The organism is Stenotrophomonas sp. YJH_SMC_46 (assembly GCF_059370315.1).
This window is the reverse complement of sequence record NZ_JCAFTO010000007.1, coordinates 57,251-114,664: the sequence shown is the minus strand read 5'-3', so window position 1 is coordinate 114,664 and position 57,414 is coordinate 57,251. Positions and strand designations below refer to the sequence as shown.

General features: G+C 66.7%; 45 protein-coding genes and 1 riboswitch (2 of these 46 only partly in view). Of the genes, 22 read left to right on the top strand and 23 right to left on the bottom strand.

Annotated elements, in window-relative coordinates:
• A protein-coding gene (locus tag AC5P8C_RS19450) for a serine hydrolase domain-containing protein (RefSeq protein WP_019660081.1) crosses the window boundary here: on the bottom strand, positions 1-602 show its 5' portion. Its footprint begins 802 nt before the window's first position; the window shows 602 of its 1,404 coding nt (coding positions 1-602); the start codon lies at positions 600-602; its stop codon lies beyond the left edge, outside the window.
• Positions 603-886: 284 nt separating this feature from the next.
• Here AC5P8C_RS19450 and AC5P8C_RS19445 point away from each other — a divergent pair, with 284 nt between their 5' ends.
• Together AC5P8C_RS19445 and AC5P8C_RS19440 are read left to right on the top strand one after the other, a co-directional pair.
• Positions 887-2,215 (top strand): NTP/NDP exchange transporter, encoded by a 1,329-nt coding sequence (locus tag AC5P8C_RS19445; protein WP_495219261.1) that lies wholly within the window; start codon positions 887-889, stop codon positions 2,213-2,215.
• Positions 2,216-2,245: 30 nt separating this feature from the next.
• Positions 2,246-2,596 (top strand): DUF1304 domain-containing protein, encoded by a 351-nt coding sequence (locus tag AC5P8C_RS19440; protein WP_019660079.1) that lies wholly within the window; start codon positions 2,246-2,248, stop codon positions 2,594-2,596.
• Positions 2,597-3,104: 508 nt separating this feature from the next.
• Here AC5P8C_RS19440 and AC5P8C_RS19435 read toward each other — a convergent pair.
• From AC5P8C_RS19435 to AC5P8C_RS19425, 3 genes are all read right to left on the bottom strand, one after another.
• Positions 3,105-3,572 carry a hotdog fold domain-containing protein gene (locus AC5P8C_RS19435; protein ID WP_495219260.1) on the bottom strand — a complete coding sequence of 156 codons (468 nt, stop codon included), beginning with the start codon at positions 3,570-3,572 and terminating at the stop codon, positions 3,105-3,107.
• Between the two features lie 75 nt (positions 3,573-3,647).
• Positions 3,648-6,125, bottom strand: a complete 2,478-nt coding sequence (locus AC5P8C_RS19430) for an acyl-CoA dehydrogenase (protein ID WP_197575684.1) — start codon at positions 6,123-6,125, stop codon at positions 3,648-3,650.
• Positions 6,122-7,039, bottom strand: coding sequence for an alpha/beta fold hydrolase (locus AC5P8C_RS19425; protein ID WP_021204705.1), 918 nt, complete (start codon positions 7,037-7,039; stop codon positions 6,122-6,124). Before AC5P8C_RS19425 ends, AC5P8C_RS19430 begins: the two co-directional genes overlap by 4 nt.
• 142 nt (positions 7,040-7,181) lie before the next feature.
• Here AC5P8C_RS19425 and AC5P8C_RS19420 point away from each other — a divergent pair, with 142 nt between their 5' ends.
• Entirely contained in the window at positions 7,182-7,784 is a 603-nt protein-coding gene (locus tag AC5P8C_RS19420) for a TetR/AcrR family transcriptional regulator (RefSeq protein ID WP_005418411.1), read from the top strand.
• A 138-nt stretch (positions 7,785-7,922) separates the two neighbouring features.
• On the opposite strand, the gene AC5P8C_RS19415 is transcribed toward AC5P8C_RS19420, so the two are convergent.
• The 3 genes from AC5P8C_RS19415 to hslO all read right to left on the bottom strand — a co-directional run bounded on the left by AC5P8C_RS19415 (position 7,923) and on the right by hslO (position 12,923).
• Positions 7,923-10,679 (bottom strand): TonB-dependent receptor, encoded by a 2,757-nt coding sequence (locus AC5P8C_RS19415; protein ID WP_021204704.1) that lies wholly within the window; start codon positions 10,677-10,679, stop codon positions 7,923-7,925.
• A gap of 385 nt (positions 10,680-11,064) precedes the next feature.
• The gene (locus AC5P8C_RS19410) at positions 11,065-11,913 is read right to left on the bottom strand and encodes an XOO1806 family protein (protein WP_019660074.1); all 849 of its coding nucleotides are present in this window, start codon (positions 11,911-11,913) and stop codon (positions 11,065-11,067) included.
• Positions 11,914-12,029: 116 nt separating this feature from the next.
• A complete protein-coding gene (gene hslO, locus AC5P8C_RS19405; RefSeq protein WP_495219258.1) occupies positions 12,030-12,923 on the bottom strand; it encodes an Hsp33 family molecular chaperone HslO in 894 nt (297 codons plus the stop codon).
• 77 nt (positions 12,924-13,000) lie between these two features.
• Between hslO and mtgA the strand changes: the two genes are divergently transcribed.
• The 3 genes from mtgA to AC5P8C_RS19390 are packed head-to-tail and all read left to right on the top strand — an operon-like array spanning position 13,001 to position 15,207.
• Complete coding sequence (gene mtgA, locus AC5P8C_RS19400) at positions 13,001-13,750, top strand: monofunctional biosynthetic peptidoglycan transglycosylase (protein WP_233653856.1); 750 nt, start codon at positions 13,001-13,003, stop codon at positions 13,748-13,750.
• Positions 13,751-13,796: 46 nt separating this feature from the next.
• Positions 13,797-14,816 carry a glycosyltransferase family 2 protein gene (locus AC5P8C_RS19395; RefSeq protein WP_019660071.1) on the top strand — a complete coding sequence of 340 codons (1,020 nt, stop codon included), beginning with the start codon at positions 13,797-13,799 and terminating at the stop codon, positions 14,814-14,816.
• Positions 14,776-15,207 (top strand): CBS domain-containing protein, encoded by a 432-nt coding sequence (locus AC5P8C_RS19390; protein ID WP_019660070.1) that lies wholly within the window; start codon positions 14,776-14,778, stop codon positions 15,205-15,207. Before AC5P8C_RS19395 ends, AC5P8C_RS19390 begins: the two co-directional genes overlap by 41 nt.
• A gap of 491 nt (positions 15,208-15,698) precedes the next feature.
• On the opposite strand, the gene AC5P8C_RS19385 is transcribed toward AC5P8C_RS19390, so the two are convergent.
• From AC5P8C_RS19385 to AC5P8C_RS19370, 4 genes are all read right to left on the bottom strand, one after another.
• Entirely contained in the window at positions 15,699-17,672 is a 1,974-nt protein-coding gene (locus AC5P8C_RS19385) for an AsmA family protein (RefSeq protein ID WP_495219257.1), read from the bottom strand.
• An 83-nt stretch (positions 17,673-17,755) separates the two neighbouring features.
• On the bottom strand, positions 17,756-18,394 hold the full coding sequence (trhA, locus tag AC5P8C_RS19380; protein ID WP_021202025.1) for a PAQR family membrane homeostasis protein TrhA: 639 nt from the start codon (positions 18,392-18,394) through the stop codon (positions 17,756-17,758).
• A gap of 153 nt (positions 18,395-18,547) precedes the next feature.
• A complete protein-coding gene (locus AC5P8C_RS19375) occupies positions 18,548-20,152 on the bottom strand; it encodes a peptide chain release factor 3 (RefSeq protein WP_019660067.1) in 1,605 nt (534 codons plus the stop codon).
• A 66-nt stretch (positions 20,153-20,218) separates the two neighbouring features.
• Positions 20,219-21,103, bottom strand: a complete 885-nt coding sequence (locus tag AC5P8C_RS19370) for a M23 family metallopeptidase (protein ID WP_346474952.1) — start codon at positions 21,101-21,103, stop codon at positions 20,219-20,221.
• Between the two features lie 146 nt (positions 21,104-21,249).
• A riboswitch (SAM riboswitch) is annotated at positions 21,250-21,368 on the top strand.
• 77 nt (positions 21,369-21,445) lie between these two features.
• On the opposite strand from AC5P8C_RS19370, the gene metX reads away from it, so the two are divergent.
• From metX to AC5P8C_RS19355, 3 genes are read left to right on the top strand one after another with little or no spacing between them, the layout of a single operon-like run.
• Positions 21,446-22,477 carry a homoserine O-succinyltransferase MetX gene (metX, locus tag AC5P8C_RS19365; protein ID WP_019660065.1) on the top strand — a complete coding sequence of 344 codons (1,032 nt, stop codon included), beginning with the start codon at positions 21,446-21,448 and terminating at the stop codon, positions 22,475-22,477.
• Entirely contained in the window at positions 22,474-23,709 is a 1,236-nt protein-coding gene (locus AC5P8C_RS19360; RefSeq protein WP_019660064.1) for an O-succinylhomoserine (thiol)-lyase, read from the top strand. The genes metX and AC5P8C_RS19360 overlap by 4 nt, the downstream gene beginning before the upstream one ends.
• The gene (locus tag AC5P8C_RS19355) at positions 23,706-24,773 is read left to right on the top strand and encodes a homoserine dehydrogenase family protein (RefSeq protein WP_021202028.1); all 1,068 of its coding nucleotides are present in this window, start codon (positions 23,706-23,708) and stop codon (positions 24,771-24,773) included. The genes AC5P8C_RS19360 and AC5P8C_RS19355 overlap by 4 nt, the downstream gene beginning before the upstream one ends.
• A 107-nt stretch (positions 24,774-24,880) precedes the next feature.
• On the opposite strand, the gene AC5P8C_RS19350 is transcribed toward AC5P8C_RS19355, so the two are convergent.
• Together AC5P8C_RS19350 and AC5P8C_RS19345 are read right to left on the bottom strand one after the other, a co-directional pair.
• Positions 24,881-25,876 carry an alpha/beta fold hydrolase gene (locus AC5P8C_RS19350; RefSeq protein WP_019660062.1) on the bottom strand — a complete coding sequence of 332 codons (996 nt, stop codon included), beginning with the start codon at positions 25,874-25,876 and terminating at the stop codon, positions 24,881-24,883.
• 203 nt (positions 25,877-26,079) lie between these two features.
• The gene (locus tag AC5P8C_RS19345; protein WP_021202030.1) at positions 26,080-27,462 is read right to left on the bottom strand and encodes an L-serine ammonia-lyase; all 1,383 of its coding nucleotides are present in this window, start codon (positions 27,460-27,462) and stop codon (positions 26,080-26,082) included.
• A gap of 100 nt (positions 27,463-27,562) precedes the next feature.
• Here AC5P8C_RS19345 and AC5P8C_RS19340 point away from each other — a divergent pair, with 100 nt between their 5' ends.
• Positions 27,563-27,793 (top strand): glutaredoxin family protein, encoded by a 231-nt coding sequence (locus tag AC5P8C_RS19340; protein ID WP_058981142.1) that lies wholly within the window; start codon positions 27,563-27,565, stop codon positions 27,791-27,793.
• Between the two features lie 71 nt (positions 27,794-27,864).
• Here AC5P8C_RS19340 and AC5P8C_RS19335 read toward each other — a convergent pair whose 3' ends face one another.
• The 3 genes from AC5P8C_RS19335 to AC5P8C_RS19325 are packed head-to-tail and all read right to left on the bottom strand — an operon-like array spanning position 27,865 to position 29,656.
• Positions 27,865-28,437 (bottom strand): YceI family protein, encoded by a 573-nt coding sequence (locus tag AC5P8C_RS19335; protein ID WP_021202032.1) that lies wholly within the window; start codon positions 28,435-28,437, stop codon positions 27,865-27,867.
• 3 nt (positions 28,438-28,440) lie between these two features.
• Entirely contained in the window at positions 28,441-29,013 is a 573-nt protein-coding gene (locus AC5P8C_RS19330) for a cytochrome b (protein WP_495219255.1), read from the bottom strand.
• 10 nt (positions 29,014-29,023) lie between these two features.
• Positions 29,024-29,656 (bottom strand): YceI family protein, encoded by a 633-nt coding sequence (locus tag AC5P8C_RS19325; protein WP_021202033.1) that lies wholly within the window; start codon positions 29,654-29,656, stop codon positions 29,024-29,026.
• Positions 29,657-29,820: 164 nt separating this feature from the next.
• Between AC5P8C_RS19325 and AC5P8C_RS19320 the strand changes: the two genes are divergently transcribed.
• Complete coding sequence (locus AC5P8C_RS19320) at positions 29,821-33,366, top strand: sensor histidine kinase (protein ID WP_495219254.1); 3,546 nt, start codon at positions 29,821-29,823, stop codon at positions 33,364-33,366.
• Positions 33,367-33,462: 96 nt separating this feature from the next.
• Positions 33,463-36,990, top strand: a complete 3,528-nt coding sequence (locus AC5P8C_RS19315; RefSeq protein ID WP_019660056.1) for a hybrid sensor histidine kinase/response regulator — start codon at positions 33,463-33,465, stop codon at positions 36,988-36,990.
• Positions 36,991-37,670: 680 nt separating this feature from the next.
• On the opposite strand, the gene mdtD is transcribed toward AC5P8C_RS19315, so the two are convergent.
• The 5 genes from mdtD to AC5P8C_RS19290 all read right to left on the bottom strand — a co-directional run bounded on the left by mdtD (position 37,671) and on the right by AC5P8C_RS19290 (position 42,357).
• Positions 37,671-39,080, bottom strand: coding sequence for a multidrug transporter subunit MdtD (gene mdtD, locus AC5P8C_RS19310; RefSeq protein WP_026347030.1), 1,410 nt, complete (start codon positions 39,078-39,080; stop codon positions 37,671-37,673).
• A gap of 92 nt (positions 39,081-39,172) precedes the next feature.
• Positions 39,173-40,255, bottom strand: coding sequence for a uroporphyrinogen decarboxylase (gene hemE, locus AC5P8C_RS19305; protein WP_019660054.1), 1,083 nt, complete (start codon positions 40,253-40,255; stop codon positions 39,173-39,175).
• A gap of 26 nt (positions 40,256-40,281) precedes the next feature.
• Complete coding sequence (locus AC5P8C_RS19300; RefSeq protein WP_019660053.1) at positions 40,282-40,521, bottom strand: WGR domain-containing protein; 240 nt, start codon at positions 40,519-40,521, stop codon at positions 40,282-40,284.
• A 184-nt stretch (positions 40,522-40,705) separates the two neighbouring features.
• Positions 40,706-41,818, bottom strand: a complete 1,113-nt coding sequence (gene aroB, locus AC5P8C_RS19295) for a 3-dehydroquinate synthase (RefSeq protein WP_019660052.1) — start codon at positions 41,816-41,818, stop codon at positions 40,706-40,708.
• A complete protein-coding gene (locus tag AC5P8C_RS19290) occupies positions 41,815-42,357 on the bottom strand; it encodes a shikimate kinase (protein WP_019660051.1) in 543 nt (180 codons plus the stop codon). Before AC5P8C_RS19290 ends, aroB begins: the two co-directional genes overlap by 4 nt.
• Positions 42,358-42,455: 98 nt before the next feature.
• Between AC5P8C_RS19290 and AC5P8C_RS19285 the strand changes: the two genes are divergently transcribed.
• A complete protein-coding gene (locus tag AC5P8C_RS19285) occupies positions 42,456-42,659 on the top strand; it encodes a dodecin family protein (protein ID WP_005410663.1) in 204 nt (67 codons plus the stop codon).
• Positions 42,660-42,665: 6 nt separating this feature from the next.
• Here AC5P8C_RS19285 and AC5P8C_RS19280 read toward each other — a convergent pair whose 3' ends face one another.
• The gene (locus AC5P8C_RS19280; RefSeq protein ID WP_019660050.1) at positions 42,666-43,493 is read right to left on the bottom strand and encodes a D-glycerate 3-kinase; all 828 of its coding nucleotides are present in this window, start codon (positions 43,491-43,493) and stop codon (positions 42,666-42,668) included.
• Positions 43,494-43,533: 40 nt separating this feature from the next.
• Here AC5P8C_RS19280 and pdxH point away from each other — a divergent pair, with 40 nt between their 5' ends.
• From pdxH to AC5P8C_RS19265, 3 genes are all read left to right on the top strand, one after another.
• Positions 43,534-44,133 (top strand): pyridoxamine 5'-phosphate oxidase, encoded by a 600-nt coding sequence (pdxH, locus tag AC5P8C_RS19275; RefSeq protein ID WP_233653860.1) that lies wholly within the window; start codon positions 43,534-43,536, stop codon positions 44,131-44,133.
• 9 nt (positions 44,134-44,142) lie between these two features.
• The gene (locus AC5P8C_RS19270) at positions 44,143-44,502 is read left to right on the top strand and encodes a YqfO family protein (RefSeq protein WP_197597550.1); all 360 of its coding nucleotides are present in this window, start codon (positions 44,143-44,145) and stop codon (positions 44,500-44,502) included.
• 161 nt (positions 44,503-44,663) lie between these two features.
• On the top strand, positions 44,664-45,116 hold the full coding sequence (locus AC5P8C_RS19265; RefSeq protein ID WP_495219252.1) for a DoxX family protein: 453 nt from the start codon (positions 44,664-44,666) through the stop codon (positions 45,114-45,116).
• 74 nt (positions 45,117-45,190) lie between these two features.
• Here the strand turns inward: AC5P8C_RS19265 and prpR are convergent, their stop codons facing one another.
• Complete coding sequence (gene prpR / locus AC5P8C_RS19260; protein ID WP_019660046.1) at positions 45,191-46,774, bottom strand: propionate catabolism operon regulatory protein PrpR; 1,584 nt, start codon at positions 46,772-46,774, stop codon at positions 45,191-45,193.
• A 154-nt stretch (positions 46,775-46,928) separates the two neighbouring features.
• On the opposite strand from prpR, the gene prpB reads away from it, so the two are divergent.
• From prpB to AC5P8C_RS19230, 6 genes are all read left to right on the top strand, one after another.
• Positions 46,929-47,822 carry a methylisocitrate lyase gene (gene prpB, locus AC5P8C_RS19255; protein WP_032955252.1) on the top strand — a complete coding sequence of 298 codons (894 nt, stop codon included), beginning with the start codon at positions 46,929-46,931 and terminating at the stop codon, positions 47,820-47,822.
• A gap of 35 nt (positions 47,823-47,857) precedes the next feature.
• Positions 47,858-49,015 (top strand): bifunctional 2-methylcitrate synthase/citrate synthase, encoded by a 1,158-nt coding sequence (gene prpC, locus AC5P8C_RS19250; protein ID WP_005418357.1) that lies wholly within the window; start codon positions 47,858-47,860, stop codon positions 49,013-49,015.
• Between the two features lie 97 nt (positions 49,016-49,112).
• Positions 49,113-51,731, top strand: a complete 2,619-nt coding sequence (gene acnD / locus AC5P8C_RS19245) for a Fe/S-dependent 2-methylisocitrate dehydratase AcnD (RefSeq protein ID WP_019660044.1) — start codon at positions 49,113-49,115, stop codon at positions 51,729-51,731.
• A 51-nt stretch (positions 51,732-51,782) separates the two neighbouring features.
• On the top strand, positions 51,783-52,961 hold the full coding sequence (prpF, locus tag AC5P8C_RS19240) for a 2-methylaconitate cis-trans isomerase PrpF (protein ID WP_019660043.1): 1,179 nt from the start codon (positions 51,783-51,785) through the stop codon (positions 52,959-52,961).
• A gap of 124 nt (positions 52,962-53,085) precedes the next feature.
• Positions 53,086-54,546 (top strand): bifunctional 2-methylcitrate dehydratase/aconitate hydratase, encoded by a 1,461-nt coding sequence (locus AC5P8C_RS19235; RefSeq protein WP_019660042.1) that lies wholly within the window; start codon positions 53,086-53,088, stop codon positions 54,544-54,546.
• A 163-nt stretch (positions 54,547-54,709) separates the two neighbouring features.
• Positions 54,710-57,414 carry the 5' portion of an alpha-2-macroglobulin family protein gene (locus AC5P8C_RS19230; protein ID WP_495219251.1) on the top strand. It continues 2,203 nt past the right edge of the window, so the window shows 2,705 of its 4,908 coding nt (coding positions 1-2,705); its start codon is at positions 54,710-54,712; its stop codon lies beyond the right edge, outside the window.

The following is a 57,414-nucleotide window of genomic DNA, read 5'->3' as shown; positions in this document are numbered from 1 at the left end:
TCGGCGTTGCCTTCGATGTCGCGGTCGTAGGCGTTGTACGGCAGGCCGACGCGATGGCTGAGCACGTCGGCCACGGTCAGGCGATCAGTGGCTTCCGGCGAGTTCAGGCGGAAACCCGGCACGTAGTCGGTGACCTTGCTGTCCCAGCGCAGCGTGCCGTCGTTGACCAGCAGGCCGGCCATGGTGCCAGCGAAGGCCTTGGACAGCGAGGCCAGGCGGAACACGGTGTGCGCATCAACTGGCAGCGGATTGTTGACGTCGGTGACGCCATAGCCGCGCGCGCTGAGGATACGGCCGCCCTGCACGATCGCCACCGCCATGCCCGGAACGCGTTCGCCATAGGTGAGCTGCTGCGCCATCGATTCGATGTTGGCGACGTTGAAGCCGGGCGCCGGGGCCTGCACGCGGGGCACCAGGCCGGTGCGGTAGGCCGCCGGCTGGGTGTGGGCGACGGTGGGACCCGCAGCAGTTTCGATGTTGGTCGGCATCGGCGGCAACGCCGGCGGGGTCTGCGCGGTGGTGGACAAGGCAACGGGCATCAACATGCCCAGCAAACCGGTGGCCGCCGATCGGATCGGACGACGCAGGCTGTTCTTTTTCATCGGTTGGACCCGTGCGCGACTGCTGATGGCGATTCTAGCGCCGCTTTTCCCCTGTGCACAAACAAAGCGAAGATGAATGCGCATCTCGTTGAAAAAGTTGGCATTTTGACGCTCTGGAAGTGTGTCCGAACGTGTCGTTCCTGCCTCTCATGCCACTACGTTTCGGCCATCGGTGCGCGCGTCACGCTGGCGATGTTGCAGTGCATTGGCTAACGTACGCGCTTCACCGCCCCGGAGCCTGCCATGCCGCTGTCCAACCGCCGTCTTCTGGCGAGGGACGCCGCGTGAGCGCGGTGAAGGGCAAGGGGCCGCTGCGTGGGCTGACGGCGGCACTACGTGAGTCGCCGGCGCTGTGGTGGTCGTTCCTGTACTTCTTCTGCCTGCTCAGCGGCTACTACGTGCTGCGCCCGGTGCGTGAGGCGATGGCTGCCTCGGCGGACCTGGAAACGGTGTTCCCGCCAGTGCTGATCGCCTGGTTCGCCAGCCACGGCATTGCGTTGAAGGACTTTGTCCTGCAGTTCCTGTTTTCCTGCGTGTTCATGATCATGCTGGTGCTGCAGCCGGTGTACGGCTGGCTGGTCAGCCGGTTCCCGCGGCGGGTGTTCCTGCCGGCGGTGTATGGGTTCTTCATCGTCACCCTGCTGGGCTTCTACGTACTGTTCGATAGCGGTGTGCCGGGCCGCGGCATGGCGTTCTTTTTCTGGATCACTGTCTTCAACCTGTTCGCGGTGGCGGTGTTCTGGAGCTTCATGGCCGATGTGTTTTCCAACGCGCAGGCACGTGCTTTCTACGGTTACATCGGCGCGGCTGGCACCGTCGGTGCCTTCCTCGGTCCGATCATCACCAGTGCGCTGGTGCAGCGCGTGGGTATCGCCAACCTGATGCTGGTCTCTGCGGGATTCCTGGCCGTCTGCCTGTTGTGCATCTGGCGGCTGCGGCACTGGGCGGTGCTGCGCGAACGCGAGCAGCAACTGGTGTCCGGCGAGAAGCCAATGGGCGGCAGCGTGCTGGATGGCTTGAAACTGATCGTGCGTGAACCTCTGCTGCGCTGGCTGGCGATCATGGTGGTGTTCGGTGTGGGCGTGGGCACCCTGCTGTACAACCAGCAGGCCAGCATCGTGCGTGAGGCATTCAACGATGCTGGCGCTGCTACGGCCTTCTTCTCGCGTATCGACCTGGCGGTGAACGCACTGGCGCTGCTGATGCAGCTCGCCCTGACCCGCTGGCTGCTGTCCCGGCATGGCATTGCGCCGGCGCTGCTGCTTCCTGGTTTCGCGATCCTGATCGGCTTCTCGGTGCTGGCGGCCTCGCCGATGCCGCTGATGGTCGCGGTGGTGCAGGTGATGACCCGCGCCAGTGAATTCGCGCTGGCCAAGCCGGCGCGCGAAACCATCTACACCCGCGTGGACCGCCAGTGGCGCTATAAGGCCGGCGCAGCCATCGACACGGTGGTCTACCGGGGCGCGGACCTGAGCTTTGCGTGGCTGCACAAGGGGCTGTCCCTGTTCGGCTCGCACGTGGTGTTCATGGGTGGCGTGGTGGTGGCCGGCTTCATGACCCTGGCCGCGTTCGGCGTGCTGCGCGAAGAAAAGAAACTGCCGCGCGATCGCTGACGCGGCCCAATCTTCCCGAGGAGAGAAACGATGTCGCTGATCGCGCTGCTGCTGACCGTGCTGGTCGCGGTGCTGCACCTGTACTTCCTGGTGCTGGAGATGTTCCTCTGGACCCGCCCGCTGGGCCTGAAGACCTTCCGCAACACGCCGGAGAAGGCAGAGATCACGCGCGTGCTGGCGGCCAACCAGGGCCTGTACAACGGCTTCCTGGCGGCGGGCATCGTAGTGGGGCTGGTGATCGATCAGCCAGTGCTGGTGACGTTCTCGCTGGCCTGCGTGGTGGTGGCCGGGTGCTATGGCGCCTACAGCGTGAGCCGCCGCATTTTCATGATCCAGGCGGTGCCTGCGATCCTGGCGTTGGTTCTTCGCGCGTTGGCGTAGTTTCCAGCCAACGGCGCAGCCCCTCGTGGGTTGGTCGCGTAGAGCTTCTCATGGGGTTGGGCGGGCGGGTTGGGTTCGCGGGGGACGCCGCAAGTACGTCCCTGTAGGCTTGGCCGCGGCATCCATGCCGCGGACACCCCCGCGAACCCAACCCGCCCGGACCCTGACAGTTTCAGGGCCCGGCCAGCCCACGGAGAAGAAAAAGAAGATCAAGAGCAACAGCGGGTCGCTGCGCTCGTGGGTTCTGCGCGCATGAAAACAGCGGCCATCGGGCCGCTTTTGCTTCTGCTTCTGCTTCTGCTCTTCTTTTTATCTTGCGTGGGCGGACGCCGCAGAGATCCGTCCGAGGCCGGAGGGGTGGGGCCGGGCGGGGTATCCGCGCCATGGATGGCGCGGCTAAGCCTACACGGACGTACTTGCGGCGTCCCCGCCTGGCCCCACCCCTCCGGCCCAACCGATAAACCGCATCCCGCGTCCACCCACGAGGGGCTGCGCCGTTCGCGGGAACCTACTTCGCCGGCGACATCCACATGTCGATGACCGCGCTGAACACTTCCGTCCCCGCCCGGTCGCGCACGCTGACCGTCACCGGCAGCGCATAGCCTTCGGCCGCGACGACAATCGGCTGTGCCAGCAGCGCCACCGCCTGCAGCGTGCCTCGTGCCTTGGCCAGGTACTGCACCTGCATCCCCTTCGGGATCCAGCGCATGCCCTTCGGCAGCGATGCATCGACCATCAACCCGGCGGTCAGTTCGGCCAGGTTGCACATCGCGATCGCATGCACCGTGCCGATGTGGTTGCGTACCCTGCGGCGGTCGGCCAGCGTCCCTTCGCAGCGGCCGTGTTCCAGGCGGGTGATGCACGGCGCGATGCTGGCGAAGTAGGGCGCCTTGAAACACACCGCGCGAGAGAAAAGCCAGTTGCCAGCAGGCCAGCGCTGCAGGCGGTTGTAGAGCGAGAGCAGGGGCGTGGACATGGTGGAATCCCGTTCGGCGGATAAAGCGACGGCGGGCCCAGGCCCGCCGTCGAAGGCAACGCGTGTCGCGGGCGATCAGGCCGCCTGCGAATGCGGATCCTTGTGCTGGCGGTCGTAGTAGCTGGCCGCGCGCAGTTCGTGGGTGTCGAAGTCGTCCACGGTGATCGTGTCCAGGGTCAGCGTACGCAGCTCTTCCAGCAGGCTGCGCTCGTCCTGGGTGATCACGCCCTCGGCCACGGCCTCGTCCAGCTGGCTCTTGAAATCCAGCGCTTCGATGCCCTTGCTCTTCAGCGCCTTGAGGAACTTGCGCTCCACCGGCTCGGCCATGATCGCCTTGCTCAGGTAGCTGTTGATGCGGCCACCCGGGTTGTTCTCGCACGGGGTCAGGAACACGCCATTGGCGAGACGGTCGCGGGCTTCGTTCGGCGCCATCAGCAGGGCGGCGACACGGCGGCTCAGGCGATCGCCCGGCGCCTCGGCACGACGGCCCAGCGGGAAGATCAGTGCCCACATCAGCCAGCCGATCGGACGGATCGGGAAGTTGCGCAGTGCGGCCGACAGCGATTCTTCGATCTTGTGCACGCTGTCATGGAAGGCCCAGGCCAGCAGCGGCTGGTCGGCCTGCGGTGCGCCTTCGTCGTGGTAGCGCTTGAGCATGGCGCTGGTCATGTAGACGTGGCTCAGCACGTCGCCCAGGCGGCCGGACAGCGATTCCTTGAACTTCAGCTTGCCGCCGAGGGTCATCATCGAGATGTCGGCCATCAGGGCCAGGTTGGCCGAGTAACGGTCCAGCTTGCGGAAGTAGCGGCGGGTGTAGGCGTCACCCGGAGCGGCGCCGAAGCGCGCGCCGGTCAGGCCGAACCAGAACGAACGCACGGCGTTGGAGATGCCGTAGCGGATGTGGCCGAACAGGCTGCGGTCGAACTCCTGCAGGCCGGCACGGGTGTCCGGATCCTGCGCCGCCTTCATCTCCTTCAGCACCCATGGGTGGCAGAGGATCGCACCCTGGCCGAAGATCAGCAGGCTGCGGGTCATGATGTTGGCGCCTTCCACGGTGATCGCGATCGGCGCGGCCTGCCAGCTGCGGCCGGCGAAGTTGCGCGGCCCCAGGATGATGCCCTTGCCGCCGATCACGTCCATCATGTCCGAGATCACTTCGCGGCTCATAGTGGTGCAGTGATACTTGGCGATGGCCGACGGCACCGACGGCACGTCACCGCGGTCGACCGCCGCGGCGGTGGCCTGCGACAGTGCGCTGATCTTGTAGGCCTTGCCACCGATGCGGGCCAGCGCCTCCTCGACGCCCTCGAAGCGGCCGACCGACAGGCCGAACTGCTTGCGGATGCGTGCATAGGCGCCGGTGACGGCCGCGCCGGCCTTGGCACCACCGCTGGCGGTGGACGGCAGGGTGATCGAGCGGCCTACGGCCAGGCACTCGTTGAGCATGTTCCAGCCCTTGCCGGCCATGGCCGCGCCACCGATCAGCTGGGTCAGCGGGATGAACACATCCTTGCCCCGGATCGGACCGTTCTGGAAGGTCGAGTTCAGCGGGAAGTGGCGACGACCGATCTCCACGCCGGCTGTGTCGCGCGGCAGCAGGCCCAGGGTGATGCCGATATCGCGGGTATCGCCGATCAGGCCATCGGGATCGTACATGCGGAAGGCCAGGCCGATCAGCGAGGCGACCGGTGCCAGGGTGATGTAGCGCTTGTCGAAGGTCAGCTTGACGCCGAGCACCTGCTCGCCGTTCCACTCGCCCTTGCAGACGATGCCGTAATCGGGAATCGAGGTGGCGTCGGAACCGGCGAACGGACCGGTCAGGCCGAAGCAGGGCACTTCACGGCCATCGGCCAAGCGCGGCAGGTACTGGTCCTTCTGTTCCTGGGTGCCGTAATGCACCAGCAGTTCACCCGGGCCCAGCGAGTTGGGTACGCCGACGGTGGAGCTGACCACCGAGGACACCGAGGCCAGCTTCTGGATCACCTTGTGGTGGGCCAGCGCGGAGAAGCCCAGACCGCCATATTCCTTCGGGATGATCATGCCGAAGAACTTGTTCTTCTTGATGAAGGCCCACAGCTCCGGCGGCAGGTCGGCATGGACGTGGGTGATTTCCCAGTCGTTGACCATCGCGCACAACTCTTCGACGGGGCCATCAAGGAAGGCCTGTTCTTCGGCAGTCAGCTGCGGCTTGGGGTAGTTGAGCAGGATGTTCCAGTCCGGATCACCGGTGAAAAGTTCGCCCTCGAATCCGACCGAACCGGTTTCCAGCGCGATGCGCTCGGTCTGCGACAGCGGCGGCAGCACCTTGCGGAACACCTTCATCATCGGGCCGGTCAGCAGCGGCTTGCGGATGAACGGCAGCAGCAGCGGCACGGCGATGACGGCCAACACGGCGGCCGCCACGATCGTGGCGGTCTGGTTGACGTAGGGGATGAACCAGCAGGCGACCAGCAGGGCCACGCTGATCAGCGTCCAGGTAACCAGCCGCATGCGGTGGTAGGCGACGAACGCGCCTGCCAGCAGCAGGGCGAGGAAGGGAAGAACGATGCTCATGAGCGTGCTCCGGTGACGTGCTCGTTTGTGGCGGACGAAGCCGCAGCATCCGCTGCGGGCAACACGTCCAGATAGTCCAACACAGTAGCGGTAAAGGCGTCGTTGTCATCGCCTGCGACCATATGCGTGGCCTGCGGCAGCTGTACATGGCGCGCGTGCGGCGCCAACGCCAGGAATTCGGCCACGGTCTGCGGCGTGACCAGATCGCTGCGGCCGCCGCTGACCAGCAGCAGCGGGCACTTCACCTGGCGCGCGGCCTCGGCCAGTGCGTCCTGGTGCTGCTCGCTGTCGCGGGCCAGTTCGGCCACCAGGCGCGGGTCCCAATGCCAGCGCCAGCGGCCGTGTCCGTCTTCGCGTAGCAAGGCACGCAGCGACTGCTCGGATTTGCGCGGGCGGTGAGGCATGTAGGCCGAGATCACATCGGCGGCCTGGGCCAGCGAGGCAAAGCCGTCGGGATGGGCGGTCATGAAGGCGAGGATGCGTTCTACGCCGGCGATATCCCAGCGCGGCGTGATGTCGACCAGTACCATCGCCGAGAACAGGCCGGGCCAGCGCGACTCAGCCAGCAGGCCGAACAGCCCGCCCATCGACGCTGCAACGAGCACCGGCGCACGCGGCTGTTCACCGGCCAGCACGATCAGGTCATCAGCGAACTGTTCGCCGTGATAGGGCAGGTCGGTGGCATTCCAGTCCGAATCGCCATGGCCGCGCGCGTCGTAAGCGAGCGTCTGCAGGCCGGCCGCAGACAGGGCGCGTGCGGTGGCGTTCCAGGCGTGGCGGGTCTGGCCGAAGCCGTGCGCGAACAGCACGCGACCACGACGACCGTGCTCGCTGGCCGTGGCCGCGAGGCGGGCGCCATGGGCGGCCTCCAGGCGCAGGTCATGGAACGCAGCGGGAGTAGGGGACATAACCATACTTGCTAGTATGGATCGCTTGCGGGGGAAGTCAATACTGCATCGTATGGTGCGTTGCAGGTTAGGGTCCAGGGGGGGGCTTTGACGGTTTCGCCTGCAACGGCGTACTGCAACGAACCCCGGCGTATGGTTAAATCAGTCCATGAATCAACCTGACGCTTCCGCCGGCGAACCGCGCGCCGGCCGCAACAGCCGCCTGAGTGCCGAAGACTGGGCCCAGGCGGCCCTCGACCTGATTGCTGAACAAGGCGTAGGCGCCGTTGCGGTGGAACCGCTGGCGCGGCGACTCGGCGTGACCAAGGGCAGTTTCTACTGGCATTTCCCTTCGCGCGATGCATTGCTGCAGGCGGCGCTGGAGCGCTGGGAACTGTTCGAACAGGAACAGGTGTTCGGCAGCCTGGAAGACGTACCGGATCCGCGTGTGCGCCTGCGCCAGCTGTTCCAGATGGTGGCGCATGAAGTGCAGCCGCACATCATCTACAGCGAGCTGCTGAAGGCGCTGGACCATCCGATGGTGCGGCCGGTGATCGACCGGGTTTCGCAGCGTCGCCTCGACTATCTGGTTGCCTCGTTCCGCCAGGCAGGGCTCAGCTCGACCGATGCACGCCATCGCGCACGCCTGGCCTACGCCGCCTATGTCGGCTTCCTGCAGTTGTCGTTGCAGCTGCAGCAGCCGAAGCAGGCGCGCGAGGATTTCGAAGCCTATGTGGAGCACCTGATCGAGACGCTGATTCCGAACGGTTGAGCGTTGTTGCCTTGTTGAGTGCAGAAGGCCGCGGCAATTGCCGCGGCCTTTTTCGTTGGGTGCTGCCGCAGCCTGGAATGCACAAAAAACAACGGCCCCTTGCGGGGCCGTTGCTGCATCAGCCGATCAGTGGATCGATCAGAACTTCTGCTTGTACTGCATGTACATGTAGCGGCCCGGCAGGTCGTACTGCGGGTCGAACATGTTGTACGAGGTCGAGTACGAGACCGGCGGATCCTTGTCCCACACGTTGTTCAGGCCGACCATGATGGTGCCCTTCCACGGCGTGTTGTAACGGAACTGGATGTCGTGGTAGGTGGTCGCGCCCATGTGGTTCTTGCCGTTCTGGCCATCGGAGCAGTAGCCCACCAGGTCGGCGTCACCCACCGGATCGAACGGGCAGTCTTCGGTCATGCCCGACTTGTAGCGCAAGCCGTAGTTGACGCCGAAATCGCCGTACGACCAGTCGACGTACAGGTTGGAGCGGATACGCCAGTACGGATCCTGGTCGAGGTAACGGCCGGCGCGGCCATCCAGCGGTGCATCTTCGGTCGACTTCGTATCCCACTTGGACAGGTAGGTGCCGTCCAGGCTGATGGTGAACTGACCGATCGAGGTTTCCGGCAGCTTGTACAGGATGCCCAGATCCCAGCCTTCCACCTTGTACGACGACAGGTTCTGCAGCGGCATGTCGACGTTTGTGATGGTGTAGCGCTGGGTGGCAGTGCCGTAGTTCGGATCACGGGTGATCAGGCCACAGTAGGCTGCCTGTTCCTGCGGGGAACCACCGTAGCAGCGATCCATGATGTCCTGGATGGCCGGGCGGGTGATGGCGTCCTCGATCTTGATCTGCCACCAGTCCAGGGTCACGTTCAGGCCCTGCACGAAGCTCGGGCTCCACACCAGGCCCAGCGTCTTGCTGGTCGAGGTTTCCGGCTTCAGATCCGGATTCGACTTCCAGGTGAATGCTTCCGGCGTCTGCTTGTTCGCACCGCTGCCGGCACCGGGCTGCTGGAAGTTCGCCGGGACGCCTTCGGCGGCGCATTGGGCGGCAACCGCACCAGTGCGACGACCGCTGGATGCGGAGCAGGGATCGGCGTAGGTTTCGAACGAATCGGTGTTGCCGCGATACAGATTGTTGATGCTCGGAGCGCGGAAGCCTTCGGAGTAGTTGCCGCGGACCATCAGGTCGTCGATCGGCTTCCAGCGGAAACCGAACTTGTTGTTGGTGGTGTTGCCGAAGTTGCTGTAGTCAGAGAAACGCGAGGCGACACTGAGGTCGAGCAGCTTGGCGCCCGGCAGATCGGCCAGCACAGGAATCGAGAGTTCCAGGAAGAACTCGTCCAGGTCGTAAGCGCCCTTGGTGGGAGCTGCACCGTTGCCGGTGCTGAGGCCTGCAGCGATGAAGGCATCTGGATCGAACTGGCCGCTTTCCTTACGACCCTCATAACCGGCTGCAAAGCCAAGCGCACCCGCCGGGAGCTGCACGATTTCACCGGAGATGTTGGCGTAATAGCTCTTGGACACCAGGCTGGCAGAGTCATGCGCCGTGAACGAAGCGTAGTCCAGCGCAGCCTGCGAGATGGAACCCAGGCCGCCAAGCGGGTTGATCGGTACGCAGCCGGTGATGACCGCACCGGCAGAGGTCAGGCAGACCGGCTGACCGTCGCGGATCGCTGACGGACCGTAGGCTTCCGCCAGGCGCTGGCGGTTGAACAGACCATAGGTCAGGTCGTTCTGGTCGGTCTTGTCGTAACGGTAGCCGACATCCCAGTCGAAGTTCCTGTCAGCGATCTCGAAGAAGCCTTCGAAGCCGCCGTAGAAGTGCCAGTTCTTGACGTTCTGATTGAACGAGCGGCCGCCGGTTTCATTGAAACGACGCGACACGCTGGTCAGATCCACACCGTAGGGGTTGTAGATGCTCGATGCGCTCAGGCGCTGGCCAGTCACGGGCATGGCCGCCAACAGCTGCTCGGACTTGCGCTCGTTGTACATCGCCTCGGTGCGGAAGGTGATGTTGTCGGTAACGTTGTACGAACCGACCGCGAACAGCGAGGTGCGCTCGTTGGGGGTCAGCAGGTAGTTGTCCGGAGAAGTGTTGTAGCCGTGGACATTGGCGTTGAAGGGGGTCTCAACACCATTGATGATGACGTAGCGCTGGTCATTGCGGATGTACGAGCCCGGCAGGCCGGTGCTGCTCTGGCCGCCAAAGAACGGCGGACCACCGGCGGAGATCTTGCGATCACCAGCCATCACTTCCTTTTCATTCACGTAGGACGCACCGAGCACGAGTGACGCGCGATCGGTGGTGGTACCGATGGTGAAATCGGCGGCTTCGCGTTCGCCATCGCCCTGGCTGTACTGTCCCTTGTAGAAGTTCGCTTCCGCGCCGTCGAAGTTCTGCTTGGTGATGATGTTCACCACGCCGGCGATGGCGTCCGAACCATAGATGGTCGATGCGCCGTCCTTGAGGACGTCGATACGCTCGATCATCGCGGTCGGGATGGTGTTCAGGTCGACGCTGCCATCCAGGCCGGTGGTCCAGCGACGGCCGTTGACCAATACCAGGGTGCGCTCGGAACCGAGGTTACGCAGGCTGATGCCGGCCGAGCCATCACCGCCGTTGTTGAACGTACGGTTCAGGGCGGCGCCGTTGGCGGCGACGCGCTGCAGGATGTCGGCGACCGAGGTCACGCCCTGCTTTTCGATGTCGGCGCGGGTCAGGCTCAGGACCGGCTGCGAGGTTTCGATGTCGGTGCTCTTGATGCGCGAACCGGTGACCGAGATGCGGTCAAGGTTGGTCGCTTCCTGAGCCTGGGCGGTGGCTGTGGACGCCACACCGGCAACGAGCGCGACCAGAACGGCGTCGCGCAGCTTGTTGGACTGGAAATTCATTGGCTCTCTCTCTCCAAGAAATCTTGGCTGGGTTAATGCCCGGCGGGGGAGCGAAAAGCGCTCCCAAATCGCGAGGGCTGAACCGATAGTAGCGGGCGTTGGCCAAGAATTAAAGCTGCGTTAATCAAGCCTGTGATTTTGGTAAAAATGAAATTTCACACTGGAAATCAAAGGGTTGAAGTGCACGTGCGCTGACGATGTCTCGTTTGTTAGCGCAAAGTGACGAAAAAAGTTCTCGTTGATGTGTATCACAGTGTGTCGGCATGCGTTGCGCGGTATCGAGTGCGCCGAAAAGCGCGCTGCGTGTATCACGAGCGCGCACATGCAACGGGCGCCTTTCGGCGCCCGGAAGAAGTCATTGCAGTGAAGACCCACGTGGGCCGGGTCAGAGATCCTGTTCGTAACGCACGTACGGCACGGTGCCATCGTCATTGCTTTCATTGCGCGGGGAGAACGGATTCTTGCCCCGGCTGATCACGTTCTCGGCGCCAACGGTCAGCTGGCCGGACCACGGGGTGCGCCAGGTCAGGCCGATGCCCAGGCCTTCCCACTTGCCAGGCTTGCCCGGCACGTCGATCACGCGGCCGATGATGCTGCCGGTGAAATTGCCGTACCCGGCGCCAATGCTCAGGCTTTTGCTGTCCCAGCGGTCGGCGATGGACGGCGCTGCGTCGGCCAACGGTACCAGCCGCGCCTTGGCGTAGGTACCGGCAATCGAGACAAAACCCTCGCGGCCGATGTTCTTCTGCGCGAACACGGTCAGATCGTTCTGCTCGGCGCGCAGCGAGGGTGTCTTGTTCGGGCCGGACAGCCACGCCGGCAAGGTTTCACGGCCCGTGCCTGCGGTGATGCCGAGGCGGCCGCTGCCGCGGTTCAGCGCGGCAGTCCCGGTGAAGCGGCGGCTGTTGAGGTCGTCATCGTCACCCAGGCTGGCCAGCATGCAGTGACTGGCCAGGCCGCTCATGCTGGTCCCGCTGCTGCTGTTGCAGAGCAGGCCCAGCGAATCGCCGGAGGACAGGCCGAAGGCCGCATCCAGCGAGTTGCGGCCGAAGTGCCAGCGGGCGCCGGCAGCCTGTTCACCGGTGGGCTCCAGGTACAGCAATGCCTCGACCTTGCCGCTGCCCTTGTTCCATACCGGCAGCACGGTCCGGGTGTCCTTGCTCTGCGCGTGCGCGCCCGTGATCGCGCCAAGGGCGATCAGCAGGGCCAGCGGTAGACGCAGGAAGGTACGCATCGGACCAGTTCAGACAAGGACGGACAACGGAAGTTCCCGTAGAGACGGGAACTTGATCGTAGGGTGTTTATGAATTCTTAACAAGCCTTGATCCCCCCAGATGCAAGACAAGCTGCTCACTGAAGCCGTTCGGGCGCCGGTACAGTCCCCTCGGCACCGTGGAACAGTATGCCGAACTCCGTCAAAGGAAAGTGATACTCCCGCCCACAGAATTCGCAACGGACCTCGACGGCGCCGGTGTCCGCGGCCGCGGCACGTGCCTCGTCCTCGCCCAGCGACTGCAGCATCGATGCGACCCGCTCGCGGGAACAGGAGCAGGCGAAGGACAGCGGCTTGTCGACCATCAGTTCCGGCTTCTCCTCGTGGAACAGGCGGTGCAGCAGCTGCTCGGCCGGGGTGGCCAGCAGTTCGGCCTTGCCCAGGGTCTCGAACAGGGCACTGGCACGCGCCCAGCCGTCCTCGTCACCCTCATCGCCTGGCAGCTTCTGCAGCAGCAGGCCGGCGGCGCCATTGCGGTCGGCGGCCAGCAGCAGGCGCGTCGGCAGCTGCTCGGACTGGCGGAAGTAGTCCTCGAAGGCCTCGTCCAGCTCCGGTGCGGTCAGTGCGACCAGGCTCTGGTAGCGCTGCGGCTCGCGCGGGTCCAGGCCCGGGTTTTCGATGGTGATCGCGAGAAGGGCGTCATCACCCAGGCTGGACAGGTCGCGCGGCGCATCGGCCCCCTCGCTGAGCTGGGCGATGCCGCGCAGGGTACCGGCGGCGGTGCATTCGGCGAACAGGGTGCGCAGGGCGGTGCTGCTACGCAGCTGGATCGACAGGCGCCCATCGATCTTGGTATGGCCAGTGAACAGCGCCGAGGCAACACAAGCCTCGCCGAGCAGTTCGGCAGCGGTGTCCGGGTACGCGGCGTGGGACAGGATTTCCTGCCAGGTGGCCTGCAGGCGCACGTGGACGCCACGGACGCCAGCGTCGGGCAGCAGGAAGCGGATCAGGGAATCGGGGTTGGCGGTCATCGGCTCACATCGCGCGTAAACGGGGGCAGTTGCCGGATAATGCGCCGACAACCAGATAGAAGAAGGATGCACCAGTAATGGGGGCAGGGGGAGAGCAGCACAAGGTGGAGGCGGCCGCGGACCTCCCGCGCCGCAGGCGCTGGCGCTGGAAACGGCTGCTGTGGCTGCCGGTGTTGCTGGCGGCCTTCAGCTGCCTGCAGGTGCTGGTGCTGCGGTTCATCGACCCGCCGGTATCCACGGTCATGCTGTGGCGCTATGGCGAGGCGCTCGGCGAGGCCGATTGGTCCTATCGCCTGCATTACCAGTGGCGCGACCTGGACCAGATGGCACCGAGCCTGCCGATCTCGCTGGTGGCGGCCGAAGACCAGCGCTTCCCCGTCCACAATGGCTTCGACCTGCAGGCCATCGAGAAGGCCCGCGACCACAACGCCAAGGGCGGGCGCCTGCGGGGGGCCAGCACGATCAGCCAGCAGGTAGCCAAGAACCTGTTCCTCTGGCAGGGCCGCAGCTGGATCCGCAAGGGGCTGGAGGTCTGGTACACCGTGCTGATCGAAGCGCTGTGGCCAAAGGAGCGCATCCTGGAGATGTACGCCAACATCGCCGAGTTCGGTGATGGCGTGTACGGAGCTCAGGCGGCGGCGCAGAAGTTCTGGGGCAAGGACGCGGCCAGGTTGAGCCCGGCCGATAGCGCGCGGCTGGCGGCGGTGTTGCCGGCGCCGCGGCGCTACAACGCGGCAAAGCCAGGGCCGTACGTGCAACGGCGTGCGGCCTGGATCCAGCGCCAGGCACGGCAGCTGGGTGGGGCCGCGTACCTTTCGGAAGAGTGAGCGCGCGCTGCCTGATCTGCGGGCGGCGGCAACGTACAATCCGGGCATGACCCGCGAACGGCTTACTTTCGTCATCGCCGCCTACAACGAGGCCCTGGCATTGCCGTTGCTGCATCCGCGGTTGTGCGCGGTGCTCGACGGCATGCCCGAACTCGACGGCCACATCCTCTATGTGGACGACGGCAGCCACGACGACACCTGGGAGGTGATCGCCGGGCTGGCCCAGTCCGATGCGCGGGTTTCCGCACTGAAGCTGTCGCGCAATTTCGGCAAGGAAGCGGCGCTGACCGCCGGGCTGGACCTGGTGCGCGAAGGCGCGGCGATGATCCTCGACGCCGACGGCCAGGATCCGCCGGAACTGGTGCCGCAGTTCGTCGCGCGCTGGCGTGAGGGCCATGACAACGTGTATGGCACGCGCATGGCCCGCGACGGCGAGGCCTGGATCAAGCGCGCCACGGCGGCGATGTTCTACCGGGTGATCGGTCGTCTGTCACGCACGCCGATCCCGGCCGATACCGGTGATTTCCGCCTGCTGTCGCCGCGTGCGCTGAGCGCGCTGCGCGAGATGCGTGAGCGCCACCGCTTCATGAAGGGGCTCTTCAGTTGGGTGGGTTTCAAGCGGATCGCGGTCCCCTATCACCGCCATGCGCGCGTGGCCGGCACCAGCAAGTTCAGCCTGTGGCGGCTGTGGAACTTCGCGCTGGAGGGCATTACCGGCTTCTCCACCGTGCCGTTGCGGGCGGCGACCTACCTGGGGCTGGCAACGGCGGCGGTGGCCTTCGTATTCGGTGTGTGGGTGATCATCAAGGCGGCGCTGTATGGCGACCGGGTGGCGGGCTGGCCGACGATGATGGCGGTGATCCTTTTCCTGGGCGGGGTGCAGCTGATCGCGCTGGGCCTGATCGGTGAGTACCTGGGGCGGCTGTACGAAGAGTCCAAGCAGCGGCCGTTGTACCTGGTTGACACGTGGCTAGCATCCGCCGTGGCAGACTCTGCCCTGCAACCCACCCTTGGAGGGCAGGCAGATGACCACGGTACGGCAACTGTTGGACGGCAAGTCTCCTGAAGTGCATGCGGTCGCGCCGGAGGCGGCGGTGATCGATGCGATCCGGCTGATGGCGGAAAAGGGTATTGGTGCGGTGCTGGTGATGGAGGGGCCGCGGCTGGTCGGCATTCTTTCCGAGCGCGATTACGCGCGCAAGATCGTGCTGCGTGATCGTTCCTCACGAGATACGGCGGTGGCCGAGATCATGACCGCACAGGTGGTGACGGTCTCGCCGGGCGAGCAGGTGGAGCATTGCCTGCAGCTGGTGACCGACTACCGCATCCGCCACCTGCCGGTGGTGGAAGGCGCGCAGGTGCTGGGGGTGATCTCGATCGGCGACCTGGTGAAGTCGGTGATCGATGCGCAGCGGCGCGAGCTGGACCAGCTGCAGCAGTACATCGTCGCCGGGTGAGGTGTTCGCTGGCGGGCCTGCGGCCCGCCGGCCCGCTTTTCGAAGCTCAAAGCCAAAGCCAAAGCCAAAGCAGCGCCTTCCTGATACGTTGGGAGGCGGAGGGTGCGGCTGGGCAGGACACGCCGTAAACCCATCCATGGGGGCTCGGTGGCGCCATCCATGGCGCCAACGGTCCTGCCCAGCCGCACCCTCCGCCTCTGGATACATTTCTGCGAGCGCGGTGTTTACATGCGCGGTGCCTCGCCTTTGGTAGCTGCCAACCTTGGTTGGCAGCAGCTTTTGACTTTGCTTTTTCATTGACTTTGAATTTCCGCTCTCGTTCCGCGCGCGCAGGAAACTGTCGGGAGCCGGAGCAAGGCGGCAGGCAGGACCGTGAGGCGCATGGATGCGCCGACCGAGCCTACAGGGACGTATTTACGGCGTGTCCTGCCTGTCGCCTTGCTCTGGCTCTACGCGCGGGAAAAAGAGGCGCCGCGAACAACGCTGTAAACCTACTTCGCATACTGCCCACCGCAGTCGGCATCCTTCCCCGGCCCCAGTTCGATCGTCGCCAGCAACGCCGCCGGCGGCGCGATGCTGCCCAGCGCCAGGGCCACGGCGCCACGAATACCCAACGCCTTGAAGTCGGGCCGGAATGACGGGTCCTTGAAGGTGCCACTGATGTGCAGCGGAGAACGCAGTACCAGAATGCTCCTGTCCTTCGGGCGTGGCTTCAGCAGCAGGTCCAGGGTCTCGTCGCGCAGGCTCACCGTGCCTTCGCCGATGAGGATCGTGTCGGTGGTGTCCACCGCCATCGCCTGGCTGGTCATCAGGCCGTCGCGCACGCCGAAGTCGGCGAAGGCGCAGCGCAGGGGGATCTGCTTGTCGCCGGTCACCAGGAATTTCAGCGATTCGGTGATGTCCAGCCCCGCCAGTTCCATTACCAGGTTGCCGACATGGCCGCGGCCCATCGCCAGGCCGACCTTGCCACTGCTGCTGCCGAGCATTGCGGCGACCGAGTTGCCGTGGCCGCTCAGGTCCACCTCGCCGCCGATGCCACCCTTGGCCTGTTCAGCCAGCTTGGCGCCAGGGAACAACTGGCCCAGCTGCACGCCGCGCACGCTGGCCTTCAGCGCGGTGCTGATCTGCGGACGGCGCGCGTCCATGCGGATCGTGCTGCGGATGTCGCCGCCGGCGACGCCGAAGTTCAGCGGGTCCAACCGCAGCACGCCGTCATCCAGCAACAGGTGCGCATCCATGTCGTCCAGCGGCAACGAAGGGGCGTTGATGCGGTGGGCCTTCCAGCGCACGTCGGCATCCATGGCGCGCAGCTTGCCCAGGTTGTAGGGCGTGTCGGGCAGCACCCGTGCACGGGCGGCAATCCGTGCGGCCTCGGCCTTCTGCTCTGCGTTGGCCGTTTCGCCGCCGCCGGTTTTTGGCGGGGCGCCGACGAAGCCGGCAAGGTCATCAAAGTCCAGGCGCCTGGATTGCAGCGTGGCGGTCAGCCGTGGACGATCGCGTCCCACCTCGAACTGCAGGTTGCCCCCCAGGTCGCTGTCGCCGACCTTGCCAGTGAAGCTGTCGTAACGCCAGACGTCGTGGTTGCGTTTGAGGCGTCCGTTCAACGCATAGGGCGGTGAGGGCGGGATGGCGATGCCGAGCAGAGGATAGAGATCGGCCAGGTCCTGGCCGCTGAGCGCGAACTGCAGGTCGAACACGCGCAGCTGGAAGGGGTTGGTCAGCGTGCCACTGGCGACTGCGTGAGTGGCGCCGGCCCGGCCATCGAGATGGATGCGGAACGGGTGGTCGCTGTCGGTCAGTTCCAGGGGGGATTCAGTGCCGCCGCGCAGCGTGAACGGATTGCCCTGCCAGCGGCCTTTACCCTGCACCAGCAGCGGTGGCGCAGTGTCGGCCTGCTTCGGTTGGCCGCTGCGCACGTCCACGAGGATGTCGGTGCGGCCCAGCGTGTCGAGGAACTGCAGGCGACCGTCGTCGATGCGCAGCCGCTTGAGTTGGGGGCTTGCCCCGCCGGTGCTGCCGCCGAGGAAATCCCAGTTGCCCGGGTCTCCCTTGCGCGGTGCGGTTTCCAGCAGCACATCCGGCCGGGTCAGGCGTACTTCGGGCAGCTGCACGCTGCCGCGCAGCAGGGGCCACACCCGCACATCGATCTCGACGCGGTCCGCCGTGGCCATGGCGGGCTGTTTTGCCCAGCTGGCATTGGCGAAGGTGATCGCATCGGCGCGGATCGTGCTGGTGCGGCCGAGGTCGACATCCAGGTTCCCGATGTGCAGTGCGCGGCCGGTGCGTGCCTGCACCGCACGCTCCACGGGCCCCTTGAACCAGTTCCAGTCCCACAACGCGAACAGCACCAGTATTGCCGCCAGCATGAAGACCAGGATCGTCAGCCAGCGCCGGCCACGTGGGCCGGGACGGCGGAGGCGCCAGCGGTGCGTGCGCTTTGCAGCAGGGGAGGCGGCAGCATTCACGCTGCCATGGTTGCCCCCTCTTCGTGGACAGGGCGCGAAGCGTCCATGTGCATGGCGTGCACGCGCTGCGTTCGAGCGGTCGTTTACAACACCTGCATGGTGACCGCGACAAAGTGGCAGACACTGCCGCCGATCACGAACAGGTGCCAGATCGCATGCGAGTACGGGATCGATTCACGGTGGTAGAAATAGGTGCCCAGCGTGTACGACAGGCCGCCGGCAAACAGCCAGGCGAGGGTGCCACCGTCGATCGAGGCCCACATCGGCTTGATCGCCACGATCACCAGCCAGCCCATGGCGATGTAGATCACCGTGGAGAGCACCTTGAAGCGGCCGGTGTAGAACAGCTTGAACACCACACCCGCCAGCGCCAGCGCCCAGATCGCAGTGAACAGGCCCCAGCCCCACGGACCGCGCAGGCCGATCAGGGTGAACGGGGTATAGGTGCCCGCGATCAGCACGTAGATCGCGCAGTGGTCGAACACCTTCAGCCGGCCCTTGGCGACCGGATGCTGGATGGCGTGATACAGGGTGGAGGCGGTGTACAGAAGCAGCAGCGCGATACCGAATACGATCGCGCTGGCCAGCTGCCAGCCGTCGCCGTAGATCGCAGCCAGGGTGATCAACACCGCACTGGCGGCCAGGGCGAATACCGCGCCCAGGCCATGGGTCAGGGCGCTGGCGACTTCTTCACGGATTGAAGCAATGGACGTCGTGGACATGGGCATGGGCGTTGTTCGCGGGGAGGGGGACCCGCGTCCCCCTATCATCGCCGCGATGGCCGCCATGTGCACGCCCGTCACCGTATGGGGGATGAATCCGCGCCTATCCACGCATGGCGTGGATCTACCAGGCGCGGATCCGCCTCCGTGGCATCAGCCCACCGAAACGGTATGCGCCGCTTCGCGGGTGGCCGAGAAGCGCACGTCCGGCGAGCGTTCCTGCGCCAGCTGCAGGTTGACCCGGGTCGGCGCCAGGTAGACCAGGTGCCCGGCCGCATCCAGGGCCAGGTTCAGCGCGTTCTTCTCGCGGAATTCTTCCAGCTTCTTCTCGTTGCTGCAGTGGACCCAGCGCGCGGTGGTCACACTGACCGGCTCGAAGGTGGCTTCCACGCCGTACTCGTCCTTCAGGCGGTAGGCGGCCACGTCGAACTGCAGCACACCCACCGCACCCAGGATCAGGTCGTTGCTGGTGAGGGGGCGGAAGAACTGGGTTGCGCCTTCCTCGGACAGCTGGGCCAGGCCCTTCTGCAGCTGCTTGAGCTTGAGCGGATCGCGCAGGCGTGCGCGACGGAACAGTTCCGGGGCGAAGTTGGGAATGCCGGTGAAGGTGACCGCTTCGCCTTCGGTGAAGGTATCGCCGATGGAGATGGTGCCGTGGTTGTGGATGCCGATCACATCGCCCGGCCACGCCTCGGCCGCGATCTCGCGATCGCTGGCCATGAAGGTCAACGCGTTGGCCAGCTTCATTTCCTTGCCGGTGCGCACGTGGAAGGTCTTCATGCCGGCGCTGAAACGGCCCGAGCAGACCCGCATGAAGGCCACGCGGTCACGGTGCTGCGGGTCCATGTTGGCCTGGATCTTGAACACAAAGCCGGTCAGCTTGTTCTCTTCCGGTGCGATCTGGCGGCCGGTGGTGGAGCGCGCCTGCGGCGATGGCGCGTGCTCGACGAAGAAGTCCAGCAGTGGCTGCACGCCGAAGTTGTTCACGCCCGAGCCGAAGAACACCGGGGTCTGCTTGCCGGCGCGGTAGGCGTCCAGGTCGAACGGGTGGCTGGCGCCCTGCACCAGTTCCAGCTCGTCGCGCAGGTCGGCCAGCATCTGTGCACCGATCTTCTCGGCCAGGCCGGGGGCATCGATGGACGGGAAGATGGTGGAATCCTGGCGGGTGAAGTTGCGGCCCGGCTCATACAGGTGCACTTCGCCGGTCAGCAGGTGCACCACGCCCTTCAGGCGCTGGCCCATGCCGATGGGCCAGGTGACCGGGGCGCACTGGATGCCCAGCACGGTTTCCACTTCATCCAGCAGCTCGATCGGGTCCTTGCCCTCGCGGTCGAGCTTGTTGATGAAGGTCATGATCGGGGTGTCGCGCAGTCGGCAGACTTCCATCAGCTTGATGGTGCGCTCTTCCACGCCCTTGGCCACGTCGATCACCATCAGCGCCGAGTCCACCGCAGTCAGCACGCGGTAGGTGTCCTCGCCGAAGTCGGCGTGGCCGGGGGTGTCGAGCAGGTTGACGATCTTGCCTTCGTACGGGAACTGCATCACCGAGGATGTGACCGAGATGCCGCGCTCCTTTTCCAGTGCCATCCAGTCGGAGGTGGCGTGGCGGGCGGCCTTGCGGCCCTTGACCGAACCGGCCATCTGGATCGCGCCTCCGAACAGCAGCAGCTTTTCGGTCAGCGTGGTCTTGCCGGCGTCAGGGTGGGAAATGATGGCGAAGGTGCGGCGACGCGACGCTTCGTTGGCGACTTCGGACATGGCAGTGGCGCCCGCCCGGGGCGCTATTCAAAGAGATAAGCGCCCGATTATACCGGCCGGGGCCGGTCAGCGCCCGGTACCGCCGTCTGCTTCGCCCTGGCGGGCGAACTGCAGCTGTCCCTGCCCGGCGAAGATGCGCACCGGCACCGAGCGCAGGCCCATGCCGCGGTTGACCTGCACCACGAAGTGCAGGTGCGGCGCAGTGCTGTAGCCGCTGTTGCCGGACAGGCCGATCGGTTGCCCGGCTCCCACCGCCTGGCCGCGGCGCACGCGCATGCCGCCGTCCTGGAGGTGGCCGTACAGGGCCATGCTGCCGTCGCTGTGCAGCACGCGGATGAAATTGGCACGGGCACCATCGCGCACGCGGTCCTGGCCATTGCCACGGAAGCCATCCTGGATCTGCATCACCGTGCCCTCGCGCGCGGCCAGCACCAGGGTGCCCTCCGGCAGTGCGAAGTCGACCGCGTCGCGGTTCTCCTCGTCGTCATGGCTGAATCGCCCCTGCGGAGCCTGGTCCACACGCAGGCGGGCCGCATCGAACGGCAGGCGATAGGCGACATCTTCGGCCTGTGCGGCCGGGTTGCCCGGCACCGACTGCAGTCGCAGATCCAGCATGCGGCCATCGATCGGGGCGGGCAGGTGGCCGACCACCAGGCTGCTGTCGCCCTGGATCAGCGACTCGACCGGGAGGCCTTCGACCGGGTGTCCGGGGGCGGCGCGCAGCTGGATCTGCAGCGGCCCTGCCAGCCCGTTGTCGATCCGCGCCTGCCATTGCGTACCGACCGGCTGCAGGCGCAACTGGGCCATGGGGGCGGCGCCCTCGGCACTGCCTGCGCGGGTGGTACGGGCGGAAGGGGGAGCCAGTCCCCAGCCCTGGCGCCAGTCGCCGGCGTGTACGGTCGCGCTCGCCAGCAGAGGCAACAGCAGGCAGGACAGGGGCAGGCGCGGCATCGGGGTTTCCAGCGAGAGGACCGCCGGGACTGTACCCGATCCTGAACGAGGCGACCGGGACGGCTCTCGCAGAGTGACCCTGGAATATCTATCGCTTTATCCGCATGAAGGGATTGACAGTGCCGGAAAGGGCTGGCATCGTGACTCCACCATCGAGACCGGCAGAGGGACAGGCCCTTTGAAGCCGGGGCAGCCCGCAGGCGCGCAAGCGTCTGCGTAGGTGCCAAATCCTGCGGGGACCGTGGCGTCCACCGAAAGATGGTTCGAACCATGCACCGCACGTGCATCTCGAACGCGGGCCCCGCGAAGGCTCGATGGCCGATTCCCCAACCGGATCCCGCCATGAGCTTCGCCGCCAGCACCGCCATTCGCCCCGAACCCTTTGTCCCCGTCAGCGTGCCGGTCGCAGACCGCGTGCATGCCGAGCGCGGCGAGTTCGCCGCAGTGTTGTCGATGCGTCACGCAGGTCCCAGTCCGGTGCGCCTGCGCTATGAATGGGTCGGCCCGGCCAATGCGCCGGTGGTGGTACTGGCCGGTGGCATTTCCGCCCATCGCCACGTGGCGTCCAATGCACAGTTCAGCGAGAAGGGCTGGGCCGAAGGCCTGGTCGGCAGCGGGCGCGCGCTGGATCCGCAGCTGCTGCGCGTGCTGGCCGTCGATTTCGTCGGTGCCGACGGTGCGCTGGACGTGCCGATCGATACCGCCGATCAGGCCGACGCATTGGCGCTGGTGCTGGATCATCTCGGCATTCGCGCGCTGAAAGCCTTCGTCGGCTATTCGTATGGCGCGCTGGTCGGCCAGCAGTTCGCGATCCGGCATCGTGCCCGCGTGCGCCAGTTGGTGCTGGCCAGCGGTGCGCATCGTCCGCACCCTTATGCCGCCGCCTGGCGCGCATTGCAGCGTCGCGCGGTCGCGCTGGGCCAGCTGCAGTGCGGCGAAGACCACGGCCTGGCCCTGGCGCGGCAGTTTGCCATGCTCAGCTACCGTACCCCGGAAGAATTCGGCGAGCGCTTCGATGCCGCACCGGAAGTGATCAATGGCCGCGTGCGCGTGGCTGCCGAAGACTATCTCGACGCGGCCGGCGCGCAGTACGTCGCGCGCACGCCGGTGACCGCTTACCTGCGCCTGTCCGAATCGATCGATCTGCACCGCGTCGACCCGGCCGCGATCCTGCCGCCGACCGTGGTGGTGGCCGTGGAGGGCGACCGCCTGGTGCCGCTGGCCGACCTGGTCGGCCTGGTCGAAGGGCTGGGCCCGCGCGGCAGCCTGCGCGTTCTGCGCTCGCCCTATGGCCACGACGCCTTCCTCAAAGAAACCGATCGCATTGACGCGATCCTCGCCACCGCCTTCCGTACTTCTGGAGAGTCCGCATGAGCCTGCACGCCAACGAGCCGTCCTGTAGCCGCACCACTGCCGCTGTCCGTGCCGGCATCGATCGGGACACTGCGCATGGCGCGGTCACGCCGCCGATCGTGCTGTCGTCGAACTTCAGCTTTGAAGGTTTCGGCAACAAGCGCCAGTACGACTACACGCGCAGTGGCAACCCGACCCGCGACCTGTTGGGCGAGGCGCTGGCGGAACTGGAGGGCGGCGCCGGTGGCGTCATCACGGCGACCGGCATGGGCGCGATCAACCTGGTGCTGAACGCACTGCTGCAGCCGGGCGATACCCTGGTGGTGCCGCACGATGCGTACGGCGGCAGCTGGCGCCTGTTCAATGCGCTGGCCAGGAAGGGCCTCTTTGAACTGGTCACCGCCGACCTGACCGATCCGCGTGCACTGGCGCAGGCGTTGGCCACCCAGCCGAAGCTGGTGCTGGTCGAAACGCCGTCCAACCCGCTGCTGCGCATCACCGACCTGCGCTTCGTCATCGATGCCGCGCACAAGGCCGGCGCACTCGTGGTGGTCGACAACACGTTCCTGTCGCCAGCGCTGCAGCAACCGCTGTCGTTCGGTGCGGACCTGGTGCTGCACTCCACCACCAAGTACATCAACGGCCACAGCGATGTGGTGGGCGGGGCAGTGGTCGCGCGTGATCCGGCACTGCACGAGCAGCTGGTGTGGTGGGGCAACGCGCTGGGCCTGACGGGTTCACCGTTCGATGCCTTCCTGACCCTGCGCGGCCTGCGCACGCTGGATGCGCGCCTGCGCGTGCACCAGGAGAACACCGCGTCGATCGTTGCCCTGCTGGACCAGCATCCGGCGGTCGGCCGCGTCTATTACCCGGGGCTGGCCGATCACCCAGGCCACAGCATCGCCACGCGCCAGCAGAGTGGTTTCGGTGCGATGCTCTCGTTCGAACTGGCCGACTGCGAAGGCGACGATCCGCATGCCGCAGTGCGTGCATTCGTCGATGGCCTGCGCTGTTTCACGCTGGCCGAATCACTGGGCGGCGTCGAAAGCCTGATCGCGCATCCGGCCACCATGACCCACGCCGCGATGAGCGCCGAAGCGCGAGCCGCTGCCGGCATCAGCGAAGGCCTGCTGCGCCTGTCGGTCGGCATCGAGGCCGAGCGTGACCTGTTGGCCGATCTCGGCGCCGCTCTGCAGCGTGCCGAAGCGGTGATTGATGCGGCTGCGCGCCGCAAACAGGCGGTGGATGCATGAGCGCGCTCGCCGCAGAGATTCCTGCTCTGGGCGTGGGACGACTGGCGCTGCTTGGCACCGGCACGGTCGGCTCGGCCTTCGTACAGCGCTACCAGGCGTTGCAGGCACGTGGGCTGGAACTGCCCAGCGTGCAGTGGCTGGCCAATTCACGCACTGCGTTGGAGATCGATCGTGACCTGGCGGTGCCGCTGGAACTGGCACGGCGTGCACCGCGCGATGGCCAGAGTTCGCCACCGTGGGCGAGTGCCGAAGGACTGGAGCGTGGCGACGTGGTGGTCGACGCCACCGCCAGCGAAGACGTAGCCGCGCGCCACGTACAGTGGCTGGCGCGCGGCGTGCACGTGGTCACTGCCAACAAGCTGGGGCGTGGTGCGCAGCTGGCACGCGCGCAGGCCATTGCCGAGCGTTGCGCAGACACGGGTGCGCGCTACGGCGACAGCGCTACCGTCGGCGCCGGCCTGCCACTGTTGAGCAGCCTGCGTGCGCTGCTGGCCGGTGGTGATCACATCCATGCCATCGAGGGCGTGCTGTCCGGTTCGCTGGCGTGGCTGTTCCATCGCTATGACGGCAAGTCGCCGTTCTCGGCGGCGGTGCGCGAGGCGCTGGCGGCCGGCTACACCGAGCCGGATCCGCGACTTGACCTGTCCGGCGAGGACGTGCGGCGCAAGCTGCTGATCCTGGCCCGCAGCAGCGGGCTGGCGCTGGATGCGTCGCAGGTAGAGGTGGATTCACTGGTGCCTGAAGCGCTGGCAGCGCTGCCGCTGGAGGATGCGGTGGCGGCGCTCGAGCAGCTGGATGCGCCGTTGCAGGCGCGCTGGCAGCAGGCGCGCGACAATGGTCGTGTGCTGCGTTTCGTTGGCCGCGTTGATGCCGAGGGTGCACAGGTGGGCCTGCGTGAGCTTCCGGCCGACCATCCCTTGGCGCAGGGCGCGGGCACCGACAACCGCGTCGCCATCCATAGTGATCGCTATCGCCTGCAGCCGCTGTTGATCCAGGGGCCGGGCGCGGGTGCGGAAGTGACTGCGGCCGCGCTGCTGGATGATGTGTTGCGGATCGTCGGCTGATCGCACCGCTCCTGTAGCCGAGCCCACGCCCCGCTGCTCCTGGCAGAATCCCCATCTTGCCGCATGAGCCGAGCGTGGGCTCGGCTCTACAGGGGCACGCTTGCCGGTCAGCGCGACTTCAACGCCTTCAACAGCGCGCTGTTGAACTGCTTCGGGTCCTGCACCTGTGGCGAATGGCCCAGTTCGGCGAACTCGATCAGCGTCGCGCCCGGAATTGCCGCGGCTGCCGCTCTGCCGAGTGCCGGATAGTTGCCCAGCGTCGCCTTCACCGTCGGCGGCGCCAGGTCACGGCCGATCGCGGTACGGTCCTTCTGGCCGATGAACAACGTGGTGGGTACCTGCAGGTTCTTCAGTTCGTACACCACCGGCTGGTTGAACACCATGTCCGAGGCCAGGGCCTGGCTCCATGCAACGGCCTGCTTGCCCGGCCCTTCATACATGCCTGACTGCATCCGCGCCCACGGCTCGTAGGCCGGCTTCCATTTGCCGTCGTAGTACACGTCCAGCTGGTAGCGGCGGATGCTGTCATAGCTGATATTCATTTCGCCGGCGTACCACGCGTCCACGCTGCGCCATGGCACGCCCAGCGCCTTCCAGTCCTCCAGCCCGATCGGGTTGACCAGTGCCAGGCTGCGCAGGTCCTGTGGGAACATCAGCGCGTAGCGCACTGCCAGCATGCCACCCATCGAATGACCGACCAGGTGCACCGGCACATCACCCAGCTGCAGTTGCTGCAGCAACGCATGGGTGTTGGCGGCCAGCTGCGCGAAGCTGTACTGGTAGCGCTCGGGCTTGCTGGATTTGCAGAAACCCACCTGGTCCGGGGCGATCACCCGGTAGCCGGCGGCAACCAGGGGCTTGATCGATTCCTTCCAGGTGGCCGCGCAGAAATTCTTGCCATGCAGCAGCACCACCACGCCGATGGGCGCCTTCTTCGGCGCGATGTCCAGGTAGGCCATCTCCAGCGGCTGTCGCTGCGATTCCAGCGCGAAGGTCTTCACTGGATAGCCGTAGTCGAAGCCCTCCAGGCGCGGCCCATAGCTGGGCGCGGCGAGGGCGGACAGCGGAAGGCAGGCAAGCAGGGCGGTAGCGATCACGCGCATGGGGCAGTCCTGGGCAGGGGAGCCCCGAGCCTAACCGCAACGCAGTGATGGTGTCGTCCGACCGGCCAGGGACAACGGGGTAGAGTCGACTGTCAGTCGACTACTCTTTGATCAGACCGCGAACATCCCGCGCTGCGCGCGATAGTCGACTGACAGTCGACTCTACCTGCGGCCCGGCGCCATCGCGCCGGGCCCGGTCGACCTCAACACTCGATGACGTTCACCGCCAGGCCACCGCGGCTGGTTTCCTTGTACTTGTCCTGCATGTCGCGGCCGGTATCGCGCATGGTCTTGATCACCTTGTCCAGCGACACCTTGTGCTTGCCGTCGCCGCGCATCGCCATGCGCGAGGCATTGATCGCCTTCACCGCACCCATCGCGTTGCGTTCGATGCAGGGGATCTGCACCAGGCCGCCAATCGGGTCGCAGGTCAGGCCGAGGTTGTGCTCCATGCCGATTTCCGCGGCATTCTCGATCTGGCTGGGATTGCCACCCAGTGCCGCGACCAGGCCACCGGCGGCCATCGAGCAGGCCACGCCCACTTCGCCCTGGCAACCCACTTCGGCGCCCGAGATCGAGGCGTTTTCCTTGTACAGGATGCCGATCGCTGCCGAGGTCAGCAGGAAGTCGAATACGCGCTGCTCATTGGCGCCGGGGCAGAAACGGTCGAAGTAATGCAGCACCGCCGGCAGCACGCCGGCGGCACCGTTGGTCGGCGCGGTTACCACACGGCCACCGGCGGCATTTTCTTCGTTCACCGCCAGTGCGTACAGATTGACCCAGTCCAGCGTGGTCAGCGGATCGCGCATTGCCGCTTCCGGCTTCGACGACAGCTCGCGGTACAGCGCCGGCGCACGACGGCCCACCTTCAGGCCACCCGGCAGCACGCCTTCCTCGCGGATACCGCGCGCCACGCAAGACTGCATTGCGCTCCAGATCTCGCGCAGCTGGGCGCGAATCTCGTCTTCGCTGCGCCAGCACTTCTCGTTCTCGAACATCAGCTGGGCAATGCTCAGGCCGCTGCGTGCGGTCTGCGCCAGCAGCTCGTCGCCGCTCTTGAACGGGTAGGGCAACGGGGTCTCATCGGGCACGATCCGGTCGTCGGCCGCGTCGTCCTGGTTGACCACGAAGCCGCCGCCGACGGAGTAGTAATCGCGGGTAGCGATTACTTCGTCCTCGGCGTTGTAGGCGGTGAAGCGCATGCCGTTGGTGTGGTACGGCAGCTTCTGGCGCTTGTTCATGCCCAGGTCGCGCTTCTCGTCGAAAGCGATCTCGTGCTGGCCCATCAGCTGGATGCGCTTGCTGCTGCGGATGCGCTCGAGCGTAGCCGGAATGATGTCCGGGTCGATCAGGTTCGGGCGCTGGCCTTCCAGGCCGAGCAGGATCGCCTTGTCGGTGCCGTGGCCGCGGCCGGTCAGCGCCAGCGAGCCATAGACATCGGCGCGGATGCGCGCGACCTCGGGCAGGCGGCCCGGATCGAGCAGCCAGCGATGGATGAATCGCTCGGCGGCCTTCATCGGCCCGACGGTGTGCGAGGAACTCGGGCCAATGCCGATCTTGAAAACGTCGAACGTGCTGACAGCCATGGATGCCGTACTGCGGGTACCGGAAGAGACCGCTATTCTAGCGGCTCACGCCGCACTTCCATGGCTGCGGCGCAGCATTTCGGCAGAGGGAGCAAAACCGGTGTTGACTCTGTTCCAGCGTGACGATTGCCACCTGTGCGACATGGCCCTGGCCGAACTGGCCAAGGCGCGGGCGCCGGAGTTCGAATCGGTGTTCCTGGATGACCAGCCGGCGCTGGAATCGCGCTACGGCGCGCGCGTGCCGGTGCTCCGCGACGAGCGCGATGACCGCGAGCTGGACTGGCCGTTCGACGCGGCCACGGTGCAGGCCTGGCTGGCCGTCGATCGGTAGTGCCGGCCGCTGGCCGGCAACCCCTCTGTTCCCGGTGATGCCGGCCAGCGGCCGGCACTACCGGAGGCGTGTTATTTCGCGTCGAACTTCACGATCGTGCTGATCGCGGTCTCATCCGGGATGGTCTTGGTATCGGCCCAGTCGCCACCGCCGACGCCGAAGTCCAGGCGCTTGACCGTGGCCTTGCCGGTCAGCACCGGCTGGGTGCCCGGCTTCCAGGTGAAGGTGAGGGTGACCGGCTTGCTGACGCCACGCAGCTCGAGGGTGCCATCGGCGGCGAACTGGTCGTTGCCGACCGCGCGGAAGCCTTTGGCGGTGTAGCGCGCAGTGGCGAACTTGCCGACGTTGAAGAAGTCGGCACCCTGCAGGGTCGAGTCGCGGTCGCTGTTGCCACTCTTGGCACCGGCCAGCGGGATCACCACGTCCAGCGAGCCGGCGGCCGGATTGGCCGGGTCGAAGCTGAGCTTGGTGGCGAAGCCCGGGAAGCTGCCGGTGAACACCTCGCCGTCGTACTTGGTCGCGAACACCAGGATCGAGCCGGCGCCGGGGGCCTGCGCATAGTCGGCAGCGAGCGCCGGGGCGGTAGCCAGCATGCCGGCCAGGGCGGCGGCCACGGCGGCCGGAGTGGTCAGTTTCAGGTTCATCGGTCAGTCCTTCTGAGGGGAGGCAAGCCAGCCGCGCGGCAACATGCGGGACAGGGTCGCATCGCGCTGGAACAGGTGGTGGTAGAAGGCGGCACCGGCATGGGCCAGTACCACCGCGATCAAGAGCCAGAAGCCGTATTCGTGGATGGCATGTGACACCGCGACAACCTGCGGGTCGGGTCCGCTCAGCTTGGGCACATCCACCAGGCTGAACCAGCGGAACGGGCGCAGGCCGCTGGCCGAGTCGTACAGCCAGCCCGACAGGGGGATGGCGAACATCAGCACATACAGCAGCACGTGGGTGGCGCTGGCGATGCGTTCCTGCCAGCTGGGCACGCCCGGCACCGGCTTCGGCGCACCGGCATACAGGCGCCAGCCCAGGCGCAACAGCACCAGCGCCAGCACCGTGATGCCGATCGACTTGTGCGCGGTATAGACCCAGAAATACTTGGGGGTCTTGGGCAGCTCGCCCATGGTCAGGCCGACCACGCCCAGGGCGAGGATCAGCAGTGCGATCAACCAATGCAGGATCTGGCTGACACTCCCCCAGGCGGCGGGGGTGTTCTTGGCGGTCATGAAAGGTCCTCTAGCGGGCCATCTTGGGGTCGGAGTGCGGAACGGGAGCGGGAGTTCCCGGGGCGTCGCTGCGGTCGAGGGTGGCTTCAGCCTCGATCCTCAACTGCACTGCATCACCGATGACGCCCGGCCAGGCGGTGATGCCGAACGCGCGTCGGCTCAGCGTGGTGCTGGCCGAGAAACCGGCGGTGCGTCGGAATGGGGGCAGGGGGTAGCGCTTGATGGCGTTGAGGGTCACGTCCAGCGTGATCTCCTGGCTGACCCCGCGCAGGGTCAGGGTGCCGATCACGTGGGCGCGCCTTGCATCGATCGGTTCGACCCGGCTGGAGACAAAGTGTGCCTTCGGGAAGCGCTCACCATCCAGCAGGCTGCGCGCCAGCGTGGCCTGGTTCCATTTGGCATCACCAAGGTCCAATCGCGACACGGGAACCTCGACGTCCAGTGTGGCTTCGCGCCAGTTGTCGGGATCGAACTGCAGGCGTCCTTCACTGCCGGAGACCGTGCCCATCGCCTGCGAGTAACCGGCGTGGTCGATGGTGAACAGCACACGGGTATGCACCGGATCGAGGCGATAGGTATCCGCATCGGCCCAGGCGGGAGCGGTGGCGAGCAGCATCGGCAGCAGGGCCAGGCAGGGACGCATCGATGGCGGGCTCCGGAAGGGGACGTTGCGATCATACGCACAGCCCCCCGCCAACGTTGCGTGCATGGCTGCAACAGTTCGTGGTGGGTCCACCGGTGGAAACAGCCTGTTGCAGCCATGAACCCGGCGCTGTGTGACAATCGGGGCAGGACAGGGGGTTCAGGATGACGAGCGGTTGGCGCCTGTGGCGCCGGGGCATCGCGGGAATGGGGCTGCTGCTGATGGCATTTGCCGCGGCGGCTGCGGCCCCGGACATGGCCGAGACACCGCGGCTGCGCCGTTTCGGTGCCGCCGAAGGCATGCCCTCGCGCATGGTGCTGGCGCTGGCCGAGGATCGCCAGGGCCATGTCTGGGCCGCCACCGATGGTGGCCTGGTGCGCTATGACGGTGGCAACCTGCGGGTGTGGGAACATGATCCGGAGCAGCCGGGCTCGCTGCCCGGCAACGAAATCGAGACCCTGCTGGTCGATCCCCTGGACCGCGTCTGGGTCGGCATCAATGGCAAGGGCGTGGCCCGGCTGGATGCCGACCGCGAACGCTTCAAGACCTTTGATACCGTCAACGGCCCCTGCATGAGCCAGTTCTGGACGCTGGCCTACGCCGAGGATGCACTGTGGATCGGCACCAGCGGCCATGGCGTCTGCCGTTTCGGTGAAGATGGCAGCCTGCGCTTCTTCGAGCATGATCCGGCCCGTCCCGAGGGATTGCCCAGCAATACCATCTACAGCAGCCTGGTCGATGCGCAGGGACGCCTTTGGATCGGCACCGAGGCGGGCATTGCGCGCTGGAACGGGACTGGGTTCGAGGCTGTCGCACCGCGCGAACTGGGGGCGCTGAGCGTGTTGCGCCTGAGCCGCGACCCCGACGGCTCGATCTGGGCCGGCAGCCAGAATGACGGCCTCTACCGTATCGACCCGCAGGACCGGGTCAGTCGTCCACGCTGGGCCGACAGTGCGCGCCTGCGTTCGGCGCTGGTGCTGGCTGATCGCCAGGGCGGTTACTGGGCAGGCACCTCCGATGGCCTGTTGCGTGGAGATGCCAGCATGCTGCGGCGGCTCGATGGCGACCGCGGCAGTGGTTTCCTCACTGCCCAGAGTGGTGTGCTCGATCTGCTGCAGGACCACGAGGGCGGATTGTGGGTGGCGCTGCTGACCCAGGGCCTGGCCTACCTGCCCCCGGACTGGCGCCGGTTTTCGATCTGGAACCAGCTTGACGGCAAGCCGCTGGACAGCCAGTACCTGTTGAGTGCAGCCAGCGATGGCCAGAACTACTACGTTGGCTCGGCACATGGCGTGTACCAGCTGGATGCGCAGGGGACCCTGCGGTTGCTGGCCAGCGATCGCGAGATTGGCAGCGGGGCGGTGTGGTCGGTGCTGCCGCGGCCGGACGGGCGCCTGTGGCTGGGGCGTGCCGGCCGCATCAGCGTGTACGACCCGGCCACCGGCGCGTTGCACGATTGGCGTATCGACGGGGGCGCGGACCTGCGCCAGCGCGTCGATCTGATGCGGCAGGCCCCCGATGGCACGGTCTGGCTGTCGGTGATGAACCTCGGCCTGCAGCAACGCAGTGCCGACGGCCGCATACTGCGCAGCTACCCGCTGGAGGATTTCCGCAAGACGGCCGATTCACCGATTGAGCAGATCCGCTTCGATGCCCAGGGCAAGGCCTGGGTGATGGGCGACATGGGGATCTGGCGTGAACAGGCCGGGCGCTTCGAAGCGGTGCCGGGCGTTTCGCGCGGGCTGATCTATGACCTGGTGTGGGTCGATCCGCAGCAGCTGTGGCTGGCCCGGCAAGGTGCGCTCGAGCGCTATCAGTGGGATGGCATGAGCCTGCGCCTGATCCAGCGCATTGATGGCAGTGCGGGCGTGCCGCCGGTGAGCATGGGGGGGCTGGCGTTGGCCGAAGACGGCCGCCTGTGGGCGACCACGCCACGTGGCCTGCTGCGATGGGATCCGAAAGCGCGCCGCCTGCAGCAGTTCAACGAACGCGATGGCCTGCCGGACGCCGAGTTCACCAGCCGGCCGCCGGCGGTGAATGCCGACGGTCGCGTGCTGGCGGTGGCCCAGACCGGCCTGGTCGAGTTCGATGTGAATGCCGCCGATACCACGCTGCCGCCTTCGTCACTGGTGATCGCCGAGGTCCGCGTGCGGCGCGATGATGCCCGTGGCTGGCAACCGCTGCCGACCAGCGGCACGTTGTTGCTGGGGCCGGATGACCGTGACCTGCAGATTGATGCGCGGCTGCTTTCCTATGCCAACCCGCAGGGCAACCGCTACCGCTTCCGGGTGCAGGGCTACGACCAGAACTGGGTGGAGCAGGGCGGTGACGGCCAACGCACGCTGTCGCGGCTGCCGACCGGCAGCTACGTCATTGAAGTCCAGGCGGCGACGGCCAGTGGCGCCTGGACACCTTCGCAGCGGCTGCAGGTAAAGGTTTTGCCACCCTGGTGGCGCAGCGGCATGGCGATCTTCGGCTACCTGCTGATCGGCTCGTTGCTGCTGCTCATCGTGGTGTGGTCGATCCGTGCGCGGCTGCGCCGCCGCCAGCAATGGCAGTTGACCGTGCACAAGCAGCAGCTGGCGGAGCAGGCATCACAGGCCAAGAGCCGGTTCCTGGCCACGCTGGGCCATGAGGTGCGCACGCCGATGACCGGCGTGCTCGGCATGAGCGAACTGCTGCTGGCCACCCCGCTGGATCCAGTGCAGCGCAGCTATGCAGGCTCGATCCAGCAGGCGGGCAGCCACCTGCTGCGGCTGGTCAATGACGCGCTGGATCTGGCCCGCATCGAGGCCGGCCGGCTGGAGCTGGACCTGCGCCCGTTCGATCTGGCCAGCCTGCTCGACCAGGTGCAGGCGTTGATGCAGCCGATGGCAACGCAGCGCAATCTGGAGTTCCGCCGTGGGGACATTCCACCTGGGCCGATCAGCGTCAGTGGCGACGAGATGCGCGTGCGGCAGATCCTGCTCAATCTGCTGGGCAATGCAATCAAGTTCACCGAGCGCGGGCACGTCGGCCTGGCCGTGCGGCTGGAAGACAACGGTGGCGGCCTCTGCTTCGAAGTGCATGACACCGGCCCGGGCATCAACGCCGAGCAGCAGGACCGCCTGTTCCATCGCTTCGAACAGGCCGATGGCCCGCGCACCGCGTCGCGCTATGGCGGCAGCGGGCTGGGCCTGGCGATCTGCCAGGAGCTGGCCGTGGCCATGAACGGGCGCATTGAAGTGGACAGCCAGCCGGGCAAGGGCGCCCGCTTCCGGGTATGGCTGCCGCTGCCCTGGAACCGGCAGGCCGCCAATGCGCCGGGCGAATTGCCGGTACTGCCGATGCTGCCGCCACTGCGCATCCTGCTGGTGGAGGATGACGCGACCGTGGCCGAGGTCATCGCCGGCCTGCTGCGTGGCCGTGGCCACGACGTGGTGCACGTGCTGCATGGTTTGGGCGCGCTATCGGAGATCGCCACCGATGGCTTTGACGTGGGCCTGCTTGATCTGGATCTGCCGGCGCTGGACGGCACCGCCATCGCCCGGCAGCTGCGCACCATGGGCTATGAACTTCCCTTGGTGGCGGTCACTGCACGGTCCGACGCCTACGCCGAGACCCAGGTCCTGGCGGCTGGGTTCGATGGCTTCCTGCGCAAGCCGGTGACCGGTGACATGCTGGTGACTGCCATTGCCCAGGCGCGCGCAAAACGACAAACCGCCCTTTGAATGCGCCAGCGCCGGGCGTGAACGTCGCGACTTTCGGTTTACCATGCCGACGCCCGTAGTGCGGGAATCATCAGAAGCAGCGTGAGGAGGCAATCGGTGGTGTATCTGCGGGCGGCGATGCTGCTGCTGGTCCTCCTGTGCGGCCTGTCACCCGCTGCGGCGCAGCCGGTGCCACCGAACCCGCGCCAGGTGACGGTGTTCGACGGCTTGCCGTCCAACACCGTGAACCGCATGGCCGAGGATCGTTACGGTTACCTCTGGATCGCTACCAATGACGGCCTGGCCCGCTACGACGGGCGCAACTACCGGATCTGGCGCTCGGAAGACGGCCTGCGCGACAACCGCATCTGGACGGTGCTGGTCGATGCCCGCAACCAGCTCTGGATCGGCACCGAGAACGCCGGCCTTGTACGGATGTCGGCCGATCGCCGCCAGCTGCACTTCTACGACCGCAGCAGCCAGCCGTTGATGGGCACCAACACGGTCTGGAGCCTGGCCACCACGCCGGATGGTTCGGTCTGGTTCGGCACCCACGAAGGTGGTCTGTACCGCCTGGACAACCAGGACCGGTTGCAGCGCTTCCTGCCTGAAGCGAACAACCCGCGCAGCCTGCCGGCGGCATCGGTGCCGTACCTGGCCACCCTGGCTGACGGCAGCCTGTGGATCGGCACCAAGCATGGCGTCGCGCGCTGGACCGGCACGGACTTTGAGCGGGTCGGGGCCGGCATCATTCCCAGCCTGCTGATCAATGGCTTGACGGCCGAATCCGATGGCAGCCTTTGGATCAGCACGATGGCCGGTGCCATGGTGCGCCGTCCCGATGGTCGTTTCGAGGCACCGTCCTGGAAGCTGCCCGAAGGCGAGCAGGTGCTGGGCATGATGCTGCGCGACGAGCAGGGCGGGCACTGGCTGGACACCCGCACCGGCCTCGGCCGGGCGGTCGATGGCCAGTACCAGGCCGTGCCCCTGTACAGCGCGGTGGCACGTGGCCCGGTGCGCCCGAACTGGACAGGTGCCTACGAGGATCGCGAGGGCGGCATCTGGTTGGCCAGCACGAATGCCGGCCTGTGGCACCTGTTGCCGCGCTGGTGGCAGTTCTCGGTGCTGTCGCGGCTGGAGGACGACCCGCGCTCGCTGCGCAATGCCTTCGTGCTGGGCACCAGCCCCTCCAGCAATGGCGGCATCTGGACGGTCGGCAGCCACGGCGCGCTGGACCGCTTCGATCCGAAGACCGGCAGCATCGAACAGCACCGTACCTGGGTCAACGGCATGCACTGGCTGACCTCGGTGCGCGAGGATCGCCGCGGCCAGGTCTGGATCGGTTCCAACGACGCACTGCTGCGCTATGACCCGAAGCGGCGTGATCTGCGCCGCTGGGGCCGGGATGCCGGCGCCGACGCGACCATGGAAGGAGTCATCGAATCCATGATGACCTGTGATGGTGACAGTCTCTGGCTGATGCTGCCGTCGGGGCTTCAGCAACGCGATCTGGATGGGCGCCTGCGGCGCCAACTGGATAATGGCCAGCGTGGATTGCAGCAGGGCCAGCTCAATCTGGACGTGGAATGCGGGCCACAGGACCATATCTGGCTGGCAAGCAGCCGTGGCCTGCTGCAGTGGCTGCCGGAAAGCGAGCGTTTCCAGCCGGTGCCGGGTGCGCCGGCGACCGCGATCCATGCACTGCACGTGGGCACCGATGGCCAAGTCTGGCTGTCCGAAGATGGCCGCCTGTCGCGCTACCGCTGGAGCCAGGGCCGGCTGGAGCGGCAGGCCGTGATCGGTGCAGAGCAGGGCTACCCGGCGATCTCCGCCTCGGGGCTGGTGGTCGATGCGCAGGGGGTTGCGTGGGCAACCAGTGCGCGTGGCCTGGTGCGCATCGGGGCCGACGGCCAGAGTGTGCGCCTGTATGGCGTGCACGATGGCCTGCCGAGCCAGGAATTCCGCGAACACACGCTGGTGATGTCGGCAGACGGTCATCTGGTGGCAGGTACACCGGCCGGTGTGGTGGTGTTCGACCCGAAGCAGGTACGTCCGTCGATGCGGCGTGCGCCGCTGGTGATCGAGCGGGTGGAGGTGCGCCGCAACGAGCAGGTGCTGGACCTCACCCACGACGCGCCGTTGCAGATCGCCGACGGCGACCGCGATCTGCGCATCGTCGCGCGCCTGTTGTCGTTCGCCGATTCGGCGTCCAACACCTATCGTTACCGCTTGGCCGGCTATGACCCGGACTGGGTGGAAGTGGGGCCGGCCGGTGAGCGCTTGTTCTCGCGGCTGGCACCGGGCAGCTATCGGCTGGAAGTGCAGGCGCGGTCGGCTGACCATGTCTGGTCACGTGTGCAGAGCCTGGAATTCCGCGTGCAGCCACCGTGGTGGCGCAGCTTGTCCGGCCTGTTGATGCTTGCCTCGTTCGCGCTGCTGCTGACCAGCTGGTTCGCCTGGCTTTACCGTCGGCGCCTGCAACGTCGCCACGCCTACCAGCTTGCGCTGCACAAGCAGGAACTGGCCGAACAGGCGTCGGCGGCCAAGACCCGCTTCCTGGCCAATCTTGGCCACGAGATACGTACACCGATGACCGGTGTGCTGGGTATGAGCGAGCTGCTGCTGGCCTCGCCGCTGGATCCGCAGCAGCGTGGCTATACACAATCGATCCGCCATGCCGGCGAGCACCTGCTGCATCTGGTCAACGATGCGCTGGACCTGGCGCGGATCGAATCGGGCCGCCTGGAGCTGCAGCACAAGCCGTTCGCACTGGGCAGCCTGCTGCAGGACCTGGCCGCGCTGATGGGGCCGTTGGCGGCGCAGAAGGGCCTGCGTTTCACGCTCGACAACCAGCTGCCCGCCGGCCTGCAGGCCAACGGCGATGCAATGCGGGTACGGCAGATCCTGTTGAACCTGCTCTCGAATGCGGTCAAGTTCACCAGCCGCGGCACCATCACCCTGCACGCCCGCAGCGACGCCGAACTGCGATCGCTGCATTTCGAAGTGCGCGACACCGGCCCGGGCATCAGCCAGGAACAGCAGCAGCGCCTTTTCCGCCGCTTCGAGCAGGCCGATGGCGCACGCACCGCTGCACAGTACGGTGGCAGTGGCCTGGGCCTGGCAATCTGCCGCGAACTGGCGCATGCCATGCAAGGGCGGATCCAGGTGGAGAGCCAGCTCGGTCGTGGCACCTGCTTCGGCGTGACGTTGCCGTTGCCGATGGTGGTCGATGCCCATGCCGAGGCAGAGGGTGATACGCACCGCCAGGAAGCGGCCAACATGCCGCCATTGCGGGTACTGCTGGTGGAAGACGACGCGACCGTGGCCGATGTGATACGCGGGCTGCTGAGTGCGCGTGGGCATGAGGTGGTGCATGCAGGCCATGCGCTGGCGGCGCTGCGCGAGATCAGTGCCGGCGATTTCGACGTCGGCCTGCTGGACCTGGACCTGCCGGGCCTGAGCGGTTTCGAACTGGCCCAGCACCTGCGCAACCAGGGCTACATGCTGCCGCTGCTTGCCGTGACCGCGCGGACCGATCCGGACCTGCAGCAGCAGGTGGAAGCGGCCGGCATCGGCGGTTTCCTGCGCAAGCCGGTGACCGGTGAACTGCTGCTGGAAGCGATCGCCAGGGTCATGGGGCGGTAGGGTGCGGCGGCAGGGCCTGCGGCCCTGCACCTGCTGCAAGCCGGAGCAACAGCAACAGCCGAAGCAAAAGCTGGCTTCCTGTGGGATGGCGGGGTGGGTCCGGTTACGGGGGACGCTGCAAGTCCCCCTCCGGGGCCCGGCCCAGCCGCTGGCGGCTGTGCGTTCGGGCGCTTGCGAAGCAGTGCTTCGCAAGCAAAGCGCCCTCACCCATGTAAGCTCGGTCGCCGCTTGCTCGTGTGCGCTTTCCTGCGCACACGGCAAGACCGGGGTTGGGCGTCCTGCCCAACCCGTCGGGCGCATGCGCCCGACCCATGCGGCTCACGCCCCCGCAACCGGACCCACCCCGCCTTTGACAGATTCTCGCGAGCTGCCGGCGCCCTGTGTGGAGCCGAGCCATGCTCGGCTCAAATCTCACAGATATCGAAATGTTCGATTTCAATGGACGTTCATCCACGCATGGCGTGGATCTACCCAATCGCGAAATCTGTCAGAGGTGGGGCGGTGTCGCAGTGCGGGGTGTCAGCCGCATGGATGCGGCTGACAAGCCCCCATGGACGGGTTCACGGCGTCCCCGCGCTGCGACACCGCCCCGCCATACCACGGAATGCCTGCTTTTGCCGTTGCTGTTGCCTTGGCTTGAAGCCTCTGCAGGTGCAGGGCGCAGCCCTGCCGAACCACCCTCACTCCGCGACGTGCTCGACCTGCCGTGGCTCCGGCTTGGTATCCGGCAGCTGCCAGAAGATCATCGTCGAGGTCAGGGTGATCGCGCCCACACAAAGGAACGTGGCATGCAGCGCGGCGGTCGCGCTGTTGCTGTCCAGGTGGTTGCCGAACGCGGCCAGCAGGCTGCCGGCCGCCGCAGCACCGAAACCGGCGGCGAGCATCATCACCATCGACAGCAGGCTGTTGCCGGAACTGGCGAACTCGCGGTCCAGGTCGCGCAGGGTTACGGTGTTCATCACGGTGAACTGCAGCGAATTGACCGCACCGAAGAACGCCAGCTGCAGCAGGCGCCAGGCCAGGTGCTGGCCCGGTGTCATCAGGATGAAGCTGGCCATCGCCAGGCCCACCAGCACGGTGTTGACCATCAGTACGCGGCGGTAGCCGTAGCGCTCGACCAGCTTTACCGCCAGCTTCTTCGACACCATGCCGGCCGCCGCCACCGGCACCATCATCAGGCCGGCGTTCATCGGGCCCAGGCCCAGGCCGACCTGCAACAGCAACGGGATCAGCATCGGCATGGCGCTGCTGCCGATGCGCGAGAACAGGTTGCCGAGGATGCCGATGCGGTAGCTGGGCACGCGGAACAGCGCCAGCGAGAACAACGGCGCGGTGGAGTTGGCGGCGTGCAGCCAGTAACCCACCAGCGCGGCCAGGCCGGCCACGGTCATCAGCATCACCAGCGCGTGTGGCGTGCCGAGTCCGGAGATGCCGTCCAGCGCCAGCGACAGCACCACCATCGCGAAGGCCAGCATGACGTAGCCGCGCAGGTCGAAGCGGGTGCGATGGCTGGCGTAGTGGTCGGGCATGATCTTCATCGCGGCGATGAAACCGATCACGCCGATCGGCAGGTTGATCAGGAACACCCAGTGCCATGAGGCGATCTCGACCAGCCAGCCGCCCAGCGTGGGGCCGATCAGCGGGCCAACCAGCGCGGGGATGGCGATGAAGCTCATCGCGCGCAGGAAATCCTCGCGTGGCACCGAGCGCATCACTGCCAGCCGGCCGACCGGCAGCAGCATCGCACCGCCGATGCCCTGCAGCACGCGCGCACCGACCAGCTGGTGCAGGTGCTGGGCCAACGCGCAGGCCAGCGAGCCGAGGGTGAACAGGATGATCGCCACCAAGAAGGTGCGCCGGGTGCCATAGCGGTCGGCAATCCAGCCCGAGGCGGGAATGAAGGTGGCCACCGCCAGCGCATAGCTGAACACCACCGACTGCATCTGCAGCGGGCTCTCGCCCAGGCTGGCCGCCATCGCCGGCAACGCCGTGTTGACGATGGTCGAGTCCAGCATCTGCATGAAGATCGCCAGGGACACCAGCCACAGCAGGGGACGCTGGCGGTTGTAGGTCGATGGCGATGTGGACATGGGGTGCGGCCGGTGCAGCGTGGGGGTCGCCATGATCGCGCACTGCGGGTCACGGCGCGATCAAGGTCGCGCCGTACCTGCATGCGGAATGCTCAGCGTTGGCTGTGCGCGTGCACTGCGTCGACCAGCACCTGTACATGCGCCGGGTCCATGTCCGGCGACATGCCATGGCCGAGGTTGAACACATGGCCCTCGCGCGAACCACCATTGCCAGCGGCATAAGTGTCGAGCACGCGCGCGGCAGCGGCGGCGATCGCATCCGGCGAGGCGTACAGCGTGGTCGGGTCGAGGTTGCCCTGCAGGGCGACGCGGCCGCCGGTGCGGCGCATGGCCTCATCCAGGTCCAGGGTCCAGTCCAGGCCCAGCGCGTCGGCGCCAGTCTGCGACAGTGCTTCCAGGTGCAGGCCGGTGCCCTTGCCGAACAGGATCAGCGGCGTGCGTTCGCTGCCTTGGCCACGGTCCAAGCCTTCGGCGATGCGCTGCAGGTAGCGCAGCGAGAACTCGCGGTACATCGACGGCGACAGCACGCCACCCCAGGTGTCGAACACCTGCAGCGCCTGCGCACCGGCCGCGCGCTGCGCGCCAAGGTAGGCGATCACGGCGTCGGTGGTGACCTCCAGCAGGCGGTGCAGGGCCTGCGGGTGGTTCAGTGCCATGGCCTTGATGCGCGCAAAGTCCTTGCTGCCACCGCCTTCCACCATGTAGCAGGCCAGTGTCCACGGGCTGCCGGAGAAGCCGATCAGCGGCACCTGGCCGTCCAGTTCGCGGCGGATCAGCCGTACCGCATCCATCACGTAGCCCAGGTCCTGTTCCATGTCCGGCACCGCCAGCCGGGCGATGGCGGCTTCGTCACGCACCGGGTGCCGGAACTTCGGGCCTTCGCCTTCGACGAAGTACAGCTCCAGGCCCATCGCATCGGGAATGGTGAGGATGTCCGAGAACAGGATGGCCGCATCCAGCGGGAAGCGGCGCAGCGGCTGCAGGGTGACTTCGCAGGCAATCTCCGGGGTCTTGGCCATGGCCAGGAAGCTGCCGGCCTTGGCCCGGGTCGCGCGGTACTCCGGCAGGTAGCGGCCGGCCTGGCGCATCAGCCAGACAGGGGTGCAGTCCACCGGTTCGCGGCGCAGGGCGCGCAGCAGGCGATCGTTGCGGAGAGGGCTGGTCACGATGGGCATTCCTTGGACGAAAGTTGGCAGCGGCGTCAGTCGCCGTGCGAGAGGATCTGGAAACCGCGATGCAGTTCGGCATCGCGGGCCTTCTCGAAGGCATGGCGGGCTTCGTCGGCCTGCAGGAACAGCTCGCGCCGCAGCTGCGAGCGGCCACCGACGCGACCGCTCTCGCGCAACAGTTCCCAGCCGCCGAACAGGTCCGGCTGCAGGCTCAGGCGCAGGAAGCGCGGTGCCTGCGCGCCGGCGTCGGGATGTTGCAGGTAGACGTGCATGCCGACGATTGTAGCGGGGCCAGAGTGACCCCGGCCGCAACGCGGCCGTGCCGGCCGCTGGCCGGCAATCCTGCCGCGCAGCCCGGTCGTGCCGGCTGCTGGCTGGCAATCCTCCCGCGCATCCCGGCAGAGCCGGCCGCTGGCCGGCAACCTCATGAGCGGACAAGCCGGCCAGCGGCCGGCTCTACCGGCCCGACAGCACCTTCAGCACCGCCGCCTCATCCACGTCCGGCACCACTTCGGCACGCCCCATGCCGCGCCACAGCACCAGGCGCAGGCGGCCGGCCACGTTCTTCTTGTCCAGGCGCATGCGGCCGAGCAGGGCCTGCGGGTCGAGTCCGGCCGGGATTGCCACCGGCAGGCCCAGGCGTTCCAGCAGTGCCTGCAGGCGCGCGCGGTCGGCATCGTCGGCCAGGCCCAGGTCGGTGGACAGCTTCGCCGCCAGCACCATGCCCACCGCCACCGCCTCGCCATGGTTCAGCGCATCGCGGCCGGGCGCGGAGTAGCCCTGCTCGGTTTCGATGGCATGGCCGAAGGTGTGGCCGAGGTTGAGCAGGGCACGCTCGCCCTTCTCGAATGGATCGCGCTCGACGATGGCGGCCTTGTGCCGGCAGCTGCGCGCGATGGCTTCGGCCAGCGTGGCATCCTCGCCGGCCAGCAGCGCATCGGCATGCTGCTGCAGCCATTCGAAGAACACGGCATCGCCCAGCGCGCCGTACTTCACCACTTCGGCCAGGCCGGCACGCAGCTCGCGCGCTGGCAGGCTGGCCAGCACGCGGGTATCGGCGATGACCGCGCGCGGTGGATGGAAGGCGCCGACCAGGTTCTTGCCGGCGGGAATGTCGACCGCGGTCTTGCCACCGACTGACGAATCGACCATCGCCAGCAGGGTGGTGGGCAGCTGCACGCAGTCCACGCCCCGCATCCAGCAGGCCGCGGCGAAGCCGGCGAGATCACCGACCACGCCGCCGCCCAGCGCGAACACGCAGGCATCGCGGGTGGCGCCGAGCGCAGCCAGCGCTTCGATCGCACGGCCGAATTCGGCCAGCGTCTTGGAGGCTTCGCCGGCGGCCAGCACGTGCTCGCCGACGATCAGGTCGGGGCGTGCGGCCAACAGCGTCTGCTTGGCCGACGCCAGATAGCGCGGAGCCACTTCGCTGTCGCTGAGCAGCAGCACATGGCGGCCGCGCACGTGTGAAACCAGTGCAGCGCCATCGGCCAGGGCACCGGCGCCGATGGTGATGGAGTAGGGGCGATCGCCGCCAACGGCGACCTGCAGCAAGGCGGGGGAAGTCATGTGGTCATGTCCTGGCGCTGCCATTGCGTGGCCAGCTTGACTACCAGTTGGGCAGTCGCGTCGGCAGCGGTATACGGGTCGGTATCGAGCGTGAGGTCGGCCAGTTCTCGGTACAGCGGGTCGCGCTGTGCGGCCAGATCATGCAGCACCTGCTCGCGGTCCGGGCGCTGCAGCAGCGGCCGGCCCTTGTCGCGGGCCAGGCGTTCCAGCTGCGCGGCCACGCCGACCCGCAGGTAGACCACGAAGCCGCGCCGGGCAATCAATGCGCGGTTGTCCGGATCCAGCACCGCTCCGCCGCCGGTGGAGACCAGTTGGCCTCGGCCTTCGAGCACGCGGGCCAAGGCCTGCCGCTCATGGCTGCGGAAGCCGGCTTCGCCGGCGTGCTCGAAAATGGTCGGGATGCTGGCGCCGGCGGCGTCGACGATGGCCTGGTCGACATCGATGAAGTCCAGCGTGAAGCGCTCGGCCAGGCGGCGGCCGATGCAGGTTTTGCCGGCGCCCATCGGGCCGATCAGGATCAGGTTCGGAGCAGGATTCATGCCCTCTGATGCTAACACCTCCGTGCCCCGGCCTTTACGTCCTTCACGTCAGGGTAGGCGTTCCTGCGGGGTTTCCCGCGCCAACCGGAGTACAGGCCATGACGGTCGCCAAGGTCATCGAAATCACCGCCTCCTCGCCGAAGAGCGTGGAGGACGCCGTGCGCAGCGGTCTGAAGAAGGTCTCCGAGACGGTCAAGGGCATCCAGGGCGCCTGGGTGAACGAGACCAAGGTGGTGACCAATGGCAGCGGCGAAATCACCGAATGGCGGGTCAACCTGCGGGTGACCTTCCTGGTGGAATAGGCGCGCTCAGCGCACGTCCTGCACCTGTCGCTGGCCGTCCAGCACCACCACGTGGTCGGCCAGGGCGGGCAGGGCATGCAGCGCCTGGCGGCTGACCCGCTCGTAGTACTGCACGAAGCGCTCCAGCTGTGGCCGGCTCATGCCGTGCCGGCCCGGCTGCGCGGCCTGCAGGTTCTGCTCCTGCTGCCAGCGCCAGCGTGGTACCACTGAAAAATCCGGCGGCTGCAGGAACCACAGGCGGTCGCAGCGCTGCCAGAGCGCGGGGTAGTCGCGGGCCAGCGCCTGGTTGCACCAGCGACGCCAGCGGCCGTCGGCGTCGGCTTCGCGCTCCAGTGCGTTCAACGGGCTGTCCAGCGCGGCGTCATCCTGCGCCGGCGTGCCCAGGAACCAGCCTTCGAACACCAGCAGGTCGAGGGGCTGCTCGATACGCGGCCATTGCGCTTCGTGCACGCGTTCGTCGGCCAGCTTGTCGAAGCGGGGCATCGCCAAAGGCTGGCGTGCGGTTACCGCGTCGAGCACCGCATGGGCCAGCGTCAGGTCGTGGGTGCCCGGCGGGCCGCGCGTGATCAGCAGCGGATGCACCTGGCGGGCCAGCCGCTGCCGCTGTGCGCGGGTCAGGTAGACATCATCGATGGACAGCGTGGCGGCGTTCAGGCCGCGCGACTGGGCGCGCGCCACCACCTGCGCGGCCAGCGTCGATTTGCCGCTCCCCTGCAGGCCGCTGATCGCCAATACTGGAACCGCTGCAGCGTTGCCCAGTGCATCATCCAGCACCTGTTCGGCCAATGTTTCGGGGAATCCTTTCACCTGGGGCATATACGCAGCAGCGGCCATGCAGCCACAATAGCCCAATCCGTGTGAGAAGAACGCAATCATGAGCGACCTGTACGCAGAAGCCCTGTCCACGTTTGCCGCCCTGTTCGAAGAGGCCAGGCAGAGCCGCGAGGTCGAGCCGAACGCGATGACGGTGGCCACCGCCGATACGCAGGGCCGTCCCTCGGCGCGCACCGTGCTGCTGAAGGCCTTCGACGAGCGCGGCTTCGTCTTCTATACCCACCTGGACAGCCACAAGGGCCGTGAGCTGCAGGCCAATCCGCAGGCCGCGCTGTTGTTCCTGTGGCGCAGCCTGCGCGAGGCCGGCATCCAGGTACGCATCGAGGGCCGTGTCGAGCAGGTCGCCGATGCTGAGGCCGACGCCTATTTCGCCAGCCGCCCGCGCATGAGCCAGATCGGCGCCTGGGCTTCGCAGCAGTCGAAGACGCTGGCAACGCGCGAGGAGTTCGACGCGCGTGTGGCCGAGGTCGAAGCGCGCTTCGAAGGCAAGGACGTGCCGCGCCCCGACGGCTGGAGCGGCCTGCGCGTGGTGCCTGACCGCATCGAGTTCTGGTACGGCGCGCAGTTCCGCCTGCACGAACGCTGGTGCTATGAAGCCGGCTCCGAAGGGCGCTGGAGCAAGCGCCTGCTGTACCCATAAGGCAACCCGATGCATCGCCTGCCGCAGTACCGCGTGGTGGTGTTCGTGCCGCCGGCAGCCCTGGACGCGGTGAAGCAGGGCATCCTCGCGGTGGATGCGCTCGTGGCCGGCGACTACGAGCACGGAATGTGGTGGTCGGCGCCGGGATTCGAGCAGTTCCGCCCACGCGCGGGGGCGTCGCCCGTGCAGGGTGAGGCGGGCCACACCGAAGTGGTCGACAGCGTGCGCCTGGAGTTCTGCCTGCCGCGCGATCCGCAGCGGCTGCAGCGCATCTTCGAACAGGGCATCGTGCCGCATCATCCGTGGCAGGTGCCGGTGGTGCAGGTGGAGGAAATCGAACTTCTGCTGGCCGACGCACGGCTGTTGTAGAGCCGTGCCATGCTCGGCTGCTGTTGCTCTGGCGCGTAAAGCAGTCGAGCATGGCGCGACTCTATAGGAGCGGATTGTCGCATTCAGACCCATCCGCTTCATCTGCGGGCAGGCAGCCAACCGGCACACTCCAACGGATGTCCTCGACTTCCGGAGTTGCCATGCTTCCCTGGCGTTGCCTGTTCGCCGTACCTCCCCCGCGTCGCGGCGTAGAAGCGCTCCTGCTGTTGCTCGCGCGCATCGTCGCCGGGGTGGTGTTCTGCGTGTCCGGCTGGAACAAGGTGTTCACCGAGGCGGGACGTGAGCGCATGGTGCATACGCTGGTCGATGCGGGTATTCCGTTGCCGGTATTCAGTGCGCCGGTACTCGGTGCGATCGAGTGGATTGCGGGTGGCCTGCTGGTGCTGGGCCTTTTGAGCCGCCCCTCGGCCCTGCTGCTGGCGGCGATCTGTGCGGTGGCGGCACTGACCGATGGCATCGCGCGCATTCCGGCAGGGCTTGGCGTGCTGGATTGGCTGAGCTGGTTCTTCTACCTGAGCGAAGTGCCGTTGGGCGTGCTGCTGTTGTGGATTGCCGCAGTGGGCAGTGGACGATTCGCCATCGAAGCGCGCTGACGACAGGCACCCTGTAGAGCCGAGCCCATGCTCGGCTGCTTACGCGGGAACATCAGCCGGGCATGGGCGCGGCTTTACAGGTCCTCCGCGCGCAGCCAGCGCCACAGCGTAGTGCGTGAGACGCCCAGCGCCTGCGCCATGCCCTCGCGGTCATTGCGGTGTTCCTGCAACAGTGCTTCCAGCTTAGCCCGCGGTGGGCGCCTGCCGTTGCTTTCGGCCGGCAACGCCGCGACACCTTCATGCACCAGCTCGGGTGCCAGCTGCAGCAGCCGCGCCGTATCGATCAGCCCTTCACCGGGCTGCCAGTGGATGCGCAGGCGATCGACCAGATTGCGCAGTTCGCGCACGTTTCCGGGCCACTGGGCTGCGCTCAGCACCGCCAGTGCATCCTCATCCAATGGCGCGTCGATGCCACGCAGCTGGCGGAAGAAGTGCTGTGCCAGCAGCGGGATGTCCGAACGCCTCGCCCGCAGCGAGGGCAGGGCAATCCGCAGCGCGGCCAGGCGGTAGTAGAGGTCGCGACGGAAACTACCGGTCGCCGCACGCTGCTCCAGCGACTGCAGGGTGGCGGCCACCACGCGCAGATCGACCGGCGTCGGTTCGGTGGCACCGACACGCAGCACCTCGCGTTCTTCCAGCACGCGCAGCAGGCGGGTCTGCAGCGGCAGGGGTAGTTCACCAATTTCATCCAGGAACAGCGTGCCGCCGTCTGCGGCCTCGACCAGGCCAACGCGGCCGCCACGACGTGCGCCGGTGAAGGCGCCATCGCTGTAGCCGAACAGCTCCGCTTCCAGCAGCGATTCGCTGATGGCGCCGCAGTTCAGCGCCACGAAGCGCCCGCGACGGCCGCTGGCGGCGTGCAGTTGGCGCGCGACCAGTTCCTTGCCGGTGCCGGTTTCGCCGCTGACCAGCACGGTGCTGTCATGTGGGGCATACAGCGCGATCTGCGCGCGCACCTGTGCCATGGCTTCGCTGTCGCCGAGCAGTTCAGGCGCGTCTGCACGCGCTGCAGGGCGTCGGCGCGGGGCGGCGTGGTTGCCACCGGAGCGGGCCAAGGCCTGGGTCAGCTCCAGTGCATGTTCGAACGCCTGCCGCACCGAGTCGGCCGAATAGAGCAGTACCCCAGGCAGGCCGGCCTGTTCGGCGTGGTCGATGGCCATGCCGGTACCGACGATCACCTCGATGCCATTGGCGCGCAGGTCGGCGATGCAGTCGCGCGCGTCCTCGCGGGTGACGAAGCGGCGATGCTCGATATCCAGGCCGAAACTCTGCTGGAAGTTGCTGAACACCGGCACGTCGCTGGCGTGGGTGACCAGGCCGATGCGGCTGGCTATGCGGCGGGCACGGGCCAGCGCTTCCATCAGGTCGAAGCCGTTGGCCTGGATCGGCACCAGTGGCAGCTCCAGCCGCCCGCGTAGCCAGGCGGCATTGGAGCCGCCGGCGATCACTACGTCGCAATGCTCACGGCGCAGGCGTTTGCCGATCACGTCCACGGCTTCCTCGAAGCCGAGGTTGATCTGCTCGATGCGCGCACGGCGGTCGAACTCGGGGATGACGTCGCCGAGCAGGCCGGTCAGGCGCGAAACGCTGACGGTCCAGATCACCGGACGGCCGGGGTCGGCATCGGCGTGGCGCAGCGGGGTGCGGGGCAGGTACATGACGGCAGCAATTGGTCGGAATGTTTCATGATACATCCGTTTCAATGTTTCATATGTTTCACTGTTGCGGGGTGGTCATGTCTGTGAAATCAACGGCTTGCAGCTTGGCACGGGGCTTGCGCCCTCTGTCCCGTACTTCAACCTGGATCGCCGCATGACCGCTTCCGCCCCTTTCTCCGCCGGTGCCCGCTTCCGTGAGGCGCTGGCTGCCGAATCGCCGTTGCAGGTGATCGGCGCGATCAACGCCAACCACGCCCTGCTGGCCAAGCGCGCCGGCTTCCGCGCCATCTACCTGTCTGGTGGCGGTGTTGCCGCCGGCTCGCTGGGCCTGCCGGACCTGGGCATCAACACCCTGGAAGACGTGCTGGTGGACGTGCGCCGCATCACCGATGTCTGCGACCTGCCGTTGATGGTCGACATCGACACCGGCTTCGGCCCGAGCGCGTTCAACATCGCGCGCACCGTGAAGTCGCTGATCAAGGCAGGCGCGGCCGCCTGCCACATCGAAGACCAGGTTGGCGCCAAGCGCTGCGGTCACCGTCCGGGCAAGGAAATCGTCTCGCAGGGCGAAATGGTGGACCGTGTGAAGGCCGCTGCCGATGCCAAGACCGACCCGGACTTCTTCCTGATCGCGCGTACCGATGCCATCCAGGTGGACGGCGTGGACAAGGCGATCGAACGCGCCATCGCCTGCGTCGAGGCCGGTGCCGACGGCATCTTCGCCGAGGCCGCCTACGATCTGGACACCTATCGCCGCTTCGTGGACGCGGTGAAGGTGCCGGTGCTGGCCAACATCACCGAATTCGGTGCCACCCCGCTGTTCAGCCGCGATGAACTGGCCTCGGCCGACGTCGCCATCCAGCTGTTCCCGCTGTCGGCGTTCCGCGCGGCCAACAAGGCGGCCGAGAACGTGTACCAGGCGGTGCGCCGCGATGGCCATCAGCGCAACGTGGTGGAGACCATGCAGACCCGCGAAGAGCTGTACGACCGCATCGGCTATCACGCCTTCGAGCAGCAGCTCGATGCGCTGTTCGCCGCCAAGAAATAAGCAGTACCCTGCACCATCAAGTTTCGGAGGGAAACATGAACGATACGACCGCAACCCCCACCTTCAAGCCGAAGAAGTCCGTCGCCCTGTCCGGCACCGCTGCCGGCAACACCGCGCTGTGCAGCGTGGGCCGCAGCGGCAACGACCTGCACTACCGTGGCTATGACATCCTGGACCTGGCCAACACCAGCGAATTCGAGGAGATCGCCTACCTGCTGGTGCACGGCAAGCTGCCGACCCGCGCCGAGCTGGTTTCTTACAAGGCCAAGCTGAAGTCGCTGCGTGGCATCCCGGCGGCGGTGAAGGCCGCGCTGGAAGAACTGCCGCCGTCGGCACACCCGATGGACGTGATGCGCACTGGTGTCTCCGTGCTCGGCTGCGTGGCGCCGGAGAAGGACGACCACAACCACCCGGGCGCGCGCGACATTGCCGACAAGCTGATGGCCTGCCTCGGCTCGATGCTGCTGTACTGGTACCACTGGAGCCACAACGGCCGTGCCATCGACGTGGAGACCGACGATGACTCGATCGGTGGCCACTTCCTGCACCTGCTGCACGGCGAGAAGCCGCAGGACTCGTGGGTGAAGGCGATGCACACCTCGCTGATCCTGTACGCAGAACACGAGTTCAACGCCTCGACCTTCACCTGTCGTGTCATCGCCGGCACCGGCAGCGACATGTACAGCGCGATCTGCGGTGGCATCGGCGCACTGCGTGGCCCGAAGCACGGCGGCGCCAATGAAGTGGCGTTCGAAGTGCAGAAGCGCTACGACAATCCGGATGAGGCCGAGGAAGACATCAAGGCCCGCGTCGAGCGCAAGGAAGTGGTGATCGGCTTCGGCCACCCGGTCTATACCGTGTCCGATCCGCGCAACAAGGTGATCAAGGACGTGGCCCGCGAGCTGTCCGAAGAGCAGTCGAGCATGAAGATGTACGACATCGCCGAGCGCCTGGAATCGGTGATGTGGGACATCAAGAAGATGTTCCCGAACCTGGACTGGTTCAGTGCGGTCAGCTACCACATGATGGGCGTGCCGACCGCGATGTTCACTCCGTTGTTCGTGATCGCCCGCACCGCCGGCTGGAGCGCGCACATCATCGAGCAGCGCATCGACGGCAAGATCATCCGCCCGAGCGCCAATTACATCGGTCCGGAAGACCGCGACTTCGTCGCCATCGACAAGCGCGTCTGATCCACCTGCTGTACTCATCCGGCCGGCCGCGTGCCGGCCGGATGCTTTCGCCGCCGCACCGCCGGCACCCGGCCCGCCCCAAGCATTCCGCCAGCCCATGAATACCGATTACCGCAAGAACCTCCCCGGCAGCGCGCTGGACTATTTCGACGCGCGCGCCGCCGTCGATGCGATCCAGCCCGGCGCCTATGCCACTCTGCCGTACACCTCGCGCGTGCTGGCCGAGAACCTGGTGCGCCGCTGCGATCCGGCCACGCTCGGCGATTCGCTGAAGCAGCTGATCGAGCGCCGTCGCGACCTCGACTTCCCGTGGTTCCCGGCACGCGTGGTGTGCCACGACATCCTCGGCCAGACTGCTCTGGTGGACCTGGCCGGCCTGCGTGATGCGATTGCCGACAAGGGCGGTGACCCGGCCAAGGTCAATCCGGTGGTGCCGGTGCAGTTGATCGTCGATCACTCGCTGGCGGTGGAATGCGGTGGCTACGATCCGCAGGCCTTCGAGAAGAACCGCGCCATCGAGGATCGCCGCAACGAAGACCGTTTCCACTTCATCGACTGGACCAAGCAGGCGTTCCAGAACGTGGACGTGATTCCGCCGGGCAACGGCATCATGCACCAGATCAACCTGGAGAAGATGTCGCCGGTGATCTACGTGCAGGACGGCGTGGCCTTCCCCGACACCTGCGTGGGCACCGACAGCCACACCCCGCACGTGGATGCGCTGGGTGTGATCGCCATTGGTGTGGGCGGCCTGGAAGCGGAGAACGTGATGCTCGGTCGTGCCTCGTGGATGCGGCTGCCGGACATCATCGGCGTCGAGCTGACCGGCAGGCCGCAGCCGGGCATCACCGCCACCGACGTGGTGCTGGCGCTGACCGAATTCCTGCGCAGGGAGCGCGTGGTCGGCGCGTACCTTGAATTCTTCGGCGAGGGGGCGGCGGCACTGACCATCGGTGACCGCGCCACCATCTCCAACATGTGCCCCGAATACGGCGCGACCGCCGCGATGTTCTACATCGACGGGCAGACCATCGATTACCTGCGCCTGACCGGCCGCGAGGAATCGCAGGTGGCGCTGGTGGAGAACTACGCCCGCACCACTGGCCTGTGGGCTGACGACCTGGCCACCGCGCAGTACGAGCGCGTGCTGCGCTTCGACCTGTCCAGCGTAGTGCGCAACATGGCCGGCCCGTCCAACCCGCACAAGCGCGTGGCGACCGCCGAGCTGGCCGAGCGCGGCATCGCCGACGAGGCCAAGCTGGCAGCGGGCAAGGCCGAGCAGGCGCAGGGCCTGATGCCCGATGGCGCGGTGATCATCGCCGCCATCACCAGCTGCACCAACACCTCCAACCCGCGCAACGTGATCGCCGCAGCACTGTTGGCGCGCAAGGCCAACGAACGTGGCCTGCTGCGCAAGCCGTGGGTGAAGTCCTCGTTGGCGCCCGGCTCGAAGGCGGTGCAGCTGTACCTGGAAGAGTCCGGCCTGCTGCCTGACCTGGAGCAGCTCGGTTTCGGCATCGTCGCCTTCGCCTGCACGACCTGCAACGGCATGAGCGGTGCGCTGGACCCGAAGATCCAGCAGGAAATCATCGACCGTGACCTGTACGCCACGGCCGTGCTGTCGGGCAACCGCAATTTCGATGGCCGCATCCACCCGTACGCCAAGCAGGCCTTCCTGGCCTCGCCGCCGCTGGTGATCGCCTATGCCATCGCCGGCACCGTTCGCTTTGATATCGAGAAGGACGTGCTGGGCGTGGACGCCGATGGCAACGAGGTGCGCCTGAAGGATATCTGGCCGAGCGATGCCGAGATCGACGCGGTGGTGAAGGCCTCGGTGAAGCCCGAGCAGTTCCGCAAGGTCTACAACCCGATGTTCAACGTGCGCGTGGAGAACGGTGCCGCAGTCAGCCCGCTGTACGACTGGCGCCCGCAGAGCACCTACATCCGCCGCCCGCCCTACTGGGAGGGTGCACTGGCCGGTGAGCGCACACTGGCAGGCATGCGGGCGCTGGCGGTGCTGCCGGACAACATCACCACCGATCACCTGTCACCGTCCAACGCGATCCTGGCGTCCAGTGCCGCCGGCGAATACCTGGCGAAGATGGGCCTGCCGGAAGAGGACTTCAATTCCTACGCTACCCACCGCGGTGACCACCTGACCGCACAGCGCGCCACCTTCGCCAACCCGAAGCTGTTCAACGAAATGGTGCGCAACGACGATGGCAGCGTGAAGCAGGGTTCGCTGGCGCGCGTGGAGCCGGAAGGCAAGGTGATGCGCATGTGGGAAGCGATCGAGACCTACATGGAGCGCAAGCAGCCGCTGATCATCATCGCCGGTGCCGACTACGGCCAGGGCAGCTCGCGTGACTGGGCCGCCAAGGGCGTGCGTCTGGCAGGTGTGGAAGCGATCGTGGCCGAAGGCTTTGAACGCATCCACCGCACCAACCTGATCGGCATGGGTGTGCTGCCGCTGGAGTTCAAGCCGGGCACCACCCGCCTGACCCTGGGCATCGACGGCACCGAGACCTTCGACGTGATCGGCGAGCGCACCCCGCGCGCCGACCTGACGCTGGTCATCCACCGCCGCGACGGCCAGGACGTGATCGTGCCAGTGACCTGCCGCCTGGACAGCGACGAGGAAGTGGCGATCTACGAGGCGGGTGGCGTGCTGCAGCGCTTTGCCCAGGATTTCCTGGAAGGCGCCAAGGTGGCGTAAGACATCCGACGGCCCGGCAACGGGCCGTCTTTCTTTGCAAGGAACACATCCATGACCTTCCTCCCGCAACTCCGTATTCCCGCCACCTACATGCGTGGCGGCACCAGCAAGGGCGTGTTCTTCCGCCTGCACGACCTGCCCGAAGCCGCGCAGGTGCCGGGTGCCGCGCGCGATGCGCTGCTGATGCGCGTGATCGGCTCGCCCGATCCGTATGGCAAGCAGACCGATGGCATGGGCGGCGCCACCTCCAGCACCAGCAAGTGCGTGATCATCTCCACCGCCTCGGTGCCGGACCACGACGTGGACTATCTGTACGGCCAGGTCTCGATCGACACCGCCTTCGTCGACTGGAGCGGCAACTGCGGCAACCTCAGCACCGCGGTCGGCCCGTTCGCGATTGCCAATGGCCTGATCGATCCCGCCCGCGTGCCGCGCGATGGCCTGTGCACCGTACGCATCTGGCAGGCCAACATCGGCAAGACCATCATCGCCCACGTGCCGATGCGCGATGGCGAAGTGCAGGAGACCGGCGATTTCGAGCTGGATGGCGTGACCTTCCCGGCGGCCGAGATCCAGCTGGAATTCATCGATCCTTCCGATGACGGCGATGCGGGCGCGATGTTCCCGACCGGCAATCTCGTCGATACCCTGGAGGTGCCCGGCGTGGGCAGCTTCGAGGTGACCATGATCACGGCCGGCATTCCGACCATCTTCCTCAATGCGGCCGACCTGGGCTACACCGGCACCGAGCTGCAGCCTGCAATCAACGAAGACAAGGCGGCGCTGCAGAAATTCGAGGCCATTCGTGCTTACGGCGCGCTGCGCATGGGCCTGATCCCGAAACTGGAAGACGCCGCGACCCGCCAGCACACGCCGAAGGTGGCGTTCGTTGCACCGGCTCAGGACTACGTGTCGTCCAGTGGCAAGGCGATTCCGGCGTCGGCCATCGACCTGCATGCGCGCGCGTTGTCGATGGGCAAGCTGCATCACGCGATGATGGGTACTGCCGCCGTAGCGATCGGTACCGCCGCGGCGATTCCGGGCACGCTGGTCAATCGCGCCGCCGGTGGCGGCGAACGCGAAGCGGTTACGTTCGGTCATCCCTCGGGCACGTTGCGCGTGGGTGCGCAGGCAGGTCTCGTTGACGGCCAGTGGACAGTGACCAAGGCCATCATGAGCCGCAGCGCCCGCGTATTGATGGAAGGCAAGGTGCGGGTGCCGGCCGAGTGATGCGTTGGTAAACGCCAACCAAGGTTGGCGACTACCGGGCCGCAGAGATCGATTGCTTTGGTAGATGCCAACCTTGGTTGGCATGGTGCACGGGCAACCGTGCACCGCAACGAGGAGATCGACGATGTCCGACAGCCACACCCCATCCAACGAGCGTGCAGCGTGGGATGCGCTGCTGGTGGACATCGTCGATTACGTACGCGACGCCCGCATCGACTCGCCGCTGGCCTTCCAGGCCGCGCACTACTGCCTGCTCGACACGCTGGGCTGCGGCCTGGAAGCGCTGGCATTCCCGGCCTGCAGCAAGCTGCTCGGTCCACTGGTGCCGGGCATCAGCGTGGTCAACGGCGCGCGCGTGCCGGGCACGCACTACGTGCTGGACCCGGTGCAGGCCGCCTTCAACCTCGGCGCAATGGTGCGCTGGCTGGATTTCAACGACACCTGGCTGGCTGCCGAGTGGGGCCATCCTTCCGACAATCTCGGCGGCATCCTGGCTGTTTGCGACTGGCTGGGGCGCAACGCGCAGGCCCTGCGTCGTCCGCCGCCGACCGTGCACGACGTGCTGCTTGCGATGATCAAGGCGCACGAGATCCAGGGCGTGCTGGCGCTGCAGAATTCCTTCAACCGCGTCGGGCTGGACCATGTGGTGCTGGTCAAGGTGGCCACCACCGCGGTGGTCTCGCAGCTGCTCGGGCTGGATCGCGAACGCATGCTCAATGCGCTGTCGCTGGCCTGGGTCGATGGCCAAGCGCTGCGCACCTACCGGCACGCTCCCAACACCGGCTCGCGCAAGAGCTGGGCGGCCGGCGATGCGACCAGCCGTGGCGTGCGCCTGGCGCTCATGGCGGCCAATGGCGAGATGGGCTATCCCAGTGTGTTGAGCGCGCCGACCTGGGGTTTTGAAGCGGTATCGATGCATGGCGAGGCGCTGACGCTGGCGCGACCGCTGGGCAGCTACGTGATGGAGAACGTGCTGTTCAAGATCAGCTACCCGGCCGAGTTCCATGGCCAGACCGCAGTGGAGGCGGCGATCACGCTGCACCAGCAGTTGCGTGCGAAGGGGCGTCGGGTCGAGGACATCGCGCATATTGCGATCAGGACCCAGGAAGCCTGCATCCGCATCATCGACAAGCAGGGCCCACTGCATAACCCGGCCGACCGCGACCACTGCGTGCAGTACATGGTCGCCATCGCGCTGCTGCACGGGCGGTTGACGGCCGAGGATTACGAGGACGACGTTGCCGCCGACCCGCGCATCGACGCACTGCGCGCGAAGATGGCCTGTCATGAGGATCCGCAGCTCAGCGCCGATTACCTGGACCCTGAGAAGCGCAGCATCGCCAACGGCCTGAGCGTGCGCTTCACCGATGGCACCGCGCTGCCGGAGGTGCTGGTGGAGTACCCGCTGGGCCACGCGCGCCGTCGCGAGGAAGGCATTCCGCTGCTGATGGACAAGTTCCGCCGGCACCTGGCCCACCGCTTCCCGACAGTCCAGCAGCAGCGCATCTGGGCCGCTTCGCTGGACCCGGTGGCGCTGGCCGCGATGCCGGTGACCGACTACGTGGACCTGTACCTGCCGGGGTAGTTTGATCGGTAGTGCCGGCCGCTGGCCGGCAATCCCCTCCAACCTGCCATGCCGGTTGCCGGCCAGCGGCCGGCACCACCCGCACCCGCGGCAATTGCCGAAATCGCGTCAACACCTTGACGCGGCCTGCCTATAATGGCCGCCTCGATCAAGGAGTGACGACATGAGCGGTCCGGCACGGCGGAAGCGGTGGAGATGGGCGGCGGCGGTACTGGCAGGAAGCCTGTTGCTGGGCCTGGCCGGCTGCCGCAATGACAGCGGGCAGCTGCCCAAGGCCAGCGGTGAAGCCATCACCGCCAAGGCCGAGCAGGTGAAGGAATTCACCCTTCTGCGCGCCTACCCGGACCAGAAGAATGACGGCCTGTCGCTGGCGCTGGAGTTCTCGCGCCCGCTGGTCGGCACCCAGGATTTCGACACGCTGGTGCGCTTCGAGGAGAAGGTCGGCACCGACGACAGCAGCTGGACGCTGTCCGATGACGGCCTGACCCTGCGCTACCCGTTCGTCGAGGCCGGCAAGGAATTCAGCCTGGTGGTCTCGCCGGACCTGCTGGCCGCCGATGGCAGCAGGCTGGGCAAGGAACTGAAGCAGAAGGTGTTCAGTGGCGAGCTGAAGCCGGTGGTTGGGTTCGCCTCGCAGGGCAGCGTGCTGCCGGCCAAGGACAGCCGTGGCCTGCCGGTGGTCTCGGTGAACGTGCCGGAAGTGGACGTCGAGTTCCTGCGCGTGCGCGAGAAGGACCTGCCGACCTTCTTCAGCCAGTACCAGCGCGGTGGCCGCCGTGGCAGCTGGGAGCTCAGCAGCGACTACGAGCGCAGCCCGATCAACAAGCTGGCCGAGCCGGTCTACGTCAACCGCTTCATCCTTGGCGGCAAGCAGAACGAGCGGGTGCTGACCTACCTGCCGACGCAGGACATCAAGGAACTGCAGGAGCCGGGCCTGTACTTCGCACTGCTCAAGCGCACCGGCGACTATGAGGGCGAATTCGATACCGCGTTCTTCTCGGTCAGTGACATCGGCCTGCACACCCGCGCCTACAAGGACAAGCTGTTCGTGCATACCGCCGGTCTCAAGGACGGCGCGCCGCTGAAGGGCATCGACCTGCGCGTGCTCGACGCCAAGGGCGAGGTGGTGCTGAAGGGCAGCACCGACGGCAACGGCAATGCGCTGCTGAACTACACCCTGGATGCCACCCACGTGCTGGTCGCCAGCAGCGGCAAGGACACCAGCTTCCTGCCGTTCAACCAGCCAGCGCTGGACCTGAGCGAATTCGCCGTGGCCGGCCGCGACAACGCATGGTTCGATGTCTATGCCTGGTCCGGCCGCGACCTGTACCGCCCGGGCGAGACCGTGCGCCTGTCCGCGCTGCTGCGTGACAACGATGGCAAGCCGGTCAAGGCGCAACCGGTGTTCCTGCGCCTGAAGCAGCCCGACGGCAAGACGTTCCGCGAGACCCGCCTGCAGCCGGGTGACCAGGGCTACATCAATTTCGAGCAGGTGATCCCCGCCGAGGCGCCGACCGGGCGCTGGCAGGTCGAGTTCCGCACCGACCCGGCCAGCAAGGAAGCGATCCAGGGCATGACCCTGCGCATCGAGGAGTTCCTGCCCGAGCGCATGAAACTGGACCTGGACAGCGCGCAGAAGACGCTGAAGCCGGGTGAGGACCTGCGCCTGCAGGCCAATGGTGCCTATCTGTACGGGGCACCGGCCGATGGCAACCGCTTCACCGCGCGCATGGCGGTGGCCGCCGAGCAGCAGCCGGTGGAAGGCCTGCCGGGCTACTTCTTCGGTGACCCGACCCTGCAGCTGCCGCGCGAAGCCAAGGACGTGATCGACACCACGCTACCGGCCAACGGCCAGCTGCGCGAGGACGTGGCATTGCCGGAAGAGGCGGCCAAGGCCAAGGCACCGATTGCCGTGGTGCTGTCCGGCAGCCTGTATGAAACCGGTGGCCGCACGGTCACCCGTACCCTGAAGCGGGTGATGTGGCCGGCCAACGCGCTGGTCGGCGTTCGCCCGCTGTTCAACCCCGAGGACGGTGCCGACTCCAACGGCAACGCGCGCTTCGAGCTGATGCGCGTGGATGCCACCGGCGCGCCGCAGCCGGCCAAGGGCCTGAAGATCACCCTGGTGCGGGAACTGCGCGACTACCACTGGACCTTCAACGACAACCGTTGGGACTACGATTTCACCCGCCGTTTCGAGAACAAGGAAACGCGCACCGTCGATGCCGGCGGCAGCGCGGTCGCCTTCGATTTCCCGGTGGAGTGGGGCGAGTACCGGGTGGACGTGTTCGATCCGTCCACCGGCCTGACCAGCCGCTATCCGTTCCGTGCGGGCTGGAGCTGGGGTGATGACAACCGTGGCCTGGACGCGCGCCCTGACAAGATCAAGCTGGGCCTGGACAAGACCAGCTACAAGGCAGGCGACACGCTCGAAGTGACGGTGACCCCGCCGCACGCCGGCAAGGGCATCCTGATGGTCGAGACCGACCGCATGCTGTACGTGCAGGGCATCGACGCCAAGCCGGGGTCGACCTTCAAGATTCCGGTCACCGCTGACTGGGAACGCCACGACGTCTACATCACCGCGCTGGTGTTCCGTGGCGGCAGTGCGCCGAGCAAGATCACCCCGGCCCGTGCTGTGGGTGTGGTGCACGTTCCGATGGACCGCAAGGGCCGCACCGTGGCGGTTGGCCTGGCTGCGCCCAAGCAGATGCGGCCGGAGCAGGACCTGCCGGTGACGGTCAGTGCACCGCAGCTGGCGGGCAAGATGGCGCACGTCACCGTCTCGGCGGTGGATGTAGGCATCCTCAACATCACCCGCTTCCCGGTGCCCGACGCCGGCGCGCACTTCTTCGCCCAGCGTCGCCT

What these genes read in the sequence shown, in the direction of transcription:
- AC5P8C_RS19440 (WP_019660079.1), top strand. Translation starts at nt 2,246, where the DNA reads ATGTCGCTGATCGCGCTGCTGCTGACCGTGCTGGTCGCGGTGCTGCAC.
- AC5P8C_RS19435 (WP_495219260.1), bottom strand. Translation starts at nt 3,572, where the DNA reads ATGTCCACGCCCCTGCTCTCGCTCTACAACCGCCTGCAGCGCTGGCCT.
- AC5P8C_RS19430 (WP_197575684.1), bottom strand. Translation starts at nt 6,125, where the DNA reads ATGAGCATCGTTCTTCCCTTCCTCGCCCTGCTGCTGGCAGGCGCGTTC.
- AC5P8C_RS19425 (WP_021204705.1), bottom strand. Translation starts at nt 7,039, where the DNA reads ATGGTTATGTCCCCTACTCCCGCTGCGTTCCATGACCTGCGCCTGGAG.
- AC5P8C_RS19420 (WP_005418411.1), top strand. Translation starts at nt 7,182, where the DNA reads ATGAATCAACCTGACGCTTCCGCCGGCGAACCGCGCGCCGGCCGCAAC.
- AC5P8C_RS19415 (WP_021204704.1), bottom strand. Translation starts at nt 10,679, where the DNA reads ATGAATTTCCAGTCCAACAAGCTGCGCGACGCCGTTCTGGTCGCGCTC.
- AC5P8C_RS19410 (WP_019660074.1), bottom strand. Translation starts at nt 11,913, where the DNA reads ATGCGTACCTTCCTGCGTCTACCGCTGGCCCTGCTGATCGCCCTTGGC.
- hslO (WP_495219258.1), bottom strand. Translation starts at nt 12,923, where the DNA reads ATGACCGCCAACCCCGATTCCCTGATCCGCTTCCTGCTGCCCGACGCT.
- mtgA (WP_233653856.1), top strand. Translation starts at nt 13,001, where the DNA reads ATGGGGGCAGGGGGAGAGCAGCACAAGGTGGAGGCGGCCGCGGACCTC.
- AC5P8C_RS19395 (WP_019660071.1), top strand. Translation starts at nt 13,797, where the DNA reads ATGACCCGCGAACGGCTTACTTTCGTCATCGCCGCCTACAACGAGGCC.
- AC5P8C_RS19390 (WP_019660070.1), top strand. Translation starts at nt 14,776, where the DNA reads ATGACCACGGTACGGCAACTGTTGGACGGCAAGTCTCCTGAAGTGCAT.
- trhA (WP_021202025.1), bottom strand. Translation starts at nt 18,394, where the DNA reads ATGTCCACGACGTCCATTGCTTCAATCCGTGAAGAAGTCGCCAGCGCC.
- AC5P8C_RS19375 (WP_019660067.1), bottom strand. Translation starts at nt 20,152, where the DNA reads ATGTCCGAAGTCGCCAACGAAGCGTCGCGTCGCCGCACCTTCGCCATC.
- AC5P8C_RS19370 (WP_346474952.1), bottom strand. Translation starts at nt 21,103, where the DNA reads ATGCCGCGCCTGCCCCTGTCCTGCCTGCTGTTGCCTCTGCTGGCGAGC.
- metX (WP_019660065.1), top strand. Translation starts at nt 21,446, where the DNA reads ATGAGCTTCGCCGCCAGCACCGCCATTCGCCCCGAACCCTTTGTCCCC.
- AC5P8C_RS19360 (WP_019660064.1), top strand. Translation starts at nt 22,474, where the DNA reads ATGAGCCTGCACGCCAACGAGCCGTCCTGTAGCCGCACCACTGCCGCT.
- AC5P8C_RS19355 (WP_021202028.1), top strand. Translation starts at nt 23,706, where the DNA reads ATGAGCGCGCTCGCCGCAGAGATTCCTGCTCTGGGCGTGGGACGACTG.
- AC5P8C_RS19350 (WP_019660062.1), bottom strand. Translation starts at nt 25,876, where the DNA reads ATGCGCGTGATCGCTACCGCCCTGCTTGCCTGCCTTCCGCTGTCCGCC.
- AC5P8C_RS19345 (WP_021202030.1), bottom strand. Translation starts at nt 27,462, where the DNA reads ATGGCTGTCAGCACGTTCGACGTTTTCAAGATCGGCATTGGCCCGAGT.
- AC5P8C_RS19335 (WP_021202032.1), bottom strand. Translation starts at nt 28,437, where the DNA reads ATGAACCTGAAACTGACCACTCCGGCCGCCGTGGCCGCCGCCCTGGCC.
- AC5P8C_RS19330 (WP_495219255.1), bottom strand. Translation starts at nt 29,013, where the DNA reads ATGACCGCCAAGAACACCCCCGCCGCCTGGGGGAGTGTCAGCCAGATC.
- AC5P8C_RS19325 (WP_021202033.1), bottom strand. Translation starts at nt 29,656, where the DNA reads ATGCGTCCCTGCCTGGCCCTGCTGCCGATGCTGCTCGCCACCGCTCCC.
- AC5P8C_RS19320 (WP_495219254.1), top strand. Translation starts at nt 29,821, where the DNA reads ATGACGAGCGGTTGGCGCCTGTGGCGCCGGGGCATCGCGGGAATGGGG.
- mdtD (WP_026347030.1), bottom strand. Translation starts at nt 39,080, where the DNA reads ATGTCCACATCGCCATCGACCTACAACCGCCAGCGTCCCCTGCTGTGG.
- hemE (WP_019660054.1), bottom strand. Translation starts at nt 40,255, where the DNA reads ATGCCCATCGTGACCAGCCCTCTCCGCAACGATCGCCTGCTGCGCGCC.
- AC5P8C_RS19300 (WP_019660053.1), bottom strand. Translation starts at nt 40,521, where the DNA reads ATGCACGTCTACCTGCAACATCCCGACGCCGGCGCGCAGGCACCGCGC.
- aroB (WP_019660052.1), bottom strand. Translation starts at nt 41,818, where the DNA reads ATGACTTCCCCCGCCTTGCTGCAGGTCGCCGTTGGCGGCGATCGCCCC.
- AC5P8C_RS19290 (WP_019660051.1), bottom strand. Translation starts at nt 42,357, where the DNA reads ATGAATCCTGCTCCGAACCTGATCCTGATCGGCCCGATGGGCGCCGGC.
- AC5P8C_RS19285 (WP_005410663.1), top strand. Translation starts at nt 42,456, where the DNA reads ATGACGGTCGCCAAGGTCATCGAAATCACCGCCTCCTCGCCGAAGAGC.
- AC5P8C_RS19280 (WP_019660050.1), bottom strand. Translation starts at nt 43,493, where the DNA reads ATGGCCGCTGCTGCGTATATGCCCCAGGTGAAAGGATTCCCCGAAACA.
- pdxH (WP_233653860.1), top strand. Translation starts at nt 43,534, where the DNA reads ATGAGCGACCTGTACGCAGAAGCCCTGTCCACGTTTGCCGCCCTGTTC.
- AC5P8C_RS19270 (WP_197597550.1), top strand. Translation starts at nt 44,143, where the DNA reads ATGCATCGCCTGCCGCAGTACCGCGTGGTGGTGTTCGTGCCGCCGGCA.
- AC5P8C_RS19265 (WP_495219252.1), top strand. Translation starts at nt 44,664, where the DNA reads ATGCTTCCCTGGCGTTGCCTGTTCGCCGTACCTCCCCCGCGTCGCGGC.
- prpR (WP_019660046.1), bottom strand. Translation starts at nt 46,774, where the DNA reads ATGTACCTGCCCCGCACCCCGCTGCGCCACGCCGATGCCGACCCCGGC.
- prpB (WP_032955252.1), top strand. Translation starts at nt 46,929, where the DNA reads ATGACCGCTTCCGCCCCTTTCTCCGCCGGTGCCCGCTTCCGTGAGGCG.
- prpC (WP_005418357.1), top strand. Translation starts at nt 47,858, where the DNA reads ATGAACGATACGACCGCAACCCCCACCTTCAAGCCGAAGAAGTCCGTC.
- acnD (WP_019660044.1), top strand. Translation starts at nt 49,113, where the DNA reads ATGAATACCGATTACCGCAAGAACCTCCCCGGCAGCGCGCTGGACTAT.
- prpF (WP_019660043.1), top strand. Translation starts at nt 51,783, where the DNA reads ATGACCTTCCTCCCGCAACTCCGTATTCCCGCCACCTACATGCGTGGC.
- AC5P8C_RS19235 (WP_019660042.1), top strand. Translation starts at nt 53,086, where the DNA reads ATGTCCGACAGCCACACCCCATCCAACGAGCGTGCAGCGTGGGATGCG.